Source organism: Pseudoalteromonas sp. MMG024, assembly GCF_021654175.1.
Taxonomy (GTDB): Bacteria; Pseudomonadota; Gammaproteobacteria; order Enterobacterales; family Alteromonadaceae; genus Pseudoalteromonas.
In genome coordinates this window covers 57672-115342 of sequence record NZ_JAKFZO010000001.1, presented here as the reverse complement: position 1 = coordinate 115342, position 57671 = coordinate 57672, and the positions used below count along the sequence as shown (strand labels likewise).

General features: G+C 41.0%; 53 protein-coding genes (2 of these 53 cut by a window edge). 27 read left to right on the top strand and 26 right to left on the bottom strand.

Annotated elements, in window-relative coordinates:
- The 3 genes from L1068_RS00530 to L1068_RS00520 form a co-directional block, all read right to left on the bottom strand.
- Window positions 1–730, bottom strand: the start of a protein-coding gene (locus L1068_RS00530) for a TonB-dependent receptor (RefSeq protein WP_237128598.1). 1502 nt of this gene lie to the left of the window's left edge; the window shows 730 of its 2232 coding nt (coding positions 1–730); the start codon lies at window positions 728–730; its stop codon lies off the left edge, out of view.
- Between the two features lie 72 nt (window positions 731–802).
- The gene (locus L1068_RS00525) at window positions 803–1075 is read right to left on the bottom strand and encodes an acylphosphatase (protein WP_010560305.1); all 273 of its coding nucleotides are present in this window, start codon (window positions 1073–1075) and stop codon (window positions 803–805) included.
- A 36-nt stretch (window positions 1076–1111) separates the two neighbouring features.
- Entirely contained in the window at window positions 1112–1723 is a 612-nt protein-coding gene (locus L1068_RS00520) for a dienelactone hydrolase family protein (protein WP_237128597.1), read from the bottom strand.
- 96 nt (window positions 1724–1819) lie between these two features.
- On the opposite strand from L1068_RS00520, the gene L1068_RS00515 reads away from it, so the two are divergent.
- Entirely contained in the window at window positions 1820–3010 is a 1191-nt protein-coding gene (locus tag L1068_RS00515) for a class I SAM-dependent methyltransferase (protein ID WP_237128596.1), read from the top strand.
- 56 nt (window positions 3011–3066) lie between these two features.
- On the opposite strand, the gene L1068_RS00510 is transcribed toward L1068_RS00515, so the two are convergent.
- The 4 genes from L1068_RS00510 to L1068_RS00495 form a co-directional block, all read right to left on the bottom strand.
- Complete coding sequence (locus L1068_RS00510) at window positions 3067–3336, bottom strand: hypothetical protein (protein ID WP_237128595.1); 270 nt, start codon at window positions 3334–3336, stop codon at window positions 3067–3069.
- A 162-nt stretch (window positions 3337–3498) separates the two neighbouring features.
- Complete coding sequence (locus L1068_RS00505; protein WP_237128594.1) at window positions 3499–3795, bottom strand: PilZ domain-containing protein; 297 nt, start codon at window positions 3793–3795, stop codon at window positions 3499–3501.
- Between the two features lie 92 nt (window positions 3796–3887).
- Window positions 3888–7781, bottom strand: a complete 3894-nt coding sequence (gene hrpA / locus L1068_RS00500; RefSeq protein ID WP_237128802.1) for an ATP-dependent RNA helicase HrpA — start codon at window positions 7779–7781, stop codon at window positions 3888–3890.
- A 112-nt stretch (window positions 7782–7893) separates the two neighbouring features.
- Window positions 7894–8910 carry an isoaspartyl peptidase/L-asparaginase gene (locus tag L1068_RS00495; protein WP_237128593.1) on the bottom strand — a complete coding sequence of 339 codons (1017 nt, stop codon included), beginning with the start codon at window positions 8908–8910 and terminating at the stop codon, window positions 7894–7896.
- 469 nt (window positions 8911–9379) lie between these two features.
- On the opposite strand from L1068_RS00495, the gene L1068_RS00490 reads away from it, so the two are divergent.
- From L1068_RS00490 to L1068_RS00480, 3 genes are all read left to right on the top strand, one after another.
- Window positions 9380–9694 carry a TraR/DksA C4-type zinc finger protein gene (locus L1068_RS00490; protein WP_010560312.1) on the top strand — a complete coding sequence of 105 codons (315 nt, stop codon included), beginning with the start codon at window positions 9380–9382 and terminating at the stop codon, window positions 9692–9694.
- Between the two features lie 12 nt (window positions 9695–9706).
- Window positions 9707–9955, top strand: coding sequence for a DUF465 domain-containing protein (locus tag L1068_RS00485; protein ID WP_010560313.1), 249 nt, complete (start codon window positions 9707–9709; stop codon window positions 9953–9955).
- Window positions 9956–10091: 136 nt separating this feature from the next.
- Window positions 10092–11606 carry a tryptophan halogenase family protein gene (locus L1068_RS00480; RefSeq protein WP_237128592.1) on the top strand — a complete coding sequence of 505 codons (1515 nt, stop codon included), beginning with the start codon at window positions 10092–10094 and terminating at the stop codon, window positions 11604–11606.
- Window positions 11607–11646: 40 nt separating this feature from the next.
- On the opposite strand, the gene L1068_RS00475 is transcribed toward L1068_RS00480, so the two are convergent.
- The 5 genes from L1068_RS00475 to L1068_RS00455 all read right to left on the bottom strand — a co-directional run bounded on the left by L1068_RS00475 (window position 11647) and on the right by L1068_RS00455 (window position 21718).
- Window positions 11647–13083: a sulfotransferase gene (locus tag L1068_RS00475; protein WP_237128591.1), complete on the bottom strand. Its 1437-nt coding sequence runs from the start codon at window positions 13081–13083 to the stop codon at window positions 11647–11649.
- Window positions 13083–14621: a tryptophan 7-halogenase gene (locus tag L1068_RS00470; protein WP_237128590.1), complete on the bottom strand. Its 1539-nt coding sequence runs from the start codon at window positions 14619–14621 to the stop codon at window positions 13083–13085. The genes L1068_RS00475 and L1068_RS00470 overlap by 1 nt, the downstream gene beginning before the upstream one ends.
- A gap of 73 nt (window positions 14622–14694) precedes the next feature.
- Window positions 14695–15405: a SapC family protein gene (locus tag L1068_RS00465; RefSeq protein WP_237128589.1), complete on the bottom strand. Its 711-nt coding sequence runs from the start codon at window positions 15403–15405 to the stop codon at window positions 14695–14697.
- A 166-nt stretch (window positions 15406–15571) separates the two neighbouring features.
- A complete protein-coding gene (locus L1068_RS00460; RefSeq protein ID WP_237128588.1) occupies window positions 15572–18184 on the bottom strand; it encodes a TonB-dependent receptor in 2613 nt (870 codons plus the stop codon).
- 1152 nt (window positions 18185–19336) lie between these two features.
- Window positions 19337–21718, bottom strand: a complete 2382-nt coding sequence (locus L1068_RS00455; RefSeq protein ID WP_237128587.1) for a winged helix-turn-helix domain-containing protein — start codon at window positions 21716–21718, stop codon at window positions 19337–19339.
- Window positions 21719–21925: 207 nt separating this feature from the next.
- Between L1068_RS00455 and L1068_RS00450 the strand changes: the two genes are divergently transcribed.
- From L1068_RS00450 to L1068_RS00440, 3 genes are read left to right on the top strand one after another with little or no spacing between them, the layout of a single operon-like run.
- Entirely contained in the window at window positions 21926–22609 is a 684-nt protein-coding gene (locus L1068_RS00450) for a cytochrome c biogenesis protein CcdA (protein WP_237128586.1), read from the top strand.
- 10 nt (window positions 22610–22619) lie between these two features.
- Window positions 22620–23105 carry a TlpA disulfide reductase family protein gene (locus tag L1068_RS00445; protein ID WP_237128585.1) on the top strand — a complete coding sequence of 162 codons (486 nt, stop codon included), beginning with the start codon at window positions 22620–22622 and terminating at the stop codon, window positions 23103–23105.
- A 5-nt stretch (window positions 23106–23110) separates the two neighbouring features.
- Window positions 23111–24004: a redoxin domain-containing protein gene (locus L1068_RS00440; protein ID WP_237128584.1), complete on the top strand. Its 894-nt coding sequence runs from the start codon at window positions 23111–23113 to the stop codon at window positions 24002–24004.
- A 52-nt stretch (window positions 24005–24056) separates the two neighbouring features.
- On the opposite strand, the gene pgl is transcribed toward L1068_RS00440, so the two are convergent.
- The 3 genes from pgl to pgi all read right to left on the bottom strand — a co-directional run bounded on the left by pgl (window position 24057) and on the right by pgi (window position 28422).
- Window positions 24057–24770 carry a 6-phosphogluconolactonase gene (gene pgl, locus L1068_RS00435; RefSeq protein ID WP_237128583.1) on the bottom strand — a complete coding sequence of 238 codons (714 nt, stop codon included), beginning with the start codon at window positions 24768–24770 and terminating at the stop codon, window positions 24057–24059.
- Window positions 24770–26239 (bottom strand): glucose-6-phosphate dehydrogenase, encoded by a 1470-nt coding sequence (gene zwf, locus L1068_RS00430; RefSeq protein ID WP_237128582.1) that lies wholly within the window; start codon window positions 26237–26239, stop codon window positions 24770–24772. Before zwf ends, pgl begins: the two co-directional genes overlap by 1 nt.
- A gap of 539 nt (window positions 26240–26778) precedes the next feature.
- The gene (gene pgi, locus L1068_RS00425) at window positions 26779–28422 is read right to left on the bottom strand and encodes a glucose-6-phosphate isomerase (protein ID WP_237128581.1); all 1644 of its coding nucleotides are present in this window, start codon (window positions 28420–28422) and stop codon (window positions 26779–26781) included.
- Window positions 28423–28707: 285 nt separating this feature from the next.
- On the opposite strand from pgi, the gene L1068_RS00420 reads away from it, so the two are divergent.
- Window positions 28708–29736, top strand: a complete 1029-nt coding sequence (locus L1068_RS00420) for a LacI family DNA-binding transcriptional regulator (protein WP_237128580.1) — start codon at window positions 28708–28710, stop codon at window positions 29734–29736.
- Window positions 29737–29962: 226 nt separating this feature from the next.
- Here the strand turns inward: L1068_RS00420 and L1068_RS00415 are convergent, their stop codons facing one another.
- Window positions 29963–31810 (bottom strand): aminotransferase class V-fold PLP-dependent enzyme, encoded by a 1848-nt coding sequence (locus tag L1068_RS00415; RefSeq protein WP_237128579.1) that lies wholly within the window; start codon window positions 31808–31810, stop codon window positions 29963–29965.
- 165 nt (window positions 31811–31975) lie between these two features.
- Window positions 31976–33313: an ankyrin repeat domain-containing protein gene (locus L1068_RS00410; RefSeq protein WP_237128578.1), complete on the bottom strand. Its 1338-nt coding sequence runs from the start codon at window positions 33311–33313 to the stop codon at window positions 31976–31978.
- A gap of 134 nt (window positions 33314–33447) precedes the next feature.
- On the opposite strand from L1068_RS00410, the gene L1068_RS00405 reads away from it, so the two are divergent.
- Window positions 33448–33627, top strand: a complete 180-nt coding sequence (locus tag L1068_RS00405; RefSeq protein WP_054979472.1) for a DUF2897 family protein — start codon at window positions 33448–33450, stop codon at window positions 33625–33627.
- Here L1068_RS00405 and L1068_RS00400 read toward each other — a convergent pair.
- Complete coding sequence (locus L1068_RS00400; protein ID WP_010560329.1) at window positions 33624–35024, bottom strand: YjiH family protein; 1401 nt, start codon at window positions 35022–35024, stop codon at window positions 33624–33626. The two genes, L1068_RS00405 and L1068_RS00400, sit on opposite strands and share 4 nt — an antisense overlap.
- A 158-nt stretch (window positions 35025–35182) precedes the next feature.
- A complete protein-coding gene (gene bamC, locus L1068_RS00395) occupies window positions 35183–36313 on the bottom strand; it encodes an outer membrane protein assembly factor BamC (protein WP_138628558.1) in 1131 nt (376 codons plus the stop codon).
- Window positions 36314–36500: 187 nt separating this feature from the next.
- Between bamC and L1068_RS00390 the strand changes: the two genes are divergently transcribed.
- Together L1068_RS00390 and bcp are read left to right on the top strand one after the other, a co-directional pair.
- Window positions 36501–37034 (top strand): ACT domain-containing protein, encoded by a 534-nt coding sequence (locus L1068_RS00390; protein ID WP_010560331.1) that lies wholly within the window; start codon window positions 36501–36503, stop codon window positions 37032–37034.
- A gap of 11 nt (window positions 37035–37045) precedes the next feature.
- Window positions 37046–37519 carry a thioredoxin-dependent thiol peroxidase gene (bcp, locus tag L1068_RS00385; RefSeq protein WP_010560332.1) on the top strand — a complete coding sequence of 158 codons (474 nt, stop codon included), beginning with the start codon at window positions 37046–37048 and terminating at the stop codon, window positions 37517–37519.
- Window positions 37520–37596: 77 nt separating this feature from the next.
- On the opposite strand, the gene rluB is transcribed toward bcp, so the two are convergent.
- Genes rluB through L1068_RS00360 form a run of 5 tightly spaced genes read right to left on the bottom strand, consistent with a single transcriptional unit; the run spans window position 37597 to window position 41425 of the window.
- Entirely contained in the window at window positions 37597–38472 is an 876-nt protein-coding gene (gene rluB / locus L1068_RS00380; protein ID WP_010560333.1) for a 23S rRNA pseudouridine(2605) synthase RluB, read from the bottom strand.
- Window positions 38473–38525: 53 nt separating this feature from the next.
- Window positions 38526–39107, bottom strand: a complete 582-nt coding sequence (gene scpB / locus L1068_RS00375) for an SMC-Scp complex subunit ScpB (RefSeq protein ID WP_100913199.1) — start codon at window positions 39105–39107, stop codon at window positions 38526–38528.
- Between the two features lie 14 nt (window positions 39108–39121).
- Window positions 39122–39916: a segregation/condensation protein A gene (locus tag L1068_RS00370; protein WP_237128577.1), complete on the bottom strand. Its 795-nt coding sequence runs from the start codon at window positions 39914–39916 to the stop codon at window positions 39122–39124.
- A 24-nt stretch (window positions 39917–39940) separates the two neighbouring features.
- Window positions 39941–40561, bottom strand: a complete 621-nt coding sequence (locus tag L1068_RS00365; protein WP_010560336.1) for an L-threonylcarbamoyladenylate synthase — start codon at window positions 40559–40561, stop codon at window positions 39941–39943.
- A gap of 9 nt (window positions 40562–40570) precedes the next feature.
- Window positions 40571–41425 carry a PHP domain-containing protein gene (locus L1068_RS00360; RefSeq protein WP_237128576.1) on the bottom strand — a complete coding sequence of 285 codons (855 nt, stop codon included), beginning with the start codon at window positions 41423–41425 and terminating at the stop codon, window positions 40571–40573.
- Between the two features lie 156 nt (window positions 41426–41581).
- On the opposite strand from L1068_RS00360, the gene L1068_RS00355 reads away from it, so the two are divergent.
- From L1068_RS00355 to L1068_RS00305, 11 genes are all read left to right on the top strand, one after another.
- Window positions 41582–42427 (top strand): DMT family transporter, encoded by an 846-nt coding sequence (locus tag L1068_RS00355; RefSeq protein ID WP_237128575.1) that lies wholly within the window; start codon window positions 41582–41584, stop codon window positions 42425–42427.
- A gap of 393 nt (window positions 42428–42820) precedes the next feature.
- Complete coding sequence (locus L1068_RS00350; protein WP_237128574.1) at window positions 42821–44404, top strand: anthranilate synthase component 1; 1584 nt, start codon at window positions 42821–42823, stop codon at window positions 44402–44404.
- Entirely contained in the window at window positions 44404–45003 is a 600-nt protein-coding gene (locus tag L1068_RS00345; RefSeq protein ID WP_237128573.1) for an aminodeoxychorismate/anthranilate synthase component II, read from the top strand. Before L1068_RS00350 ends, L1068_RS00345 begins: the two co-directional genes overlap by 1 nt.
- On the top strand, window positions 45003–46010 hold the full coding sequence (gene trpD, locus L1068_RS00340) for an anthranilate phosphoribosyltransferase (RefSeq protein ID WP_237128572.1): 1008 nt from the start codon (window positions 45003–45005) through the stop codon (window positions 46008–46010). The genes L1068_RS00345 and trpD overlap by 1 nt, the downstream gene beginning before the upstream one ends.
- Window positions 46003–47364, top strand: coding sequence for a bifunctional indole-3-glycerol-phosphate synthase TrpC/phosphoribosylanthranilate isomerase TrpF (trpCF, locus tag L1068_RS00335; RefSeq protein ID WP_237128571.1), 1362 nt, complete (start codon window positions 46003–46005; stop codon window positions 47362–47364). Before trpD ends, trpCF begins: the two co-directional genes overlap by 8 nt.
- A gap of 1 nt (window position 47365) precedes the next feature.
- Window positions 47366–48556, top strand: a complete 1191-nt coding sequence (trpB, locus tag L1068_RS00330; RefSeq protein WP_343221804.1) for a tryptophan synthase subunit beta — start codon at window positions 47366–47368, stop codon at window positions 48554–48556.
- Window positions 48553–49359, top strand: a complete 807-nt coding sequence (trpA, locus tag L1068_RS00325; protein WP_237128570.1) for a tryptophan synthase subunit alpha — start codon at window positions 48553–48555, stop codon at window positions 49357–49359. The genes trpB and trpA overlap by 4 nt, the downstream gene beginning before the upstream one ends.
- A 115-nt stretch (window positions 49360–49474) precedes the next feature.
- Window positions 49475–50053: an inner membrane-spanning protein YciB gene (locus tag L1068_RS00320; RefSeq protein ID WP_237128569.1), complete on the top strand. Its 579-nt coding sequence runs from the start codon at window positions 49475–49477 to the stop codon at window positions 50051–50053.
- 435 nt (window positions 50054–50488) lie between these two features.
- Window positions 50489–50728 (top strand): hypothetical protein, encoded by a 240-nt coding sequence (locus L1068_RS00315; protein WP_100913188.1) that lies wholly within the window; start codon window positions 50489–50491, stop codon window positions 50726–50728.
- Between the two features lie 220 nt (window positions 50729–50948).
- Window positions 50949–51458 (top strand): HNH endonuclease, encoded by a 510-nt coding sequence (locus tag L1068_RS00310; protein WP_237128568.1) that lies wholly within the window; start codon window positions 50949–50951, stop codon window positions 51456–51458.
- Window positions 51459–51541: 83 nt separating this feature from the next.
- A complete protein-coding gene (locus L1068_RS00305; RefSeq protein WP_237128567.1) occupies window positions 51542–51733 on the top strand; it encodes a hypothetical protein in 192 nt (63 codons plus the stop codon).
- A gap of 626 nt (window positions 51734–52359) precedes the next feature.
- Here L1068_RS00305 and L1068_RS00300 read toward each other — a convergent pair.
- Window positions 52360–52917: a hypothetical protein gene (locus L1068_RS00300; RefSeq protein ID WP_237128566.1), complete on the bottom strand. Its 558-nt coding sequence runs from the start codon at window positions 52915–52917 to the stop codon at window positions 52360–52362.
- A gap of 150 nt (window positions 52918–53067) precedes the next feature.
- Entirely contained in the window at window positions 53068–54504 is a 1437-nt protein-coding gene (locus L1068_RS00295) for a sodium-dependent transporter (protein ID WP_237128565.1), read from the bottom strand.
- Window positions 54505–54653: 149 nt separating this feature from the next.
- On the opposite strand from L1068_RS00295, the gene L1068_RS00290 reads away from it, so the two are divergent.
- The 5 genes from L1068_RS00290 to L1068_RS00270 form a co-directional block, all read left to right on the top strand.
- Complete coding sequence (locus tag L1068_RS00290; RefSeq protein WP_054979493.1) at window positions 54654–54953, top strand: YciI family protein; 300 nt, start codon at window positions 54654–54656, stop codon at window positions 54951–54953.
- A 68-nt stretch (window positions 54954–55021) separates the two neighbouring features.
- Entirely contained in the window at window positions 55022–55330 is a 309-nt protein-coding gene (locus L1068_RS00285; RefSeq protein ID WP_054979494.1) for a hypothetical protein, read from the top strand.
- A 2-nt stretch (window positions 55331–55332) separates the two neighbouring features.
- On the top strand, window positions 55333–56007 hold the full coding sequence (locus L1068_RS00280; protein ID WP_237128564.1) for a response regulator transcription factor: 675 nt from the start codon (window positions 55333–55335) through the stop codon (window positions 56005–56007).
- Window positions 56008–56054: 47 nt separating this feature from the next.
- Complete coding sequence (locus L1068_RS00275) at window positions 56055–57326, top strand: ATP-binding protein (protein WP_237128563.1); 1272 nt, start codon at window positions 56055–56057, stop codon at window positions 57324–57326.
- Window positions 57319–57671: the 5' portion of a hypothetical protein gene (locus L1068_RS00270; protein ID WP_054979496.1), read on the top strand. It continues 37 nt past the right edge of the window; the window shows 353 of its 390 coding nt (coding positions 1–353); the start codon lies at window positions 57319–57321; its stop codon lies off the right edge, out of view. The genes L1068_RS00275 and L1068_RS00270 overlap by 8 nt, the downstream gene beginning before the upstream one ends.

Sequence of the window (57671 nt, the reverse complement as noted above, 5' to 3'; positions counted from 1 at the left end):
AGTCATTGCCATTGATTTTGAACAGCATATCGAAGTTATCCCATTGCCCATAAACAGCAATACGATAATCGGTTTGCACCATATTCGCTTGTTCTGATTCAGGAATTAAGTTATTGGTAGAATAATCATATTCTTTTGAGCTCACCGCTACTCGCGCCGCGATTGAATCGCTTAACGGAAGATTCGCCACACCTTCAAGCAAACCAAAGTTTAGATTACCTCGCCCTACTTTTATGTAGCCATCTAAATTATTTAGCTCGGGCAACTTGTTACGCACTAATATTGCCCCACCGGTACTATTACGACCAAATAAGGTACCTTGCGGTCCGCGCAGCACTTCTACGCTTTCGATATCAAATAAGTTAACCAATTGATTATTGGCAGCACCCACTGATACGTCATCTTGATAAATCGCAATAGGCGATGTATTTGATGTGTTGTAATCAATTAGGCCAACGCCACGGATATTCACCGCGGGCGTTGTACCCTCTGCCGCATTTTGGGAGATTTTAACGTTTGGAATTAAATGACCAATAGCGGTGATGTCTTTTAACTGTTCCGCATTAATTTGCTCACCATCTATTCTCGATAAGGTAACACTTACTTGTTTAATCGGTTGTGCACGTTTTGTAGCATAGACCTCAATCACCTCCATATCAGTTTTAGTAGATTGAGCAAACGAAGGGGCGCAGGCAAGCGCGCAGGCAACATAAAGTAAGCGTAGTTTCATACGTGAGAGCATTCTTTTGTTAGTTATAAATGTAAGTATAATCAGTGAATTGCAAAGGTACTAATTTTTTCGCTATTGTACCTCAAAGCCATTGAACTGTTTTGTTTGAATATAATCCCACGACACCTTTTCCACTTCAGCTTTACTTGGCCCTTGCTCTAAAAACTCAGTAAACTTAATGAGCTTTAAGTCTTGGCCAGTCGCTTCGACTTCTACTTCACCATTAGCAAGATTTTTTGCATAGCCACTAATACCTAATTGCTCTGCAACTTGCTTGACTGACGCGCGATAAAAAACCCCTTGTACGCGCCCAGCGACAATAGCTTTTAAGGTTCGCTCTGACATATCCACACCAATTTAATAGCAACTGTTTAAACAAACTTAGTCGGTCACTCTAGTATTGCCAAATTTTTCATAGTAATTCGCAAAACTGTCACCTTCAACAGCGTCAATACTTTGCAAAAGACAGGCTATTGCCTGCTCTCTTGCCGTGTGGTTAAACTGCAGCGAATCTGGATTTACAAAACCATGGCGATATGGCGCGCGATAAAGAGAAAGCGCAGTTTTTGGCAACAACGCATCAATTATTTGGTTTTGGTCAAAATGCGCTTCGTAATGCGCAAACACAATATGCCAAGGCACCGCAGGCTGCACTTCTAGATAGTGTCGGATCTGCCCCGGGTAATAAGCTATCGCTTTTTTAAGTGACGGCAGCAAGTGTTGTCCCGCCCAGACTGCCGCGCCGCCAGCACTGAAACCAAGGGCGATGTCAATTTCATCCGCATTTTTCAAACTCTTTAAGCGTAACAGATAGTTATCCATACCACCTGATTGTAAAAAATACTGATAGGCGTCTGATTCATTCGCAAATGCTGGGGGGTTATGCTCGTACGGGGAAAGAGACGTAACTGAATGATGTGACGCTAAGCGTTCACAAAGTGCCAAATGTGATGGGGTTTCACCAAAAATATCTGTGGCAATAAGAATCTTCATAGCAATTGTCGATTAGCAAAAGCGTATTCTACTTGTAAGCACCTACGAGGTTAACTAAAATAACGACCTTTTTTACCTGCAACAACCGGAGCCATTATGTCTGGGGTTATTTATCTTCAACCAGGGCGTGAAAAGTCGTTAAAGCGCAAACACCCTTGGATTTTTTCTAAAGCCATTAAAAAAGTTAAGGGCAACCCGGGCTTAGGTGACACCGTTAGCGTTTACGATGCAGATGGTAAATTTTTAGCGATTGCTGCTTACAGTCCGCAATCACAAATTCGCGCACGTGTTTGGTCGTTTGATGAAAATACCATTGTTGATACAGACTTTTTCTATAACCGATTAAAACAAGCCCTTAGTTTACGCGATTATGTTATTGAAGAAGGCGGGCTAACCGGTTTTAGATTGTGTGCCGCAGAATCAGACGGCCTACCAGGCATCACTATTGACAAGTTTGATAACTACTTAGTGTGCCAGTTACTAAGTGCAGGTGCCGAACGCCATAAAGGCGAATTAGTGCAAGCACTAATTAAATTATTCCCAGGTTGCAATGTATATGAACGTTCTGACGTTGATGTACGCAAAAAAGAAGGCTTGGAGCCAATTACTGGCGTATTACACGGCAGTGCACCAACCGAGCCGGTTAAAATAATGGAAAATGGCTTAGCGTTGGAAGTGGATATTTTAGGCGGTCACAAAACTGGTTTTTACTTAGACCAACGCGATAGCCGTAATGCATTAAGCCGTTTCTCTAAAGATAAAACCGTACTTAACTGCTTCAGCTATACAGGTACATTTAGTCTCTACGCATTAAAATCAGGCTGCGAAAAAGTGACTAATGTCGATGTGTCAGAGAGTGCACTTGCCATTGCCAAACGCAATGTCGAACACAACAACCTTGATCTATCAAAAGTAGGCTTTATCAAACAGGACGTTTTCAAATTACTGCGTGAATATCGCGAAAACGGCGTGAAGTTCGACACGATTGTGATGGATCCGCCTAAGTTTGCAGACAGCAAAGCACAATTGACCGGTGCATGCCGTGGTTATAAAGATATCAATATGATTGCCATGCAAATTTTAAAACCAGGTGGCACGTTATTAACCTTCTCATGCTCTGGTTTAATGGAACAGAACTTATTCCAAAAAGTGGTTGCCGATGCGGCATTAGATGCGGGCAGAGAGCTGCGTATTATGGAACGATTAAATCAAGCACCAGATCACCCAATTGCGGGGGAATACCCTGAAGGATTCTACCTTAAAGGCCTTATCTGTAAGGTATTATAAAACTAAAACTGTCAGATTCAGGTATTGCATCTGACAGTTCTTTTTAAGTTTCAAATTTAACAGTCACCGCCCCCGCCAGAACAATCGCCACCACTTGAACCACTGTCACCACCGAGAAATCCACCGCCACTAAAGCTAGTTCCATTGGTTCCGCTTCTAGAGTTACTAAGACCAGATGAAAGAAGTGATGCTTTAATTAAAGTGGTAATAATCAATATCACAAAAATAATCGGGCACACTATCGCTTGCAAGTTCGATTCAGAATACACGTCGGTAAAATACCCAGATGCGACTAGGCCTAGTACTATCATTATCCATGACCACATACACATATCCTTTTTGCTAAAATCGTAACTACGTTGCCGCCCTTAGCGCGTTATGTCAACACTAAATTCTTTATATTCAATAAAGTAAAGCTTAGGTCTAGTATATAGCTAGTTTTATTTCAGGTAGATTTTGCCATTAAAAAAGGAGCATCAAGCTCCTTTTTAATTAATTTCCAGTACTTCCAACCCCAGCAAATATTCTTGATCTTCTATTTCGCTGCAGCGCACCACAGTTGCTAGTGCATCAAGTGCCGGCACACTGTTATTGGTGGCATCGATACGTACTTTTACTTGTGTGCTTACCTCTAATGGCTCATCGATTTCAATTGCCATACCCGTAGCACTTAAATCTCGGCATACACCATCAATTTTACGGCCAGCTTCTGAATCTAAAATTACTAGCTGTGCTTCGACATTTACTAACATGCGAAAAAAATTACGCTTGTCTTCATACAACATTAGATTTCCCCTAAACTTCCTGTCGCAGGTTTATTATTACCACAGCAAATGCCGATTTCCAATAACAAAAAATTTACATTTGCTTGTGATATTTATTCGCCACTACTCTCTTTGATTGCATTTTGTATGCGCTTCAACGAGATAGGATACGCTGTACCTAAATTCTGTGCAAACATTGAAATGCGTAGCTCTTCAATCATCCAGCGTACTTCTTCAAGGCTCTGTTTTTCACTGTTTGAACGCGCTTTACCAAATGCATCGCTAAGTAGCTTTTGCGATTTTTCCACATCTAACATTTTCAGTTTATCTTGATGCGGATCAATTGGCAGTTTTTCTAACCGTCGCTCAATGCCTTTTAAATAGCGGATCACATCTTTAATGCGCTTGGCGCCGTGACGGGTAACAAAGCCTTTAAAAATAAGCTGTGATAACTGTTCCTTTATATCACCTTGCGCCAAGATCATAGTGAGATCGGTTTTACCTTTTAGCTTTTTATTTAAGCCACTAACAAGACTAAGTGCCGCTTCAACATCGAGTGCAATCGCAACAACTGCATCCCCCAACTCACCACGAATGGTTTCTTTAATCTCGGCAAACGATTGCTCATCGCGTACAGCGCTGCTCGCAGCCAAAATGTCATCAACTGCAGCAGCAATACAATCGTCAATCAGCTCGTTAATTTTACCAAACGGATTAAAATAAAGGCCTAACTTCGCCTTGTTTGGCAGTTTTTGCTGTAAATACTTAATCGGCGATGGAATGTTTAATAACACTAAACGACGTAAGCCTTTTAAGTGTGCACTATCTGCTTTGTCTTTAGCATCAAACAATTTAATGCTTGTGGATTTTCCTTCATCTACTAAAGCTGGATACGCCTTAACCTCGTACTGACCTTGTTTTTGTACGTAAGATGCGGGTAATTCACCGAATGACCATTCAATTAAGTTACTTTGTTCTATGCCTTTTTCAGCTACTTTGGCAAGATTGTCACTGACTTTGCCTTTCAGTTTTTCTTTAAGTTCAGTTAAGTCGAAACCACTTGCGAGCAATTTATTTTTATCATCGCTAATGGCAAACTGAAGTTTCAAATGACTCGGCAGCGCAGAGTAATCCCACTCTTGTGCTTTAATCGTGATACCTGACATACGCAATAACTGCTTGCTGATTGCCTCAATAAAACTGCCCTGCATTGGCTCAAGTGACGCCATGACGGCATCGGCGTAATTAGGCGCTGGCACAAAATTACGACGTGTTGTTTTCGGTAACGATTTAATTAAGGCGGTTATTAGCTCATGACGAAACGCCGGAATATGCCAATCAAACCCCGTATCTTCCACTTGGTTTAACAGCGCTAATGGCACTTGCACCACGACACCATCCAATGCTTGCCCCGGCTCAAAGTGATACTCTAACGGGAAGAACAAGTTGCCTTGCTGCCAAACATCAGGGTAATTGTCTTTGCTAATATGAGCCGCATCATGTTGCATTAACGCCGCTTTATCCATATGCAGGTATTTTGGCTCGGTTTTCTTTTTGCTCTTCCACCAAGTATTAAATTCAATGCGACTGGTGATGTTATCTGGCAATCGTTGATGGTAAAAGTCCATCAAGGTTTCTTCATCGACTAAAATATCGCGACGACGTGCTTTGTGCTCAAGATCTTGTACTTCATCAATCAGCTTTTGATTAAAGTTTAAAAAGCTTTCACTTTTACCAAGCTGTTGTTCAACCAACGCACTGCGAATAAAAATTTCACGGCTTAACTTGGCGTCTATTTTATTAAATTGCACGCTTTTACGTGAAACAATGGTTAAGCCATAAAGGGTTTGCTGTTCAAACGCCATTACCGCGCCCGCTTTCTTTTGCCAGTGCGGTTCACTGTAACTGCGATTAACCAAATGCTGTGCAAGTGGCGCAACCCATGCAAGATCTATCTTGGCATTAATACGGGCAAAGAGTTTACTGGTTTCAACAAGCTCTGCCGCCACTAACCATTTCGGTGACTTTTTGAAAAGGCCTGAACCTGGGAATACAAAGAACTTACTTTGACGCGCACCTATGTATTGCTGATTTTCATCTTTCATACCAATATGGCTGAGCATACCTGCCAAAATTGATTTATGAATTGCTTCATAATCGCTTGGGTTTTGATTCATTTTAAAACCCATTTCTTCGCATGTGGATACCAGTTGATAAACAATATCTTGCCATTCACGTACACGCATATAAGCAAAGAATTCGTTTTGGCAAAGCTTTCTAAATTGGCTGCGCGATAATGCTTGTTGTTGCTCTTCTAAATAACGCCATAAGTTTAAAAAGCCGATAAAATCTGAGTCTTTGTCCGCAAAGCGGCTATGGCTTTCTTGTGCTTTGGCCTTTTTATCTTGCGGGAATTCTCGTGGGTCTTGAATCGATAACGCCGCCACAATCACAATCGCTTCGAACATGGTGTCGAAGTCTTTCGCTGCGTGCACAATTTTTGCTAGCCGCGGGTCAACTGGTAAGCGGCTTAATTCGCGTCCTGCTTTAGTAAGCTTATAATCTTTCTTTCGTGTAACAGGAGTAATTGCCTGAATTTCTTCAAGTAAGCGAAGACCATCTGTAATATTACGGTTATCTGGTGCTTGCACAAATGGGAATTTCGCAATATCGCCTAAGCCAAGTGCCAACATTTGCAAAATAACTGACGCTAAATTTGTTCTTAAAATTTCTGGGTCGGTAAATTCAGGGCGGCCCAAAAAGTCTTCTTCTGAATAAAGGCGAATACAAATACCTTCCGCCACACGACCACATCGCCCTTTACGCTGATTAGCACTGGCCTGCGAAATTGCTTCAATTGGTAAACGTTGAACCTTAGTACGGTAGCTGTATCGGCTAATACGTGCTGTACCAGGATCGATAACATAACGAATGCCCGGAACCGTAAGTGACGTTTCTGCAACGTTAGTAGACAATACAATGCGACGGCCAGAGTGCGAGGCAAAAATACGGTTTTGCTCAGCATTTGAAAGGCGCGCATAAAGTGGCAGCACTTCGGTATTTGCAATGCCGCGTTTTGCGAGCGCATCGGCCGTGTCGCGAATTTCACGCTCACCATTCATAAAAATAAGAATATCGCCCGGCCCAGCGTGCATTAGCTCATCAACCGCATCAAAAATACCTTGCAGTTGATCGCCCTCTGCTTCCATCTCAGTTTTGTCGATTTCCGTTAACGGACGATAACGCACCTCAACAGGGTAAGTGCGGCCCGATACTTCAATAATCGGCGCATTGTTAAAATGCTTTGAAAATCGCTCGGGATCGATGGTTGCCGAGGTGATAATCAGTTTTAAATCGGGGCGTTTGGGTAACAGGTTTTTCAAATAACCTAAAATAAAGTCGATATTTAAACTGCGTTCGTGCGCTTCATCGATAATGATGGTATCGTACTGGTTTAAAAATCTATCTTGTTGAATTTCCGCGAGCAACACACCATCAGTCATCAGCTTCAAATAGCTTGAGTTAGAAACTTGATCACTAAAGCGAATTTTAAAACCCACTTTATCACCTATGGTGGTGCCAATTTCCTCAGCAACACGCGCTGCAACACTGCGCGCCGCTAATCGGCGTGGTTGAGTGTGGCCAATTAAACCTGCAACACCTCGGCCAAGCTCTAAACAAATTTTTGGTAACTGAGTGGTTTTACCTGAACCGGTTTCACCCGCGACAATCACCACCTGATTTTCGCTAATGGCTTTTTTAATATCGTCTTTTTTCTGACTAACCGGTAGGTTTTCTGGATAACTCACCTTTGGCAGGTGCTTTAAACGTAACTCCCTCAGCTCGATGCTTTTTTCAATGTCTTTTGTAATTGTGGTAAGCACCTTCACCTGTTTTGCTTCATCATTTATTTTTTTCACACCATCGAGGCGGCGTTTGAAGAAAAACTGATCTTTCTTAAGACAATTTTTTAAGAGTGAATAGAGCTGCTGTTGTGGATTAGCCATAGATAGAATAAAGCGGAATTTCAAAAGGCCAATAATAACAAATTGATTGTCATAAAATAAGGGAAGCATTGCGCTTCCCCTATTTTAATTTTATTAAACGAAAAAATCGCCTTTATTCATCTTTAAAAATTGCCACATAGGTAGGCTGATTTGCCTGTTTTGACGCGCGATACATGCCTTTGGTATTAAATGGCAGACTAATATTACCTTTACTATCAACAATAATTACGCCACCTGTGCCCCCTATTGGTTTAAGTACATCATGAATTACTTCATCACCGGCTTGCTGAATGGTTTTGCCTTGATACTGCACACGAGCACAAATATCAGACGCCACACTGTAACGGATGAAATATTCACCATGGCCTGTAGCTGACACCGCACATGAACGGTTATCGGCAAAGGTACCCGCACCAATCACAGGCGAATCACCAATACGACCAAAGCGTTTTGCCGTCATACCACCGGTTGATGTACCAGCTGCCAAGTTACCGTGTTTATCTAACGCCACAGCACCGACCGTGCCCATTTTATATTGCTCAGGCAATGCAAGATGATTTGCTTGGTAGTTCTCTGTTTTATTGAGTTTCTTTTTGGCTCGCTCTAACGCTTTATAACGGTGCTCGGTGTCGAACACACTGTTATTAACTAAACTCATGCCGTTTTTCTTAGCAAACTGTTCTGCGCCATTGCCGCTTAGCATCACGTGTACAGACTCTTCCATTACTAAACGTGCTAAATCAATTGGGTTTTTAATGTGCTTAACACCTGCTACAGCACCCGCTTGACGGTCGCGCCCATCCATAATTGATGCGTCAAGTTCATGGTGCCCATCATAAGTGTAAACGGCGCCAATCCCAGCATTAAAAAACGGCGAATTTTCTAAGATATTAATGGCTGTAGTGACCGCGGTTAAGCTCTCACCACCGTTTTCAAGCACTTTATAACCTGCTTCTACCGCTTCTTGCAGTTTAGCGCGATACGCCGCTTCCTTTTCAGGGGTAAATTTACTTTTGTCTATCGTGCCTGCTCCACCGTGAATGGCGATTGAGAAAGGCTGTTCACTTGATGCAAACACGCTAGTAGATAAAAACGCTGTTAAAAGCGCAGTTGCGAGTCGTTTGTTCATTATTGTTTTCCTTTTGTTTTTAGAGCGTGTTGATCTTTGTGGTCTAAATTCTGTTCAAATCCAAAGCTTTTTGATCGCGACGTTGCTTTGTAGTCCTAGTGGGCTAAGTCAAGAAGCAACAACAAAGAACAAAACACTTTGGGTTGAACCTGTTAGGCAGCGCTTTTTTGACGTTTATACTGCGTTGCGCTACACAGATGTAGGGTAAGGTGACTTTGCAGGAGCACAAAGTCTTTATCGCTCATTTATGTAAAATAACTACACTGCAATCGCTCTGCCTAGTCTAAATGCCAAACAAGCTGCTGCAGAAATAGACAGCAAAGGTCAACACGCTCTAGTCAATTTGCAAGGCAAACGCGTCAATTTCAAGCATTTTCGATGAACAGCACAAAGGCGTTATTTTTTTGCGCTAGATCAACGCAATCCCATCCGAGCGGCGTAGATTAGTAATTAAAGAATAGGAGGCGTTATGAACAAAAACGCAATTTTAATCGAGCTTAAAGAAAAACAAATCGAACTCAATAAACGCATCAATGCGATTGGTTCAGATTTTAAAAAAGGTCGCTCGCAAGACTTTGCAGAGCAAGCGACAGAGAGTGAAAACGACCAAGTGCTCGATGGCATACGCCATGAGGCAAAATTGGAATTACAACAAGTAAATGCCGCTATTTCGCGCTTAGAAAACAATAATTATGGCATTTGTAGCCAGTGTGAAAGCGAAATATCACGCGAGCGTTTACATGCATTACCCTATGTTCAAACTTGTATCAACTGTGCACAATAAGGAATAACACCCATGTTTATTGAAAAACACGACATGCATCATGAGTTTCCAGAATTTAATGAAGAAATTCGCGAATTAAAAATGACTAATGCGCACTTTTCTAAATTATTTAAGGAATACCACGATCTTGATCACGAAGTGATCCGCATTGAAGAAGGCGTTGAAAATACTTCTGACGCATACCTAGAAAAACAAAAAATGCGTCGTTTACACCTAAAAGACGAGCTGTACGCGATGCTGAAAACACATAAAGAAAATTAACAAACAACAAACACAAAAAAAGCGCCAATTGGCGCTTTTAATCTTACCGCATTGACAGCGGTGTCATTTACTTCTTGATAACGATAATCTAGAAAGCTAACATCAATATCACACAAACCTTTCGAACATCGATGCTATGGAAAATAATAAAACTAAATCAATCACAATTGTTGGTGGTGGCTCATCTGGTTGGATGACAGCAATGTACCTCAACCACCTTTATCGAAAAGAAAAACAAAACATCAAAGTGCGCCTTGTTGAAAGTGCAGATATTGGCATCTTAGGTGTCGGTGAGGCAACGGTACACAGTATTCGCTTTTTCTTCGCGGCTATGGGGTTAGATGAACAAGAGTTGTTGAGTGAAACTCAAGCAACCTATAAAACAGGGATTATGTTTCGTAATTGGATGAAACCTCAACAAGATAAAGTACATGAATACTTCCACCCATTTGAGCAGATAAAGTTTGGCAACGGCTTCGATTTGTCAACATCTTGGTTACTAAGCCAAAAACTCTCTGGGCAACGTTATGACGAAGGCACTTGTATTTCATCTGAATTAATTAAGCATCAACATGGGCCAAAAACAGCCAATAGCAAAGGTTATACTGGAATTGTACCCTATGGCTATCATATTGATGCGAACCAATTAGCACGTTTTTTACGTAAAAAAGCAGTTGCAGCGGGTGTCGAGCACATTGAAGCTACCGTTGAAAAAATAAACACAAATAATCAAAATATTATTAGTATTGAAACCGATAATGGCGTATTCGAAAGCGATTACTTTATTGATTGCACCGGCTTTAAAGGCTTACTTATCAATGCAGTAAGTGAAGATAACTGGGTAAGTTATGAAGATGCGCTTCCATGCAATAAAGCAGTCGCGGTACAGCGCAAATATCCAGCAGAGCAGCAGCCTAAGCCCTACACCGAAGCCACGGCATTAAGTAATGGCTGGGTGTGGCAAATAGATCTGATTAATCGTCAAGGAACCGGCTATGTATACGATGGCAATAGGCTAAGTAAAGAAGAAGCAGAGGCCGAACTAAAATCATTTTTAGGTAGCGAGTCTGAGTTTATTAAAACTTTACACATTGATATGCAAATTGGACGTCGCAAACGTTTTTGGGTTGGTAACTGTATCACTGTAGGACTTTCCGGTGGATTTATTGAACCGTTAGAGTCGACAGGTTTGCATCTAATAAACCTAGGCGCTCGCTTGCTTTCTACCCACTTAACACAAGTTAGTGTGCCTGATGCAATCCAAGAGTCTTATTCAGAGTTAATGATAAATGCTTATGAAGATCTCAAGCAATTTATCGTACTACATTACTGTATTACTGATAGAGATGACACAGAATTTTGGCAAGCGGCACAACGTTCAGTTGAACACTGCCCAGCGTTAAAACGTAAGCTCGCAATCTGGAAATACAAGATTTGTGAATATGCTGATTTACAAACGGCCAGTACTTCGTGTTTTAACGATGAAAATTACCGCTTTATCTTATATGGCATGCAATACTACCCAGAGTTACACCTTGACATCGATAAAGCACAAATGGAAACGTTATTTGATTCTGTAAAGGCGCGCTGTCAACAAGCGGTGCAATACAGCGAAACTCACCAAGATTCGCTAGATAAACTACATAATTAGCTGTTTTTAAAAACCTTACGACATCTGGATAAAGACATACTTATTCGTCTTTATCCAGTAATGCATTGACCTCACCAAAAGCAAATTCGTAGTTTTTCCAGCGGCCAACACCTGACTTAAAGATTGGCTGACGTACTTGCTGACCGCTCAATGTATGCACCACGCGGTTTGACTTGAAAAATGCTAAACAATCCACTTCAAAATCAAGCTCTAAATACTCACACAAGCGTGCTGTTTGAGCCTCAATATCATCAACCAAAGCCTCGTAATCTATGGTTAAGATAGCCTCAGGATACAAACTGTGCCAGTGTGTCATTAACTTATCGTACGCTAAATAATAACGTGTTAGTTCATTAAGGTTGTAGCTAAACCGTATGCCTTCACCAAAGAGCTGACGGAAATTACCCCAAATTGTATCGTGCGCATTGCGTTTACAATGAATAATCTTTGCATTAGGGAAAGCACGCTTAATTATGCCAATCGCTTTAAAGTTAAGCGGCATTTTATCGGTAAAATAGCGCTTAGTTTGAAACGGTTTAGTCAACTCATAATAATTCAAGGCAATCTCTGAATACGCTTTGCTCGAAAGTTGGTCTGCCCAATGAGGGTAAGGACTTGCTGGTTTTTCTTTTCGTAGTAGCTGTTGAGTAGCCATCATCAGATCTGATAACTCATCAGCACCAATCACTTGACTGTGCGAAGCAATGATTTGCTCCACTAGTGTCGTACCACTGCGCGGCATACCGACGATAAAGATCGGCTGACTTTGCGTGTCAAGCGGTTGTGTCGCGGATTTAGCCAAATGAAATGCGTGCGCTAAATTGTCCAGTTCATGTAATTCAGCATCAAATTGGTAATTACCAAATGAACGGCGTTTTAGCTTGGCCCCTTGTGCATAATAGTCAAAGGCGCGAGCGTGATCGCCAGCTTGGTCAAATACTGACGCTAAAGTATAACACGCCAATGCGCGTTCACGCAGTGAGTGCTCATCCTGCTGCACAAAAAGCGTAAGTGTTTGGTGTTGTTGTGTAGTGAGCTCAGGTGTTAGTTGGCAAAGTTGCCAATAGGCTTCTATCGTCTCAGGATACGTATCAATAAGCTGTGACAATAACTCAATTGCCTGCGTTTTAGCCCCCTGCTCTTTGTACAAGGTTGCCAACAATAGTTGACGCTCAGGCGAAGCGTCGGACAATTCTTCCAGCAGCGTAATCGCTACTTCGTGCTGTTTCAGAGCCCTTAAAGCACTAATATGAAAGTTTAAACAATTTTCCGGTACTTTATTAACTTTAAACAATTCAATTAAACTACTAAAGCGCCGCATTTGTGTATAAAACTGACATAGCCAATACAGTATTTGTTGATTATTATTGTGTTGCAGAAGTGCCGTTGTTAGTACGTTCTCAACGTCGCTAAATTCTCCTGCTAAAAAGTGTTGCTTTACGCGATTAATAATCAAATTAACGTTGGTGTCACTCATTACACACTTTGTATTCCATATTTTTTAATCTTATCAATCAACACTCGATGCTCTGGTAAAGTTTTACTCAAATGATCGCGATAGTTGGCTAACTCCTTTAGCCATGCGCGATAACCGTCAACATCTTGATACTGGAACTGCTGATTTTGTGAACTAGTCTCAAATTCCATACCGTACAAAACATAAAGGTAATTATCTAAATTAAAAATAGATAATTTATTATGAAAATCGTATTCAGTAGGAATTTTAAAACGCCAATACTCTAAATTTTCCTGCAGTGAGTCAGGAATCGAACGCGGATCTGTATTATCGCGCCAAAAAGCAGAATCTCGCCTTTTTGAAATACAGTAATGTAGTTTAATAAAATCGATAACACGGTCCCATGTTTGACGGATCCGTTGGTTAAAACGCTTTTCTGCAAGCGGCATTTCCGCATGCTCCATTGGGAATTGTTCGGCAAGCATGCGTGCAGTTGCATCAAACACTAATAATCCAGTCGCTTCTAAAGGCTCTACAAAACCTTGCGAAAGACCAAGTGCCACACAGTTTTTATGCCAAAACTTTGCGCGGTAGCCAATGTGCATTTTGATTCGACGCGTGCTTATATTGTCAAACTCGCTTCCTAAATAGTCTCGCAAATCGCGTTCAGCTTGTTCATGAGAAGTATGATTAGATGAATACACATGGCCTACACCACGTCGCTCAGTTAAACCAATATCCCATATCCAACCTGCTTGCTGAGCAGTTGAGATTGTATGGCTAGCGATAGGTTGAGATACATTTTGATATGGAACTTGAATAGCCAGTGCGTGATCAGCGAACAAAATATCGCTCTTATCAACGAAATCAATACCAAGTTTTTCACCCATCAAGAGTGAATTAAATCCTGAGCAATCTATAAAAACATCGCCGAAAATGTTCCCGTTTTGTTGCGTTACAAGTGCTTTTATTGAACCATCTGTATGCAAAATCACATCGGTCACATCATCTTTAATATGGATAACGCCAAGCTTATCGACCGCATTCTCTGTTAGCATTTGTGAGAACTTCGCAGCATCCAAGTGATAGGCATAAGCTGTTGTCCCTTGATATTGAGGGTCTGTAACCATTTTTGGTGCAAGCCCTAGGTCACATATTTTCCCTTGCACTGCAACAGTTTCTGCATAACTTAATTGGCAATGTTTATTTAACCAATAAGGAGTGCTGTTGAATTGATTTATCAATGGGTAATCGAATAAGTGATGGTAGTAATGGTTGCCATGCGCTGCTGGGTCATGCGTCCAATTAACAAACTTAATACTTTGCTTGAAAGTCGCATCACAGCGCTTAATGAAATCACCTTCATCAATGCCTAGGTATTTTAGACTTTCACGCATAGCCGGCACAGTGCCTTCACCGACTCCAATGGTTGGAATATTTGGCGACTCAACTAAGGTTACGTTGATCCCGTTAGGTAGATTTAACTTTTTGGCCAAGTGATTTGCAGCTAGCCAACCCGCTGTACCACCACCCAAAATAACTATTTGCTTGATTTTCACAGAAGTAACTTGATGGTTGAATTATGCATAAAAAAAAGCGAGTGTAATTACACTCGCTAATCATAAATGAAGATTAACTCTCAGCTTCCGCCTTTAAGCGAGCTAGACGATTAATCTGTGGCATTGATGTTAAGAAAGAGTAAATTGGTGGTAAGTAGCCACGCTTACGAAGTTCCAAGAACTCGTCATCAGCCATTTCGTTTAACTTCTTCTCATCGATAAGGTAAATACCGTTGATATCACGCTTTTCGCCTTTAATTTCAAGGGTAAGTGTTTGCGGGATAAGTAGCTCTTTATCTGCTAGGAATTTAGTGAACGCAGCTGTTACTTGTGAGAATTCAACAAATGCAATTAAGCCTTCTTTACGACGCTTAAGGTAATCTGTTTCTTCGCCTTTCTCATCAAACAGTGCATTACCCTCGTCCTCACCTACTAAGTCGCTTGATTCGTTGATGCCAACAAATAGCTGCTCTTCATTCTCAGGGTTTTTACTAAGAACTAGTGGATAGCGCGTAAGCGCATGCGGTAGGTATGCTGCTTGCCACTTACCATCTTTAACAAATAGGTTTTCACCAGGCTCCAAACCTAGCATTGCAACAGGTTGAAACTCACCTGTTTCGTTATTCTTAACAAACACAATTGGATATTCATTTGCTACACGTGCAAACTCGTGTGCTACTACAGGCACTAAATGCTGATCTTTAACAAGATCTGTATTAAATCCATTTTTAATTTTAAAATTTTTATGCACTTCGTTGTGCAACGGCTTGATAACATCTGCCATGGTACTACTCCAACTTTATATTTTATGGTGCCGCAGCGAATTTTTCATTTTTTTGCTAAAAGCATCTAGACTTACATTGCTATGGCGTTTATTTGTCGCCCTATGCTAGATGGTTTTAGACAAAAAAAAAAGGGAGAAACTCTCCCTTTTTAAATTATTTTATCTGTTAGAAACGTAGCGCCACACCTAGAGATACCATACGAGGCATTTCATATTCAAACAGTGGGAAACCTTTTGTGAAGCCGCTGTAAGAACTGTAGTCTGCATTGTTACCTTTCTGAACAGAACCTTCTTCAGTTAAGTTTACTGCGGTAAGACGTACATCTAAGAAATCAGTTGCATGCCATGTAGCGCTAAAATCAAGCGTACCAAAGTCATCATGTAAACGGTTGCCGTATGCACCAACATCACGAATCATGTATTCTGAACGCCAGTTATATGACATACGTACTTCAAATGATTCATTCTCATAATAACCCGTTAAGTTATAAACATGCTTTGAGCTATCACTCATTTCGGTGTTGCCGTCACTAAAGATTTCAGAACTTGACGTTTCCGCATCTGTATACGTGTAGTTAACGATTGAACCGAAGCCATTGCCAAAGTCTTGTTGATACTGAAGCTCTAAACCTTGAATGTTAGCTGTACCATTGCTTTCCAGCTCTTGTACTGTCCAGCCGTTTGGAACTTCATCTGGTGCTAATTGATAGTCAATATCAGAAGCATCAGCAGCATACTCATTAACAGTTACAAAGTTAGCAACATCTTTAAAGAATAAACCAGCTGAAACAAGTGAACTTTCATTGAAGTACCACTCAATACCTAAATCTAAGTTGTTAGAAATAAATGGCTTCAGACCTACGTTACCAACAATCCAGAATTGGTTATCTGGTAGTGTGTCATTTGCGCCAGTGATATTAGGGTTAACATACATGTTTACGTAAGAAGGTCGTGCCATAGTGCGCGCAGCATTCGCACGCAAAATCACGTCGTCAGTAATATCGAAGGCGATGTTAAAGCTCGGTAACGCTTCAGTGTAACTTTCATCAGTCGATGTTTTAACACCATTAAGGAAATAAGTTGAAGATGCATCTGTATTAACAATGCGTAAACCAAAGTTACCACGTGCCATTTCAGTTGAGAAAGAAGCCATTGCATATACTGCTAAGTTATCTTCATCAATTTCACTATAAGAGGTTAAGTCTTCATTTTCACCGATAATACCCGCTTTAGCGTGATTAATGAAAATATCGGAATCAAATGTAGTCATTTGATAATCACCAGCGCCAATATCCGTTTTTTCACCAGTAAGCGTTGTCGTATCGATGTAAGGTTCGAAGTCATCTGCTGTAATAAATTCAAAGCGTCGACTTGTCGTATTATGCGTCGAATAGCGAAGACCTGTTTTAATAGCAGTAATCGGACCTAGGTCGACGTAGAACTTAACGTCCGTTTGGAAGTACGATTCTTCATCAGTCTTAGGTGTTCTGTTCATACGAGTACAATGAGGTTCAGCTGTTTGACAACTTGCAATCGCTAAATGACTAGGTACGTAATCTTCAAGCGCTACGCCACCAATACCATTTGGTAAATCCCACGTTTGATTACCATTCGTGAAATCGTAGCTGCCGTCTACAATCGGTGTACCTGATTCAGGATTCAAACCTTGCGCGTCAAAAATTTCAATTTCAAAATCTGTACCACCTGTTGACGATGTATCACCAAACTGTACAGAGAAATCGTAACCATCACCCGCATAGTTTAAAGTAAAATCGATAACTTCCGAGTTCATGGTAGCTTGACGAGGGCGACTCTGCCAGAAGCCTACATTTAAAGGTCCTTTAACAGGTGTTCCTTCAAGGAATTCTTCCGTTTCACCACCACCCCAAGTAGTATCAGCTTGCGTTAACCACAGTGCATAGTTGGTATTATCTGCCGCCATTTCCATGTCGATAAGGTTAAGTGACATGTCTAACGCATCAGTTGGTGCATATTGGAAAGTAGCTGCAATAGCTGAACGTTCACGCTCTTGTTTAAATGCAACAGGACCTGCACCCCACTGCCAAAATGCTTCGTTACCTTGGCGTTGTAACTCACGCTCCTGGTAAACACCAGAAACGAGTAGGCCAAACGTCTCACTGCTATTTTTCCAGCTGTAAAGACCTGAAATTAATGGTGTTGTTTCTTCAGAATCAGTCGAATTTAGCGCTTCTAATGATGCGTAAACTGAGTTTGCATCCATATCTAAAGGCTTACGTGTGTTGATTTCTACCGTACCACCAACGCCACCTTCAACAAGGTCTGCTTGCGATGATTTGTATACTTCAACACCACCAACTAACTCAGAAGGCAACAGTGAATAGTTAAAAGAACGTTTTGCAGGTTCAAAAACAAACCAGCCTGTAGACGCTACGTTTTGACCATTTAAAGTTGTTAATGTTAGCTCGTCGCCCGCACCACGGATTGACACCGCCGCACCTTCACCCCATTGACGCTGTACTGTTACACCTGGTACACGCTGAAGAGATTCTGCAACGTTACGGTCTGGCATTTTACCAATGTCTTCTGCTGTGATTGCATCAACAGTACCGTTTGCGAAACGTTTTGTATTAAGAGAAGCTTCTAGAGAGCGACGAATACCACGTACCTCAATTACTTCCACATCTTCTTTTGCTTGTACTTCTGAATCAGCTGCAACAGCCACGCCTGAAAAACCAGCGCCCATTGCTAAACCGATGTTAACTGCTAATAAGCTTTTTTTGAAATTTTTAGCTAACACAGGATTCCCCTTGAATCATTTTGTTTTGGTTTAATTCACTTTCTGCCCAGTGAAGATGACAGCGTTGTCATCTGATAACAAACCTTACACGTAAAATTACAATATCGCTACAATTATTTTTGCATTTTTTAAACAATCGCGTTCATTTATATATAACAAATAAGAACAGTTTATTTACATTTGCAATAATAAATTTTCATAACACCCGCTAAATACGGGGACTAGCGACCTTTTTACTATAACACACGGCAAATATTATCTGTAAAGCTTAATCTGTAAGAAAAGTTTAATCAGGTGGAGGTCGGATCAGGTGCTTGGAGCGATTTTAGAAAAAAGTCAGGCAATTATTACATTGCCTGATAAAGCGCTTTTTAAACGTTACGTTGGTTAACTCTGTGTTAGCTAATTGAGGGCCCCTATCACTGGGCAGAATGATAAAAGTGGAGCCCTCAAATCTTAATTCACATTACTTACAAGGGGAACAAATGACAGCGCTGTCATTTGTTAATTAGGATAATAAAGACACCGGTGTCATTTGTCTAGTCTTATTTCGATCTTTCCGCAAAATTAGCCATGATTGAGCTTTTCAAAACACATCAGGTTACAAAGTAAGCGTTTGAGTCACAGTAAGCGAGCCTGTTGTACCGTTAAAAGTTAACCACGCAATGGTTATCGAATTGTTGTTTACACAGATAAATATGAATTTTGCTCTATTATCGCAAAGAAGTGGTGATTGGTATTTGAAGCAGCGATGTGGGTTAGCTACTTTTTACAGAAAAGCGTATTGAGCTTTCATGCTTATTTTCACGATATTCAAACAATGCCGAGAACGCAATTGGGTCAGTCAGCATAAAATAACATAGTAGAAAACCAAACAGCGCAGGCGAACAGTACTCTTACGTAAACTTTTATCATTGTTGTGAGCAAAATCCAAATAAGGGAAGTGAGCTAAGCCCGCAAGCTTTGTATTCACTTAGATTGCTAGACAACATATCAAGCGCCGCGATAAAGACACGCTAAAAGGAAGTAATAAAGAACAACTGCCTTGCTATTCATCAATCTTGTAAATCCTTTTACATGAAGCAAGCAATGGACACCCAGCTTACATAAACGCACAAAATGACTGGTAAAACGATATTGATTGGAGCACTGTTAGTTAGCATGTTTACTGATATCAATCGACCAATCTGTTTCACAATAAACGGAATGTGCTTTAGGCAGAGTGTGTTCGAGCATGGTGCTGCCTGCCCTATTTTGTCTGCGATAAGCCTCAAGCAAGTCGTTATCTTGTGTTGTGAAATACCCCGGCATTACTTCTTTTAATTCATTAAGCGTGTTGTCCGCCTTATTATATTGCGCTAATGCAGCATACGCTTTAGCGACATAAACTGCTTGCAATCTTGTACGCCAAGGGCGTTTCTCTATTTCCAGTACTTTTTGCGCTTGGTCTTGTAGCAGGTAAATATAAATTAACGAATAACGCGCGTATTCATTTGTTACAGTTAACGCAGGATCGCTGGAATGGGTTAACGCTAATTCAAGTGCGTGCTTGGCCTTATCAAACTGTTGTAAGTCGGTGTATGCCCATGCAAGAAATACATAACTGCTTGCTTTTATCACATTCGATTGCGTCTTCGGTAATAGTGTCTGAAACGTATTAATGGCTCGTTTAAGCATTTCAGGGTTTTGCCCATGGCGGCCCTGTTCACTTTGATCTAGCCCTTGATCAAGATAGGAAAATGCTAAGTAAAAATCAGCCCAAGGCAACGCCGATTTGGCACCCAGCTTTTCAAACCCATGCTTTGCTTGCTTAAAATACTGCTCAGCAAGTTGTCCTTGGTGCAATTGCATATGATAAAACCCCGCATACAGTTCTACCATCGCTAACTCATACGGTAAGTTAAGTTCGGTAAAGCGCGCTAACGCATCTTGCAAAGCGATTTCACGCTTTTCTTGGTCAAAATGATAATTTTGCGCAATAGCCAGTTGCGTTGCCGCGATTTTTTCTAGATTGCCTAAAGTTCGGTAAAAACTCAGTGCCTTGGTCAATCGCTCTTTATTTTTGGCTAAATCGTTATACGGGCTTTTTTCTAGCCCCACATTATTTGGTTGCCCTAAATAAAATAGTGAATCTGCCGTCGCGGCTAACTCCGTATAATCATCAGTTAACTTCGCTGCTTTTTTCAGTAAGTCATCATGTTGCTGCCATTTCATTGCTTGCCAAGCCAATGACGCTTGTAAACGATAACTTTCAGCAATTAATTGTGGGTCTTGACTGTTGATACTGGCGTGAACACTTTTTTCAATCAAAGCGTGTTGGTCGCTACTGCCTTGGCGTGTCGCGATAATTGCTTGCCAATACGCGATAAAAGCATCAAGTAGTGGATCGTAATTTAGGTCGTTTTGCTCAATTTTACTAAATTCGGCGCGAGCCTGTGACCATTTTCCCACAGCAACATAACTTCTTGCCAAATAAGCGCTTGCCCAATTCGTTTGCGATATGGTGTTCGCAGCTTGAAAATACTTAATCGCATCAAAAGCACCTGTGGTTTGCAACGCCTGCATGCCTTGAGCTATCGCCATTGCGGAAATATCAGGATGCACTTTTTTGGTGTTTTGTTTATGAGCATTTATCATTGCCAGAATCTGCTGCGAGATAACTTCAATCTGAGATGCTAACTCGTCATAGCTCAAACTGCCCTGTTTAATACGTCCATCGGAATAAATTGCCTGAAAGTCGATAACTTGTTTTTGCTGATGCATGCGCACACTTGCGAAAATAGCTACATTTGCCTCAAGCTTATCCAGTAAGTTACGTATTTGTACTGGCATTGCGGGCCACGGTAACTCATTTTTCAACAACGATAAATGTGCCTCAGAGGGCGAAATCACATCAACCCGTTGAGAGCGCTTTAAATCAACCGCCAACATATCTGACAAACCATGTTCTAGCCACGCCATGCTTGGCTGTTGTGTGTCGTTAATAAACGGCAGCACCATTACTCGCAAACGCGATGTAGCTTGGTTTTGTTGTTCGCTATGGTTAGCTAGATTACCGCTGTAAGGTTGCCAAATTCCAACAGCCAATATTAACCCGGCTAACATTAGAACGCCCGCGACAAGCCATAAACGTAGGGATTTATTTAACGTGTTTTCTGTCTGTGCTTTTTTTGCTGTGGGCTGTTCAGAATGCTTTGATTTTGCCTGATTTACGTCACGTGTTATTAGGCAAATCCACTGATAACCACGTTGTGGAATTGTTTTAATGTAGCGCGGCGATTTTGCATCATCGTTTAGAGCCAAACGCAACTCACGAATACTTTGCGTTAATGCTGATTCGCGATAGTCACCATGTTGCCATAAATGTGTAAGTAGGGTTTCTTTCGCTATTAGTTCATTTGGGTGCTGCAAAAAATAAGTCAGCAAATTTGCGACCTTGTTTCGCAGTAACACCGGCTGCTGAGTTTGGGCATCGTTCAGCCGCGTTAGGTAACCTGTTTCTGGTTCAAATTCATAATCACTAAAACGAAACAACAGCGCATCCATCCACAAATCAAAATAGGCCTAAATAATAAATCAAAGCATAGCAAAACAAAACCTTTAACAAACACCAAGCTAAAACTTAATGCATTGAAAAATATATAAATATATTTATTTTAGATGGATTTTATATCGATTTAATAGGGTTTTTGAAAAATAACAGCAACACTGACGCAAGCCAATTTTTAAAGTGAGCTCAGTATGGAAATGTTTATTCAAGAAGCCCTCGTCAGTGATAAAGCATCGCTGTATGTGGTGCTGGTAATATTTGTGACAGGCGTACTAACCAGCCTAACGCCCTGTGTTTACCCAATGCTGCCAATTACCGTTGCAGTGGTACGCCAGCACGCAAACAATGGCTACCAGTCAACAGCATACACTTGTTTATATGTGTTAGGCCTTGCACTTAGCTACAGTTTATTAGGTTATTTTGCCGCCAAGCTGGGGTATTTGTTCGGCAGTGTCGCCACCCACCCTGCAATGTTGTTCATTGCGGGTAGCTTTTGCTTAGTCATGGCTGCATGGATGCTTGGCTGGATAAGTATGCCGCAGCTTTCTTTCACCAAAAATTCATTCAGTTCGTATGCGCCACTCAATGTATTTGTCAGTGGTGCGTTATCCGGCTTGGTAATGGCACCCTGCACTTCACCGTTACTTGGTATGTTACTGATGTATGTTTCAACTGAGCAAGTACCACTCGTTGGCCCCATTTATTTGTTCGCATTTGCACTTGGATTAAGTGCCTTACTGTTCATTGCAGGCATTTTCTCCAACGTTTTAAACAAGCTGCCAAAAAGCGGCCCTTGGCTTAACGGCTTCAAATACATATTGGCGGCCTTGCTGGTTTGTGTGGCCCTTTACTTCTATTTTCAAATCACGTTTTAAGGATATTAATATGAAAAATATACTGGCTTTTGTGTTATTTACTCTTGCTATCCCTTTGTTTGCATCACCGCTTAAGGTTGGCGACAAAGCACCTAATTTAGTTAGCCATACCCTAAAAGGTAACGCTATTAATTTAAAAGAGTTACTAAAGCAAAAACCCGTTTACCTTAAGTTTTGGGCAACATGGTGCCAATATTGCAAAGCTGAAATGCCACATTTAGCAGAGTTAAATAAAAACCATAGCGACAAAATCGCCATCATTACGGTGAACGTTGGCATTAATGATTCAGTTGACAATATTAACGCCTACTTTAACCGCAATAATCTGTCGCTAGATACAGTGTTTGATACAAACGGCGAAATCACGCAAAACTTTGGCGTATTAGGCACGCCTTATCATATTTTAATCGAGCAAAGCGGCAAGGTTGCGCTAACGAGCTTTTTACATTCAGACAAAATTGACGCCTATATCGCTGCGTTACCAGATAAGGAATAGTAACTATGTTTAATCAACTTAAAGCATTGCACATCGTCGTTGTAAGTTTAGGCTTGCTATTTTTTGCTAACCCCGCGTATACAAAAACACAAGAGCCAACTAAACATACGGTGTTTATGGATATTTGGGCACATTATGATGGCGCAAATTCCGTGTTTATTGACTGGCTAAATCAACAAAGCTTTGGCGTTAGCTATAAACAGCAAGATCTCAATGTAACACCCAGTCAGTTAACTGAATTCAAAAGATACTACCCGCAATTTGCATCCATTGAGATAGATAAAGGGTTTAAGTTAATGCGGCAATATGGCGTTTGGCAAACACCGTTTCATATTATTGAGCACGATGACAAAGTTATATTTAAAGGTGATGATGCTGCACTATTGGCATATCTAAAATTAAACCAACACATTTCCCAAGCTCAGTTTGCACATTACAAAAGCAAATTAATAAAAGAGGCGTCTTCACCACGCTTTAAAAAACAACCACCGGTAAATCATATTGCCGTTGGTGAACAATTTTCAGATTTTGTTCGTGAAAGTTTATCGGGGCAAACGGTATCGTTAGGCACTACCATTAAAATGCTCAAACCCAGTAATACGCTTGAGTTGGTATTTCTTGATAGTTTGTGCCCAATGCCACACTTTCCAGATTGTGAGGCAAGCCTAAAGCAATTAGCTGAAAACCAACTTAAACAAGGTAAATTGTATCTGGCTGTGATCAGTGGCTACTACGTTAACGAAGCCCATGTACGTAGTTTTATTGAACGGCATCAATTACAAATGCCGGTAATTTGGGACAGTGAAAATGTGATTTTTAAACGTTATGGTGTCTCTCAAACGCCTTATAAAATTGCCATAGATCATCGCGGAGCTATTTTGAAGCGTCACGCTTTCTAAACAAAAAAAAGCCCAACTTAAGTTGGGCTTTTTAATCTATTTTAGTCAAACATTAAGCTGTCCAGTACACTTCTACCGGTACCTTTGTTTGCTGTAAAATAGCGCGAAGTGGCATCTCTGCAACCTCTCCGCCAGCTTTAGCTGCTTTATAAACTGCCAGTTTTTCTTCACCGCTTATTAAAAGCTTAATCACTTTCGATTGTAAAATAGCAGCACGCGTTAATGTCATGCGCTCAGTAATATCACCTGTTACATCACTTTTAATTGCATCAATTGCCGCCACTAAATCAGTCGTTGTTAACGCCTTATCAAGGCCTTCAGCATGCGGGAAAAGTGATGCGGTATGACCATCTGGTCCCATACCTAAAATCGTCACATCAAAATTTTGTTTAAGTGCCGCATATGCGTTTTGACACTCAGCTTGACCAAGTTGCGCACTGTCCGCTGGGTTTTTCATAGTTACAAAGTTAGCAGCTGCAGCGTTGTCTTGTAATAGCGTTGATTTAATAAACGCTTCATTACTTTTATCGTGACTTTGCTCAACCCAACGTTCATCAACCATAGCTACGTCGATTTTATCCCACGCTAACTCAAGACCACTTAAATAGCGATATGCTGGCGCCGGTGACGAACCGCCTGATACCATTAGTACAGCACGCCCATCTTGTTCAATACCTTGTGCTAAACACTGAGCAAGATCTTCACCTAATTCAGCGTTATAGGCATCTTTTGAATCAAAAAACTTTTCAATAATATTGGCTGACATTATTTGTTATTCCCTGCGTTGTACCATGCGTGATTATTTTCAGCGAGTAGCTCGTCTGCATCTTCTGGACCCCACGTACCTGCACGATAAAGTGCTGGCATACCCGCTGTTTGCCACTGTTCAATAATTGGATCAATCCACGCCCATGCTTGACGTACTTCGTCACGGTGAATAAACAGTGATGCATTACCAGCCGCAGCATCAAGCATTAAGCGCTTGTACGCATCTGAATGGAAACCATTTTCATAGTTTTTAGACAAATCGAGATCGAGCGTTACTGGCTCAAGTTGCATTTCTAAATTATCTAAACGCTTAGACATTAGCGTTAGCTGAATGCTTTCCTCCGGCTGTAAGCGGATCACTAATCGGTTTGGCTCAATGCCGCCAACTGTTTCGTCATACACGTTATGAGATACATTTTTGTATTCTACGATAATCTCAGCACAACGCTGCTTCATGCGTTTACCGGTTCTTAGGTAGAACGGTACACCAGCCCAACGCCAGTTTTCAATGTGCGCACGGATCGCTACAAAGGTTTCTGTTTCGCTGTTTTCGCCTAACTCTTCTAAGTAACCTGGTACCAATTTTCCATCAAGTTGGCCCGGTACATATTGACCACGTACGGTGTTCGCTTCAACGTCATCACCTATAAGTGGACGCAAAGCTTCAAGTACTTTTAATTTTTCAGTGCGAATGCTTTTCGCCGTTAGCTTATTTGGAGATTCCATCGCTACAAGGCACAGTAGTTGTAACAAGTGGTTTTGTACCATATCGCGCAGCGCACCGGCTTTGTCGTAAAAGCCCGCTCGGCTTTCTAGGCCAACAGTTTCAGAAATACTGATCTGAATATTATCAATCGATTTTGCATCCCACATATTTTCAAACATCACATTTGAAAAACGCAGTGCCATTAAGTTTTGAACTGTCTCTTTACCCAGGTAATGATCGATGCGATAAATTTGGCTTTCTTTAAAGTATTCTGCGATTTTCGCGTTAATTTCTTCTGCTGACGCGCCGCAGTAGCCAATTGGTTTTTCCACCACAACACGTGTTGATTTAGTAATCAGCTGATTATCAGATAAAAGTTCGCTACAACGGCCGTATACCGCAGGCGGTAATGAGTAATAAAAAACGCGCGCTTTGTCTTCAGCGTCTGACTCTAAAATTTCTTTTAAACGTAACCAGTTATCGTCTTGCTCAGTGACATTAACAACAATTGGTTTTAAAAACGCAGAAAACGCTTTCCAGTCTTTCGCGTTATATTCGCCTTTACCTAAAAACGACTTAAGGCTGCTTTGTACTTTATCAACAAATTCTTGTTCGTTTGCTAATGCCCTAACGGTTGGCAGAATTCGCGTCCCTTCCGGCAGATTTCCTTCTTGATAGGCACGGTACATTGCAGGCAGCAGTTTACGCAGTGATAAATCACCACCACCACCAAAAATAACGATATCGAATGGGTTTAGCATAATTGTTCTCTTCGTTTTAGTAACTTGTTGTTAAGTACAATATAGAATGTGTTTTTAGTTCGTTATGTTAGCACTAAATAGCGCTTGGGTAAGCTATTTATGAATGCTAATTTATATTGAATTCGTATGTAACTGCTCACGCAAATGGGGCTATGAAGAAAAGAGTTTTCAGGAGTAACAATGCTCTCACCCACTGTTACCCCTGAATACTCAGCGCTACTCAGTTCGCTTTATAAACGGATATGAGCTTTGGAGGCGTCAACTCTCTCACCAATTGACGCTCCAAATCACTCAGCGCTACCCGTTCAAAGGTATTTTTTACTGTTTGATTACGTTCAACTTGCATTTGCCAAGTTGCTATTTGAACCGGTAAATAAGAGTGTTTGGAAGCGTCAACTCTCTCACCAATTGACGTTCCAAATAACTCAGTGCTACCCGTTCAAAGGTATTTGTTGCAGTTTAAAAGCAGCCTAAGGCATTTTGAAAACCGCGCAGTCTAAGCTAATGCAAGTAACTTAACCCTGACATTTGACCGCTTTTTAATTTTTTCGCTTATTTTTATACAGTGCAATTAAGCCCGCTGTTGAGCTATCGTGTGTGAGCTGCTCATCTGTCTCTAACTCTTTTTGAATGGCATTTGCTAAGCCTTTGCCCAATTCCACGCCCCATTGGTCGAATGAACAAATTTCTAAAATAATGCCCTGACAGAAAATCTTATGTTCATAAAGTGCAATTAAACGGCCTAAATGCTTCGCATCAATGGTATCAAGTAAAATTGATGTGGTAGGACGATTGCCTTGATGTACTTTATGCTCAACCAGCTCAGCAATACGTGCTTCGCTTAAGCCTTTGCTTGCTAATTCTTTTTCAACTTGCGCTTTGCTAACCCCTGTCATCATGGCTTCAGTTTGTGCAAAAAAGTTTGCCATTAGAATTTCATGATGATTATTCACCTCACGCACAGGCTTAATTGAACCAATAAAATCGGCCGGCACAATCGTCGTACCTTGGTGCAAATATTGGTAAAACGCGTGTTGACCATTGATACCTGTCATACCCCAAATAAGTGGTACGCTCCTATAATCAATCGCTTTGCCATCAAACGTGACTGACTTACCGTTACTTTCCATCTCTGCTTGTTGCAGGTATGCTGGTAACATATGCATGCTTTGATCGTAAGGTAAAATGGCCTGCGCTCGTGCGTCCAAAAAGCTTGTATTCCACACGCTTAAAAGCGCCATAAGCACAGGAATATTATTTTCAAAGTTTGTTTCTACAAAGTGCTTATCAACATCAAATGCACCTTCAAGTAATTCAATAAACGCATCAAAACCAAGATACAAAGCGATAGGTAAACCAATTGCTGACCACATTGAAAAACGTCCGCCAACCCAATCCCACATGGTAAATACGTTGTCTGGATTAATACCGAATTCTGACGTTTTTTCTAAATTGGTGCTCACTGCGGCAAAATGCTTTGCAACCGCATCGTCATTACCGGCAGCCTGTTTCAACCATGCAACAGCTGTTTTCGCATTCGCCATGGTTTCTGATGTGGTAAAGGTTTTACTTGAGATAATGAATAGCGTGGTTTCCGCATTCACTTTGCTCAGTACATTTGCTATCTGCATGCCATCGGCGTTTGATGCATAATGCACTTTAAGTGTTTCATCCGCGTAGGCCGCAAGCGCTTCTGTTGCCATTTGCGGGCCAAGGTTTGAGCCGCCAACACCAATGCTCACTACATCAGTAATGCGCTTACCTGTGTAACCTAACCAAGCGCCACTGCGCACTTTTTCGGTAAATGCACTGATTTTATTCAATTCTGCGTTAACGGCATCAACCACATTTTCGCCGTCAACATACACCGCCTGATTATTGCGTTTACGTAAAGCGGTATGCAGCACTGCGCGGTTTTCGGTAATATTAATTTTTTCACCAGAAAACATTTTGTCGCGCCATGATGCCAAATCAACATCATTGGCGAGTGCTAATAACGCATTTTTAACATCTTGAGTGATCAGGTTTTTTGAGTAATCAAAGAAAACGCCATCAATCTGCGTGGAAAAACGCTCAAATCTTTGTGCATCATTAGCAAATAAATCAACTAAGTGCTGTTGCTTTATATCACTTGCAAGGCCTGCCAGTGTTTGCCAACTTGCTAAAGAAGAACGACTACTCATACTCTACCTAACTCTCTTTACCTTAAGCGTGTGTTTGCAACTTGAAACTCGCTAAACACTTGCTAAAGTTACTACTTATTAAAATGTCTAGGTTAACAATAAGTAAAAATGACAACGCTGTCAATTGGCAATTTAAACTTTTTGACACCGGTATCACATCATATTAATTGTATAAATTATGAAACATAGCTACAGACTTGAAAAAAAAACAGTTAGAATAATACGTTGTGTGTTATTAACCCCATGCTTTACGCAAAGCTCATCAGCAAAAGATATAATAACAATATGAAAGTCACCATAAATGATGTTGCACGCCTAGCCGGCGTATCAATGAAAACAGTGTCTCGAGTTATGAACAACGAGCCTTCTGTTAGAAAAAAAACCTCCGATAAGGTTATGGCTGCTGTTAAAGAATTAAACTACAAACCAAACTTAGCGGCGCGTAGTTTAGCAGGTACCAAGTCATTTGCTATCGGCTTTGTTTATAGCAACCCGAATGCTTATTATGTCATTGATATGCAAAATGGTATCTTATCTCGCTGTAAAGAAGAAGGTTACGAACTACTTATTCACCCGTGCAGCAGCACCGACGAAAATGTGCTAGAAGAAATTCAAACCATGATCGAGCGCTCGCGTTTATCGGGATTAGTATTAACGCCACCGCTGTCTGAGCGTCAAGATGTTACAGATTTACTTGATTCTATCGGCATTAACTATGTGCGTATATTATCGGGCCGCGAACCAAGCGAAAAAGAAAGTAAGCCTAACGCCATTTTCGTAAATGACCACGATGCTGCATATCAAATTACCGAGCATTTAATTTCGCTCGGCCACAAGCACATTGCATTTATTACCGGTGAAGAAGAACACAGATCAACACTTGAGCGCTTAGCGGGTTACAAAGCCGCATTGTCTGCTCATAATATTACGCTAAACGATGCGCTGATATTTCCGGGTAAGTACTCGTTTGAATCTGGTGTTGAAGGCGCTAAAGCACTGATGGCGAATAACGAAAAAGTCACCGCTATTTTTGCCTGTAACGATGAAATCGCGGCGGGTGCATTATTCGCGTCGCGTCTGATGGATATTAAAATTCCTGAGCAACTGTCTATTACTGGATTTGAGGATTCACCCTTCTCAAAACAAACATGGCCAAAATTAACAACGGCTCACCAGTCTAACCAAGATATTGCTACGCAAGCAGCAAAACTGCTATTTGCAAACAGCCGCCCAACTAAAATCAAAGAAGAAAAAATGGCAATTTGTTTTACGCCTGAATTGGTTGTGAGGGATTCAACCGGTAATGCGCTGTAAAAACAATTCATTTAAATTATAAAAAAAGCAGCTTTAGGCTGCTTTTTTTATACCAATTCTGTTATGTATGTGATCAGAGTTTGTGCTGGTAAATAAATAATCACATAGCAAAACATTTCTTATGCCGTTGTTCTACATTGATAAACTCAAACGTTGTTAGCATTAAATTTAACCCGCTAGAATAACCTGCTATGTAAGTTAATTCTATTCGTGCTGTTATCCACTGCTAAATAAAAGCAACGCCACCAGAGAGATTATTTAACTTAGTAAAGTTAAGGCTAGTCAGTAGCTCACAACAGGCTTTAGAACGACGACCACTGCGGCACACCAACACATAATGTTTGTCTTTTACCAGCTGCCCTGAAACAAACTCATTTAGCAAGCGGTGACTTGGAATATTCGTCACCATATCGCGTGGGACCTTTAGATAGTCACTCAGTTCACCTTCTTGATGTTCATAATGCTCGCGAATATCAATGATGCCATCCAATTTATTAGCGGCTAATTGTGCTTTAAGCTCGGTACTGTTTATTTCGGTAACCGCGTTAGGTGCGTTTAATGTTAATGCAAGCTTTAACTGACTAGCTTGATTGGTAAATAACACTGCGCGATCGCTCAGTTCAACGTTAAACTCAGGCATTACTTTATCTGTAGCTAAATCAACGAATTGACTGTCTAAAAATACGTCTGCGTAGTCAGATTTATCGCTAACAATATGGCTGATCTTCAACCCTTGCTTAGTTGCTAAACGCTTAACCTTGTTGATCTCAGAAAAGATAGGGTTAATTAGTAAGGTATCAAGTGATTGATTGACAATAAGGTACATAATATCGCCATCGACCACATATTGGTTAATACCAACTGCACACGGTGTTTCTTTGGTATAACTCGTTAACATACATGCATTTGCGAGCTTATCCTTAAGCGCCATAATACGCTCACACGCACTGTTAATTTCATCTTCACTTGCCATTGGGCCAAACGATAGGCGAATAGCGTTCTCACTTTGCCACGGCGCTAGATTCATCGCATCGAGTACAAAGCTACTCGCAGCACCTGAACTACAAGCAGAACCTGCACTCACTCGAATGCCAGCAGCATCAAATAAATTCATTACTTCGCTGCCTGAAATGTTAGCAACACTAAAGTTAATAGTGGTTGGAACCGATACTGAAAAATCATTATTAAAAACGATTTCATCAAATGTATGCGACAATGCTTTTGCTAACTTATCACGGTAACTCGCCAACACATCTGCCGATTTAAACGGGCTTGCTTCGCCCTTTTGCATTAATTCAAATAACTTTTTTAAACCTGCTATGCCTGGCAAATTCTCGGTACCTGAACGCGCGCCACTTTCTTGCCCACCACCTGCAATAAAAGGTGTCAGTGGTGCATCTTCACTTAAATACAAAAAGCCAATACCCTTAGGTGCATACAGCTTGTGACCAGAAAACGGCGCATAATTGATGCTTGTTTGGTCAAGATTCAATTTTTGTTTACCTAAGCCTTGTACACAATCCACCATCCAAAACACATTTGGATTGTTATCACGGATCACTTTATCTAATGCTGCGATGTCTTGTGTTGCACCTGTTTCATTGTTTACTATCATGGTACAAATTAGCAGAGCATTTTTGCTGTGCTCTGCAATAAACTGATGATCGAGCAAGCCTTTTTTATCAACTGGAATTGCTAATATTTCAGCGTTAATTTCAAGTAACTCATTCCAATGCTTTAGCGTATTTGGCACGGCTTTGTGCTCAGTTGCGCCATAAAGCAATACTGGCTTTTCGATAGTGTGATTTTTTGCAGCAACCAATGCAGATACAACCGACGTTTGGATCCCCTCTGTTGCACCCGAGGTAAATAGCAACCTTCCCTTTTCAGCGCCAATTAATCGTTTGCCTAATTGGCGTGTGTCTTCCATTAAACGCTTTGCTTTTAACCCGGTAATGTGAGATGACGACGGGTTACCAAACTCCACTTCCATACAGTGCATCACTTCCTGAGCGATTTCACTGTAAACCGGTGTTGTTGCATTGGCGTCTAAATAAATTAAAGATTGGCTCATGGTTACTGCTTTATTACTTTATGGAATATCTTATAACATTGTTGCAAATATCCATCAGAAAGGCTAATAACATTTCGTTTTGACCTAACGGCTTTTTATAAAGCTTTTACCACAAACAAAAAAAGGCCACTGTGTAAGTGGCCTTTTATAGTTATTAGAAACAGCTTAGCTGAGTACAGTTGTTAAGATCACCAATAGCAGTAATAACGCTAATATGAGTGATATTGGCGACAATATGCGAATGAGCGTCAGTGCAAACGGATGCTTAATATTTGGGTATAAATTGCTGCGCTTTAATGACAAGGCAAAAGCAAATGCACCGAGTGACACTAGTGTTGTCGCAATGCTGATTTCTGTTTTAATGGTAATTGAGTCTGAAAAAATCAGAAAAATCTGTAACGGCAAAATAAAACACACTAATGCATGTAACAAATGCACATGCTGGATCAGTTTTAATTGCCCTTCTTCACTCAATTCTTTAATACCAAACTTGTGTTCGAAGTGCTTTATCACTTCAGGCAGCTCTAATTCAACCGCTAAGCGATATGGTGTAAGGCCATCACTGTCTTTTTGATGATAATTTACGCCACCGTTAAGCGCTTTACTAATAATATCCAAACTGCGAGCTCGCACCGCAAAATGCAGCAAGTTATTACCTTTTAAATCACATTCAGTTGCACGTTCCTTGCTTAGCAATGCATCAAATACATTTGCAAAGCCTTGCTTAGCTGACCAAATTAAGGCGGTTAAACCATCTTCATCAGTGATCTGCCCTTTTGCACCCTGTTCGATAAAGCGCATACATAAACTTTGTTTAGCATCAGGCTGTGAAATATGAGATAGCAATGCACGCTCTAACAAACGGTTATCAACTTCACCATCAGAGAGCGCAAGTAACAAATCAAAAAAGTCTTCGCCTTGGCGTAACCTATCGGCGATTTCTTCAGCTAATACGTTGGTATCGCCAGTTACATTACTTTTAATAAAGGGTAAGGCAACTTCACGAAAATCATCATCCGCCCAAATCGCTAACACATCGTCGTGTGATAACGGCATGCCGAGGTTTAAAAACTGCTGAAACAACTTAAAGAAACGCAAGTGCATACACAGTGAGGTAAGTGTTAGCTCACTCTGCATTGCAACCTGATTGCCAATCGCCGCGTATTGGTCGATTCGTGATAACAAGAGTTCACTTATTGCTTCTTTGCTATTGAGTTGCTGATGTAAATGCGTAATAGCCGATTCAATATACTGCTGCGCATTATCATCGTATTCGAATATATGCTGATAGAAACATTGCTCAAATGGCTCTGCTGGCTTTAGCCACAATAAATAATACAATGGCGGTAGCACGCTGGTGCTGATCCCTTGCGCGTCTTTGGTCTCTTCGCATTTCGGCCAAGCTTCAAGGGCATCCAAAATAAATGCGCCATTTTGCTCTAACAAACCTTTTAATAAAAGTGGATAAGCCTCAGGCCAAACTAATACTCGCTCAAGTGACAACGCAGTGCTCCAGAATAAAATGTAATTACGCGAAACGCGCTAATAGTAACAACTATTTAATTGATGAAAAAGAACTTATTAAGTTCTATTTACTGGGTTAAAATTAAAGAAATTCACAACTTTTAGGCAAATCTATGAGCATCTGGGCCACAATCTTAATAATCGCAATTGTGCTTGGCGTGATTTGGAGCAATATCGCGTTACTAAAGCATTCCGCAAAAATGGATATGAAAAACTTTAATCAAGATCCGATAGAAAAAGCTCGCCGCTCATTAGAAGAAAAACAGCGAGCCGAAAAAGATCACGAAAATTAGCCTACTAACCAATGTCCCATTAAGGCAATTACCGGTAGCGTTACTAATGTACGCAAAATGAAAATCATAAATAACTCAAAGATATTTACTGGAATTTTGCTACCTAGTAACAGTGCACCCACTTCAGACATGTAAATCAACTGGGTTACACTCATTGCCGCAACCACAAAACGCGTAAGTTCACTGTTTATATTTTGCGCCGCCAAAATTGATGGAATAAACATATCGGCAAAACCTACAACCACAGTCTGCGCAGCCTTCTCAGCTTCCGGAATTTGCATCAGTTCAAACAGAGGAATAAACGGTGTGCCTAACCATTGAAATACTGGCGTATATTCAGCGATTACTAGTGCAATCGTACCGATTGCCATAACTACTGGCAGTACCGCAAACACCATATCAACGGCATTTTTTAAACCATCGATAAGCGTTTCTTTAATTGTTTGCGCATGACGTGCTTTATCAAGTGCTACATCAAGTGAATGTTTAAACAAGGTTTTCCCTTCAGGTAATGCCTCGGGATTACCTTTTACTTCTTCACCATCAATGTAAATGTCTTTTTTGAATCTAAGTGGTGGCAAGCGCGGAACAATCAGTGCAGCGGCAATACCCGCCATACACACAGTAAGGTAAAACGGTGCAAATAAATGCGCCAATTTTACTTGGCCAATAACCACCAAACAAAAGGTTATTGAAACTGCCGAGAATGTTGTGCCAATAATCGCCGCTTCACGCTGTGTATAATGTTTTTCTTCATACTGCTTAGCAGTCATTAAAATACCCACACTGCCGTCACCTAACCAAGAGGCAACACAGTTAACGGCACTGCGACCCGGTACACCAAAAAGTGGACGCATTACTTTAGTCAGTAACGTACCGACTAATTCAAGCAAACCGAAATTAAGCAATAAAGGCAGTAATAAACCAGCTAAAATAAACACCGAAAATAGAATTGGCATCAACTCGTGCAGTACCAAGCCACCAACTGCGTCTGAGTGAATTTCAATTTTGGTATCACCAATCGAAAACGTCCCGACTTTTAAGTACGCCATTAGCACAAAAATAGCGCCTAATGTGCGTGCCACAAGCCAAATCGGGCTAACAATCAGTAAGTGACGGACAAAGCTACCCGCTTTTAAAAACTTTGGTTTAAATAGCGTAGCTAAGCCGGATATTACTGCCATTGACACAATCACCGATGTCACAATAAGCGTAATTGAGTGTGCTAACGCGCCTTTTAATTCCTTAGCCAATATCGCTATAGGGATAGTGAATTCGCCCCCATAATTAATCGGTGTCATAAATAAAAACACGCCTATTAATGACGGAATAAGGAAAATCATTATGGTCGCAAAATTACTGCGTGGTGCAGTCGATTGATTAGCTTCCAAACTCATATTTGTTACCTTTAAAGTGATAGCGGTAAATTGATCTGCATATCTTTGCCAACAAAGTGCATAACCATTTACTTAATTGCTATTTTAATCGCTACTTTTCTATCGTTTAAAAGCAAAAAAGAGCCGAAGGCTCTTTTTTGCTAATCCAATTTTATAAATTATTGAACGGTTACACCACGCTCTTTTAGCATGGCTAAAATAACTTGTAGTGTATCGCTTAACGTGCCCGGCTCTAATGTTTCACCCTCAGCATCAAGCCAAGTAATTGATGTGCCACCGGTGTTCGTTTCAGCAACCAATAATTGATACTGACCTGCTTCAAGTGGCAGTTTACGAACGTCATCACCCCAAATTGAATCCCAAACGCTTTCGTCTGGTGTTTCGTACGTGGCGAAAATTAAGTTACGAGATTGCTCGATTTCATCAATATTGAAACCAACGCGCTCTAAGAAGCTTGGGAAGCGCTCAAAAATATCACGTGCTTTTTGCTCAGTTACAAACGCCGCGTTACCTTTGTCATCAAAGCCCATTTGCAGCGATACAATGCCACGTGCTTTATTTAATTCAACCATTAACTGTCGGTAGTTAAAATCAAACTGACCAATAAACTCATTAAGCGCCGCCACTTCTAAACGCTGCTGTAGTACCGCTGTTAACTCGTCATATTTTGATTCAAAATCAACTAATTCAACCTTTACCGATGCGGTACGCTTGTGCTCTTCAGTTTCAACTATAAACTTAAATTTTTGACGGCTTAGCTCGCGCTCTTCTTCCCACCACCAAACATCAATTGGTTCTTCAATTGTATGCCAGTTAGTCACTACGAAATTGTCAGCTTTATTTTCTGTAGTTACTTGGCGCTCAACAAATAAATCGTCAATCGCTTGCCAAATAAAACTTTCTAAATCTTGAATACCTTCGTTTTTATCGAAGAAAATGCGCGATTCTTTATCGCCTTCGTTAATCCATGAACCTTGTGCAAAAGTAAGTACTTGAGCCGGTGCTTTTACCAGATATAACGCACTTTCTTCAGCTGATGTATATTGTGCCGACTCCAGATCGTAGGCAGGATCTTTGTATGGTTTTGTCAGGTTACCTGGCACTTTAAGTTCATCATTAACACGGTAATTGCGTTTATGATGCGAATCATTGGTGAAAACAGAACAAGCAGTAATCGCCATTGAGATAGCGACAACCAATGAATTTCGGATCCAATACTGCACAAATTTCTCCTTGGTGTGCTCTTTATTATTTGCTTGATTTGACGCAGCACACACTGTTTGGTTCATAATATTATTCTCAAAATTGCCGCCTATGTTACTTTTACTAAGGGCCAAACACAAGAAACCACCACCCTATCTTTAATTTATTCTTAACAATTCGCTATAATTTTCACCACATCATATATTTACATGGTTGAAGCCATTTAAATTTGCTAAAATTCGCGGCCACGTTATTAACCCATTGAGACTAAAAATGACGTTAAACACTGGAAATCAACTTGTTGTTACTGCCATAGGTGAAGATCGCCCCGGCATAGTGAGTGAGCTTACCAAGCTAGTAAGTGAAACCAATTGCAATATTATTGATAGCCGCATTGCCATTTTAGGCAATGAATTCACCTTTATAATGTTGCTTGAAGGCGATATTTCTGCCATTAGTCGTGTTGAATATAATATTCCGACAAAAAGCGTTGAACTTGGTTTATTAACCATGATGAAACGCACCAGCCAACATCAAGAAAAACAGTATAAAGCAGGTTATAAACTAACCTATCACGGCCCTGATACGCCAGGCACACTAAGCAAAGTAACGCAATTAATGGCTGACTACCAAGTTAATATTGCAGCGCTTAAATCCGATAGTGTTGAACAAGATGGTGATGTGGTAATGCGCTCTGAAATTGATATTAATTTCTCGCGTGACGTGGATGAAGCTGAATTTAAACATCAACTAGAGATCATTTTTTCAAAGTCTAACGTAGAACACATTTTAAAACGGATTCGATAGGAAATTACAATATGAATACGCTTCAAGCTGGCGATAAAGCACCGCTATTCTCACTTGCCGATCAAAACGGTGACACAGTAGAACTTGCAGAATTATTAAAAGAAAACAAAGTACTTGTTTATTTTTACCCAAAAGCATCAACACCGGGCTGTACAGTGCAAGCTGAAAATCTGCGCGATCATAAAGCGGAACTTGCAGCACTTAATACCGTTGCGGTTGGCATTAGCCCAGATCCGGTAAAACGCCTTAAGAACTTCGAAACCAAAAAAGAGCTTAACTTCCCACTGTTATCAGACGAAGACCATGCCATTGCCGATGCATTTGGTGTGTGGGGTTTAAAAAAGTTTATGGGTAAAGAGTATGACGGCATTCACCGTTTATCTTTCCTTATTGGCCAAGATGGGACAATTGAACATTTCTTTAATAAGTTTAAAACCAAAGATCACCACCAAGTGGTTATTGATTACTTAAAAGAAAATGCTTAATTAAGAAAAACATTCTTAATTAAAAAAAGCGCCAATTGGCGCTTTTTTTTATATCTACAATTCAGTTACGCACCGAATTACTTTTTTGGTGCACGGCGTTTATTGCCCGGCGTCACACGTTGATTATGCTTTTTAACCGCTTTACGGATTTTGTTAATCTTAGCGCGGCGGTCTTTACGCTTCTCAGGCATTACCGATAGTTTTGTTTCGGTTTCGCGGCGCATTCCAACCGTTTGACGTAAGTAGTTTACATCTTTTAGGTTAAGCTCTTCCCAGCCGCCTTGCGGTAAACGTTTATTTAGTAATAAGTCACCATAGCGCACACGAATTAGGCGTGAAACTTCTACTTCCTGTGATTGCCATAAACGACGTACTTCTCGGTTACGGCCTTCGGTTAAGGTAACGTTAAACCAGTTATTTAAACCACTTCCGCCTTGCGGCACTACCGATAAGAACTTAGCAAAGCCATCGTCTAACTCAACGCCATTTGTTACATTTTTCAGCGTCTGATCCGTTACCTCACCAAATACACGTACTGCGTATTCACGTTCCACTTCATAACTTGGGTGCATTAAACGGTTGGCAAGTTCACCATCATTGGTAAACAGTAGTAAGCCTGAGGTATTGATATCTAAACGACCAATGGCAATCCAGCGGTCATTTTCAAGCGGAGGTAAACGGTCGAATACGGTGCGGCGACCTTCAGGATCTTTACGTGTACACAGCTCACCTTCAGGCTTGTGGTACATTAAAATACGACAAACACGTTCGTTTGACGCTTCAACTTTAACAACATGTCCGTCAAGACGGATACGCTGTGTTGGTTCGACACGGTCACCTAAACGGGCAACTTTGCCATCAATACTAACACGACCCGATTCAATAAATTTTTCACATTCACGACGTGAACCTTTACCAGCACGTGCTAATACTTTTTGTAACTTTTCGCTCATTATTTTCTCATGTAACTTCGCAGCTAGGAATTGTTGGCTATTCTAGCACAGAGCTAATCAAGTTGCGCAGGCTCACTGAGGATTTGTGAGATTTTTTCGTCTTGTGCTACTGGTAATGGCGGTAATTCATTCAATGAAGACAATGAGAAGTGATCTAAGAATTGTTTGGTGGTGCCATAAAGTGCCGGTTTGCCCGGTACTTCTTTATAACCAACCACTTTTACCCAATTGTGCTCAAGCATGGTTTTGATGGTTTGACTGCTTACGGTAACGCCGCGCACTTGCTCGATTTCACCACGGGTAATTGGCTGACGATACGCAATTAAACTCAATGTTTCTAAAAATGCACGAGAATATTTAGGGGCTTTTTCTTGCCATAGTTTATTAAGCCACGGCGATAAACTACTGCATGCTTGAAACCGATAACCTGATCCCACTTTTACTAAACGCACACCGCGCGTCGCGTAGTGCGCCATAATGGCATCAATAGCGCTTTGAATACGCTTTAGGGAAATAGAAAAGTCACTTAATACGGTGTCTCGCAGCTTGTCTTTGGTTAATGGCGTATTCGCAACAAAAATTGCCGCTTCAATCAATTCAATTAACTGTTCATCAGAAAGTCGCTTCGCCATAATACCTATTTCGTTATTTATTTTAGTTTAAGGTAGATGAGCGAGTTTATATCGCTTTGCTGAACCACAATCAAGCTTTCCTTCACCAGCTCTAAAATGGCGATAAAACTCACCACTACAGCCGCTTTGCCTTCAACGTGTTCAAACGCCTGTGAGAATGGCAAAAACCCATCATTTTCTGTTAAAAGCGATAAAATATGTGACATTCGCGCGCGGGTTGAAAGCACTTCGGCACTGACTTGATGATGGGTTAACGTTTGCGCTCGCGCCATTACATCACTAAGCGCCAGCAACAGCTCTTTTACACAAAGATTGGGGAGCTCAAATTCTGACGACTGCGTTTCACCTAACAGCGCATGGGCAATATAAATATCGCGTTCTACCCGTGGTAACGCATCTAGATTTTCGGCCGCTTTTCTAAATTGTTCGTATTCTTGTAAACGCTTAATCAGCAGTGCCCGAGGGTCATCTTCCTCTTCTTCCAGCTCTTTATGTACCGGTAATAATAAGCGAGATTTAATTTGAGCGAGTAACGCCGCCATCACTAAGTATTCAGCAGCAAGCTCTAGCTTAAACTCTTTCATCATCTCAACATATTGCATGTACTGCCCAGTAATCTTGGCAATCGAGACATCAAGAATATCGAGTTTGTGCTTTTTAATCAGATACAGCAATAAATCAAGCGGACCTTCAAATGCTTCTAATGCTACTTCAAGTGCATCGGGGGGTATATAAAGGTCTTCAGGTTTGTCAGTTACCGCTTTGCCATGTAAAAAACCAAGCGGTAATTTTTGCTGCTGCATGTCGCTCATGGGCGCTGTTTAAACTCTGTATACTTATTCAAACGGCGCAGGGTCACCAGCGCCAACACGAATAATCTCAACTGTGTCTTCCGAGAAATCAACGACGGTTGTTGGCTGCTCAGACAAATAGCCACCGTGAATAATTAAATCCACTTGTTTTTCTAATTGAAAACGAATTTCTTCAGGATCCGCCTCGGCAAATTGCTCTCCGGGTAGAATTAACGAGCAAGACATTAATGGTTCACCCAACTCTGCCAAAATCGCTTGAGTAATTATGTGATCAGGCACGCGAATACCAATTGTTTTCTTTTTCTCATTAAGCAACCGACGTGGCACTTCTTTGGTACCTTTAAAAATAAAGGTGTATTGCCCTGGCGTATTATTTTTAATTAATCGAAACAAACTGTTATCTACACGGGCGTAAGTGGCAAGTTCCGATAAATCACGGCAAACAAGGGTAAAGTTATGGTGTTTTTCTAAGCCACGAATACGGGCTATACGCTCCATTGCATTTTTATTACCTATGCTACAGCCGATTGCATAACCTGAATCCGTTGGAAACACAATTACCTTGCCTTGCTGGATCATATCAACCGCTTGACGCACTAAACGCGCCTGTGGGTTTTCTGGATGAATATGAAAAAATTGACTCATTGGATATCCTTAATTTAATTCTTGTTCTTTGTCCATCGCCCAATCCTGCCAAATTGGCACACTGGCTTTAGGTAAGTATAAGTTCTTTCCAAGTTCTAACCAGTTGGTTGCAAAATGAAAATCTGAACCTTGCGACGAAAGTAGCTGATATTCCTCTGCAAGCTGTGCTAAAAACTGACGGTCACTCGGCGCTTGTTGTGGCAGCGCCACTTCAATGCCATCGCCACCAGCATGTTTAAATTCTTCAAGCAAACGTCGCAACCATTTATTAGAAAGCTTATAACGACTTGGATGTGCTAAAACCGCTTGACCGCCCGCCGCTTTAATTGCCTTCACAGCAGTTGCAATATCACACCATTCGCTGGTTACATAACCCGGTTTACCGCGCACTAAAAATTTTTTGAACACCCCTTGTAAGGTGTTTGCAGCCCCTTGCGCTTGAATTACTTGTGCAAAATGGGCGCGGGTAAGCTGGCCTTTGTTGGCTAACGCTTTTGCTTGTGCTAATACGTTTTCAAACCCGCGTTTTTCAAGCTTTTCAGCCATTTTTTCAGCGCGTGTTGCGCGTTTTCCTGTTTGCTCAGCAATCAAACATGCCAAAGTGCTATTTTCAACATCAACGTTTAAGCCAACAATATGAATTTCAAAGCTTTCCCACTTGGTTGAAAACTCGATGCCCTTAACAAGTGTCAGCGGTAACGCATTTTTGTCGATATGTTGCTGTGCAATTGGCAGCGCCTTAACGGTATCGTGATCCGTAATAGCCAAAATATCAACGCCTTTTTCAACGGCGCGTTCAACTAGGTCTTCTGGAGATAACTTGCCATCGGAATAATACGTATGGCTGTGTAGGTCAAATTTCATAAATATGATTTTAGTTTGTACTGCGTGTAATCATACCAAATTCAGTAAATAATTACTCTTGCTGATTTGTTTGCTTTCATTTGGGAAATTAATATTTGCTAACAAAGGTCTTTATCTGTTTAAACTCGACTAATAATAAATAGCGCAGCTTACTTTATGAAAATACTGCTAATTACCCTACTTTCACTTATCGCCTTTGCAGGGAACTCAATTCTTTGCCGAATTGCCCTTGGGCAAGAGCAAATTGATGCTGCCAGCTTCACCTCAATTCGTTTATTATCTGGGGCGATAACGCTTTTTATTCTTTACGCCCTATTTCATAAAAACAAACAAACAGCGGGCAAAGGATCATGGCTTGGCGCCGGTTATTTGTTTATTTACGCCGTGACATTTTCCTATGCCTATATTTCACTTGAAACCGCTATTGGTGCACTTGTGCTATTTTCATCGGTGCAATTTAGCATGCTTGCTTATACGTTCTTTTCAGGTACCAAAATTTATCCTATCGAATGGTGCGGTGCGCTCATTGCGTTTAAGGGTTTTGGTTATTTAGTGCTACCCGATATTTCATCACCTTCACTGATTGGCTTTGTACTTATGGTGATCTCGGGTATGGCGTGGGCGGGCTATACCTTAGTTGGCAAAAAGTCATCTAATCCCCTTGCCGATACAGCCTTTAATTTTATTCGCACCTTACCTTTTATAACATTCCTCAGCATAATGACACTTAACGCAACAAATACCTCAACCACAGGGATTTTACTCGCTGTGATAGCGGGCAGTGTGACATCAGGCATTGGTTATGCCATTTGGTATGTTGCACTAAAACACTTAACTTCAGTGCAAGCAGCTGTATCCCAGCTCTCGGTACCCATTATTGCCGGTATTGGTGGCTTTTTGTTTTTATCCGAACCTATCAGTGAACGCCTAGCGATTTCTGGAGCTATTATTCTAATCGGAATTTTGCTGGTTGTGCTTGGTAAAAAACCACTAAAACCCTGATTTTATGCCTGTTTAACCACTGCTTATAACCAATAAACACTAACAAATCCGATTAGTTATAAAAAATGGCGGTTTTGTGTTGACTCATGTATACAATCTGGGGTTTACTATGGCTGAAACTTTTTAGGAATCGTTTAAATGCAATTAGTAACTTCACAAATCAAAACAGTATGGTGGTGGCACTCGTAATCGCGGGTGGGAATAATTGTATCTAAACTATTCTTAAAACCCGCACAATGTGCGGGTTTTTTTATGTCTAATTTGAGGTGAATAATGAGTAATAACAAACAACTAATCCAATGGTGGTGGTTCCTGTAATTAACGCGGGAGGATTTTGTTTGTCTATTATTCAGCCCGCCTTCTAAGCGGGCTTTTTTGTATAAGGAATGAGGCGTGATATTTAGTCATATATCAACCGAGGTCGGCAAAGTTACCAGCATTTCGCTAGCGCGGGACTACATTGAAAGTCCACTAGCACTTTATAGCGCGGTATGTAACAACCCGACTAACTTTAATAGCTTATTGTTAGAATCAGCGGAAATTGATTCTAAAGATAATGTAAAAAGTTTAATTTTAGCCGATGCAGCTATTCGTATTGAATGTAATGGTGACACGGTAACGTTTGACGCAAAAAGCAATAACGGCAAACAGCTACTGCCCCATTTAGCTGGCTTTTTTAAAGATCACAACGTTGAACTTGCAAATTCAACCCTTCGCATTGTGTTTGAACGCGATACCAACTTGATGGATGAAGCTAGTCGCTTAGTGGCTGACAATGCATTTACCGCATTAAGACAATGTATCAATAATATTGAAAGCACCACTGAGTCACCTTTCGCAGTATTTTTAGGCGGCACCTTTGCCTACGATATGGTTGCCAACTTTGAGTCACTGCCAGACGTACCAAATGGTGATAACACAACCCCTGATTTTGTTTTTTATCTTGCCGAAACACTGATTGTTATTGACCATCAAGCAAATACCACAGAACTAATTGGCAATGTATTTAGCGGCCCCGACGCACACGCCAACTGTTTTGAAGTAGGCCAAAAGCTTGAAGCACTAAATAAACTGTGTGACGATTTACCAACGTACAATGCCCCAACCTTTTCGGGTGCTGTAAATGAGTCTGTAGATATTGACGACGCAACCTTTTGTCAGCAAGTCGAAACCCTTAAAAAGCACATTGTTGATGGCGACATTTTCCAAGTAGTGCCGTCTCGCTGTTTTTCATTACCATGCGCTGACTCGCTTGCAGCATATCACCAGCTTAAAACACAAAACCCAAGCCCTTACATGTTTTACATGAAAGACGAGAACTTTGTGTTATTTGGAGCATCTCCTGAATCCGCGCTTAAATATTGCCAAAGCACCAATCAAGTAGAGGTGTATCCAATTGCTGGTACCCGTGCCCGTGGTAAAAATGCCGATGGCAGCATTAATTTTGATCTTGATAGCAAGATTGAACTCGATTTGCGCGATGACAAAAAAGAGCGCGCAGAGCACATTATGCTGGTTGATTTAGCGCGTAACGACATTGCCCGTATTTCAACGCCGGGTTCGCGTTATGTAAAAGAGTTATTGAAAGTTGACCGCTACTCGCAAGTAATGCATTTAGTATCGCGTGTGGTGGGTCAATTAAAACCTGAGCTGGATGCACTGCATGCCTACCAAGCATGTATGAATATGGGCACCTTGGTTGGTTCACCAAAAGTAAAAGCGGCCGAGCTGGTGCGTATTACCGAAGGTAAACGCCGCGGCAGCTACGGTGGTGCTGTGGGGTATTTAACGGGTGATGGTGCGATGGACAGCTGTATTGTTATTCGTAGCGCCTTTGTTAAAGATAATATGGCTTACGTGCAAGCTGGTGCAGGCGTTGTATATGACTCAGTGCCACAGCTAGAAGCAAACGAAACACGCCAAAAAGCACAAGCGGTTATTCGTGCAATTAAGTCTATCTACCAAGGAGAAGCCTAATGGCGCAGGCAAAAATTTATTTTATCGATAATTTTGATTCGTTTAGCTACAACTTGGTGGATGAATTTGAGCAATTAGGCTTTGAACTGGTGGTTTATCGTAATCATGTTCCGGCCGACACCATTTTAAGCAAAATGGCAGAGGAAACTTGCCCTGTTACGTTAGTGCTTTCACCTGGCCCTGGCACCCCAAAACAAGCGGGCGTTTTAATTGAGCTAATCAACAAAGCAAAAGGCCGCTACCCTATGCTGGGTATTTGTTTAGGCCATCAAGCAATTGTTGAATGTTACGGTGGTTTGGTTGGTCACGCAGGTGAAACAGTGCATGGCAAATCATCGCTTATTGAACTTAAAGAGCACACAGTATTTAGTGGCTTACATTCGCAAATTCCAGTGGCGCGTTACCATTCACTCATGGCAACCGAAGTGCCAGATAGCCTTGATGTCATTGCAAGCTACGACACAATTCCTATGGCAATTATTCAAGAGCAAGATAAAGTAATTGGGTTTCAGTTTCACCCAGAATCAATTTTAACGCCAAATGGCTCACAGCTGTTAAAGCAAAGCCTAGCTTATTTAGCCAATGTGGAGGGCGCATAATGCAACCACTTGTTAATCTCTTAATCGAACAACAAGATTTAACGTTTGAGCAAAGCAGCGAGTTTTTTAATCTTGTCATGACAGGTCAAGTAAGCGAAATCGAGCTTGCAGCAGCGTTGACTGCACTTAAAATTAAAGGCGAAACCGACAATGAAATTGCGGGTGCTGCCAAAGCCATGCGCGATAATGCAGTAACATTTACTAACCCAAGTGCCATTAGTTTTGATTCATGTGGCACCGGTGGTGATGGCGCCAATTCAATTAACGTATCAACTACTGCTGCCATTGTTGCCGCGAGCATGGGCGTTAATATGGTAAAACACGGCAACCGCAGTGTTTCAAGTAAATCGGGCTCGTCTGATTTACTCCACGCCCTTGGCATCAATATTAATATGAGTGTGGTACAAGCAGAAAACTGCCTAGCAAAAACCCATTTTACCTTTTTATTTGCACCGCTTTACCATGCGGGTGTGAAATACGCGATGCCAGTACGTACAGCACTTAAAACACGCACCTTATTTAATATTTTAGGGCCGTTGGCAAACCCTGCAAAACCAAGCCATCAACTCCTTGGTGTTTATACCCCTGAATTACTTCGCCCAATGGCGCAAACGCTTAAACTACTTGGCTGTGAGCGTGTTATGGTAGTCCACGGCGCAGGTACTGATGAAATTGCCCTACACGGTGAAACACAAGTTGCCGAACTAAAAGACGGTGAAATTACTGAGTACACTCTACAGCCGCAAGATTTTGGCCTTGATAACTATGCCCTTTCAGATATTGAAGGTGGCGAGCCTGAATATAACGCGGCGGCAAGCCTTGCGATTTTAAAAGGTGAAGGCAAGCCTGCGCACAATGCAGCGATTGCCGCAAATGTTGCAGCGGTGCTGGTAATGCAAGGCGACTACAGCAATTTTAAAGACGCAACACAAGCGGTACAAAACCACTTAGCAAGTGGCGCGGCGTTTTCTCACTTATCACGCATTATCGAGGTGTCTCATGGCTAATGTATTAGAAAAAATTGTTGCCGATAAACGAATTGAGCTTGAATCGCGTAAAGCCACTAAGCCACTTGAAAGCTTTATTCATAAGGTGGTACCAACCGAGCGTGATTTTTACGGGGAACTGGCAAAACCCGGCACTAACTTTATTTTAGAGTGTAAAAAAGCCTCGCCATCAAAAGGGCTTATTCGCGATGATTTTAACCTTGACGAAATTACCGGTGCTTACAAGCATTACGCTGCGTGCATTAGCGTACTTACCGACGAGAAATACTTTCAAGGCAGTTTTGATTACTTAACTAAAGTACGTTCATTGGTGAATCAACCGCTTATTTGTAAAGATTTCTTCATCGATGAATACCAAGTGTATTTAGCTCGCCTGCACGGTGGTGATGCAATTTTATTGATGCTAAGTGTGCTTAATGATGACCAGTACTGCGCGCTTGCTAAGGTGGCGAAATCGCTCAATATGGCAATTTTGACCGAAGTGAGTAATGAAGAAGAAGTACACCGCGCATTAGCACTCGACGCTGAGATTATTGGTATTAATAACCGTAACCTGCGTGACTTAAGTACTGATCTTGCCACTACAGAAACTCTTCGTGCGTTAATCCCTGCAGGGAAAGTGGTTATTTCAGAGTCAGGCATTTACACTCACGCTGATGTAAAACACTTAAAATCACTGTGTAACGGCTTTTTAGTTGGCAGCTCATTAATGGCTGAAAGCAATCTTGATTTAGCGTGTCGTAAGCTAATTTTAGGTGAAAATAAAGTGTGCGGTTTAACGCGCTCGCAAGATGCGATTGCCGCATATAATGCCGGCGCGGTATTTGGTGGCCTAATTTTTTATGCAAAATCGCCACGTTATGTTGATATTGACTGCGCAAAACCAATTGCCGATAGCTGCGACTTAGGCTTTGTTGGCGTATTTGTAAACGAAACAATTGACACCATCGTACATATTGCCGTTGAGCTAAAACTAGTTGCAGTACAGTTACATGGCGATGAAGACGAAGCGTACATTGCTGCGCTTAAAAAGGCGCTGCCAGCAGGCGTGCAAGTATGGAAAGCCGTTGCGGTAAGCGATGTGATTGAACATAAGAGGCAAGGTGCTGACCGCTATTTATTTGATACCAAAGTGGGCAACCAAAGCGGTGGTACTGGGCAAACCTTTAATTGGGATGTGCTGAATAACGAGCGCAACTACATGCTTGCAGGCGGCTTAAATAACGACAATATTCAAGACGCGCTTACAACCCAAGCCATTGGCCTTGATTTAAATTCGGGCATTGAAACAAGCCCAGGTAAAAAGTGTCATCAACAAATTAATTCTGTGTTTTCTAAGATAAAGGAATCTTGAGGTGGAAAATAAAAACCCAGCCTATTTCGGCGATTTTGGCGGCATGTACGTACCAGAGCTTCTGGTACCCGCCTTAAAACAACTTGAAAGTGAATTTAATAAAGCAAAGAACGACCCAAGCTTTCATGCAGAGTTTGAAAAGCTGCTTAAAGAATATGCCGGTCGCCCTACGCCACTGACGCTTACGCGCAACTTAGTGAAAAACCCTAAGGTAAAACTTTACCTTAAACGTGAAGATTTATTGCACGGCGGCGCACATAAAACCAACCAAGTGTTAGGTCAGGCGCTACTGACAAAACGTATGGGAAAAAAAGAAGTTATTGCTGAAACAGGTGCTGGTCAGCACGGTGTAGCAACCGCCCTAGCCTGCGCTTTACTTGGCTTAAAATGCCGCGTTTATATGGGTGCAAAAGACGTAGAACGCCAGCAACCAAACGTATTTAGAATGAAACTAATGGGCGCAGAAGTCATCCCTGTTACCGCAGGTTCTGGCACATTAAAAGATGCGGTTAACGAAGCAATGCGCGACTGGTCGGCAAACTACGATACGGCTCACTACTTACTTGGTACAGCAGCAGGCCCGCACCCATTCCCAACACTTGTTCGCGACTTCCAAAAAATGATTGGTGAAGAAGCAAAACAACAAGTACTTGATACAGAAGGTCGTCTACCAGATTACGTGATTGCGTGCGTGGGTGGAGGCTCCAACGCTATTGGTATGTTTAATGACTTTATTGGCGATGAAAGTGTAAAGCTGGTTGGTGTTGAGCCAGCAGGTAAAGGCCTTGATACAGAAGAGCATGGCGCAGCAATTTGTAAAGGCACTAAAGGCATTTTACACGGTGCATACACCTTTATTATGCAAGACAGCAACGGCCAAATCGAAGAGTCTTACTCTGTATCTGCTGGCCTTGATTACCCAGCGGTTGGTCCTCAGCACGCACATCTTGCTGAAACAGGCCGTGCCCAATATGTTGGCATTAGTGATGATGAAGCGCTTGAAGCGTTCCAGTTATTAGCTAAAAACGAAGGGATTATTCCAGCGCTTGAATCAAGCCATGCTCTTGCTTACGCATTAAAGCTGGCTGAAGAGCAAAGTGAAGAAACCATTATTGTGGTTAATTTAAGTGGCCGTGGTGACAAAGATTTAGCACACGTGCATACAGTGTTAAATCAAGGAGGCAAACTATGAGCCGCTATCAACAAGCATTTCACGCATTAAATGAAGTTAATCAAGGTGCGTTTGTGCCATTTGTTACCATTGGCGACCCAAACAAAGAATTAAGCTTTGAGATTATTAAACGCTTAATTGACGGTGGTGCTGATGCGCTCGAGCTTGGTATTGCATTCTCTGATCCTATCGCTGATGGCCCTGTGATTCAAGCAGCGAACATTCGCGCACTAGAAAATAAAATCACTACAGCTGAGAGCTTTGAAATTATTCGTCAAGTACGTGAGTACAACGCAGATATTCCAATTGGTTTACTGCTTTATTCAAACCTAGTGTTAGCGCAAGGCATTGATGACTTTTATCGCACAGCAAAAGAAGTGGGCGTTGATTCAATTTTAGTTGCTGATGTGCCGCTGCACATGTCAAAAATGTTCAGACAAGCGGCTATGCAAGCAGAGATAGAGCCTATCTTTATTGCCACGCCAAATGCCGATGACGATACACTTCGTCAATGCTCATCATACGGCCGTGGCTATACTTATTTGCTATCGCGCGCAGGTGTAACGGGTACCGAAACCAAAGCGCAAATGCCTGCAGATTCAATGATCAAAAAGTTATTAAACTTTAACGCAGCACCTGCGCTTCTGGGTTTTGGCATTTCAACACCTGAAGATGTAAAAGCGGCAATTACCTCTGGTGCCGCAGGTGCCATTTCAGGCTCGGCAGTAGTTAAGATTATCGAGAATAATCTTGAAGCGCCAGAAACTATGCTAAGCGAGCTTGAAAACTTTGTACGTAATATGAAAGCCGCAACGCAAAAATAATTGTGTATAAACAATACAAAGGGCGCCAAGCGCCCTTTTTTTTAAACCCAAACTCTGGTGTTTCACATTAACTCTGGTGTAAGGTAAATATTCAGCATAATTTATGAGGTAAACAATGCTCGCATTATTTGAATATGCTCCCCTGATCTTATTTTTCATTCTCTATAAAACCATGGATATTTTTTGGGCGACGTCGGTACTTATTGGTGCGTCAGTTCTGCAAATAGCCTACTACCTCTTTATCGAGAAAAAAGTCGCTACTAAACATTGGGTACTGTTTGGATTAGCAGTTGGCCTTGGCTCTCTCACTATTCTTTTCCAAGATGAGCAGTTTATTAAGTGGAAAGCAACCGTGGTTTATGCGGGCTTTGCGACCATTTTATTAGCATCACGTTATTTCTTTAAAAAGAACCTAATGGCAAAAATGTTAGGCTCAATTTTGGCCTCAACTAATGATACAGGCCAGAAAATTGAAGTACCTGAGCCACTTTGGGATAAAATAAACTTATTCTGGAGCGCATTTTTATACCTAATCGCCGCTGTTAATATTTATGTAGCCTATGCATTTTCACTGGATTTTTGGGTTAACTTCAAAGTGTTCGGCATTACCGCTGCCACTTTCGTTGCGCTAATTGTAACTATCGTTATGCTTTATCAATATTTGCCTGATGATGAAGAACCAAAAAGCGAATAACCTTAACAAGTGTTAGTTTGGTTTAAATATTAAAAGGAGCAAAAATGCTCCTTTTAATATGCAATTTCTTCGCTTACCCAAATACTCAACATTATCGAACTTGCCCTCCTCTCGTTGCCACGCTCACTTAAACGTTGCTTCATCAATGATGTTTTACCCCTCACCATTTAAATATCACCGAGTAAAATAACGGCAGTTTAAGAAATGTAATACTAAAGCGCTTTCTACTTACAATTCACATAAAGCAAAATTAAAAATATAAGCCTTTGAACTCTGATAATTAGGAAAATTTATTAAACCGATCTAGTATTAAGTTGAACGTTTAATGACCTGTTGTGTTTTTCTCAAGGAGCTATAACGAGATAAACAGGCCCAAAGAAAACTAAAATCCGGTCACTCAAAGTGGTTACAACAATAATATTAGTCGAGGCTTAAATGGAAACAGATAACCAACAAGAACCTGAATACGAAATCAAAAACGAGAACCTATTTAAAACACTGCTGTGTTTACCTATTGGTATTGGCTTTGCCGTATTTATGATGAGTGCATTTAATAATTCAGGCTTCAATGTAGGCACTTTTTTACTTTTTGTACTCACCATGTACTTCACCCTAAGCGGCATCGCCTACGCCGCGTTTTACACCAATGAAAAGTTTGATTGCACACCGCATTAAGCTGCATTGTATTTCTTAATAATTGTATTGGGCGTTAAATAAAGCGCCCTTTTCTATAGCAAAGATATATTCCCATTCCACTATCCATATAGAACCAGTTTATTTATCTTACTATTTGATTTACTATGTTTTTTTAATGACCAAACGCGAAGCCTAAGGTTGCTAAACACCTACCTGAAAAAATCTCGCAAATAACTTGTTAAGTGCTAAAAGGAGAACCATGGCACGAAGTAAATCTGACATATCAAATAGCGCTATCAGAATATTCCTACAAGACGTTGGGAAGTTTTACGATGAGGCGAGAGGCTTTGAGCCATTTGGTCCCAAAGTAGCTCAAAAAGATGAGCTGTTAGAGTTTTTTAATTACCAGTGTTGCTTTTGTGGTGCATCAATTGATCGTAAATCCTTGTCCCAAGATCATTTAATCCCAATGAACAAATCCTCGCTTGGCCTACACGCATGGGGAAATGTGGTTCCATGCTGTTCACCTTGCAATAATGAAAAGCAGCAAAAGCCTTGGTTAGAGTTCATTATTACAAAAGCTGGCGAAGAAGCTGCTTACCGTACCCAGCGCATAAATGAATTCGTTGCATCTAAAAATTATGATCCCACGCTAAACTTACACGAATACGCTGATAACTTGTATGAAGATGTCGGACAAGTGGCTATGACGCTTATAAATTTAAGGTACAAGCAGGCACAAAGTGGCATTAAAAAGCTTCTTGGGTAAAGCGCTTAACAAATAAGTCAAACCGAATTCCAATGCGTTGCAGCGACTTAGCCAGGCATTGCTATTCTGGAGAGTTTACTAACTTGAACGAAAATTATAAGTATGCAACCCATATTATTTCTTGGCTCGAAAAGCTAGGTGTACCTGATATTCCTTTGGCAAAGTATGCTTTCTTACAACTTACAGAGTCTTGGGTTGAACATAAAAATCTAAACCTTGAACAGTTAAGAGACGACTTGTGGTCTTGGGTTGCTGTAACGATGGGTACAACATAACTGTACCAGAAGTAGCAAAGATGAGAATTATTTTGTGCTTAGCTTATGAAGATAATCGAGAATTAGAAAATGTTGGTTATTTTGAGGAATTATTAATAAGTCTGGGCATTTCACAGCAAGAGGCGTATAAGCGCGCATAATATCCATTTTAAAAGGCATCATTTAAAGGCTGCATTTAAAGGCTGCATTTAAAATTCACACACATCTTTCCCCTTAATCAAACCTGAAAACATTATTTAAATGAATAATGCGAGACAGGGAGCGAAGCGGTCGAGCAAGCCATGTACAACAAGGACGTTGCTTCATGGCGTTTATGTTCATATTTAAATTATGTTTGAAGAATAAGTTTGATTTTGGGCGTCGGGGGAATCCAAAGGGGGGGCGGCACTTTTAAAATTGGCGTTAAAATTCACCCATGAAGCTTGGTTACATCGGTCATCCATGACCTCATTTCAAAGCACTGCGAAACTTCGTTTCGATTACTTTTCATCTTTTGGCTGCCGTCGCCAGCGCGACAAACCAATCTTAATTAATTTACATTAGCTGAGATTTAACTCATTTCCCTCTAACTTAACCAACTCAAAAGCATCATTAATAATGGCAATACATAAGAAAGAAACACGCCACTACAACATCCTTACTTTCGGGTCTCGCACATTCAATCGATAAGTACGCTTCACTTCCTGCATATTCTCTACATAACTTATTGTTAAATAACAACGAGTACCTGAATGAAGCTTAATTTGTGTGGGTAGCGTAAAGCTAAAATCAAGCAACGTCGTATCGCCGTCAAACTCAAATGTTAATGGCAAAGTATCAGACCAAATCTCATTTAATCCGCTTTCATAACCAGGCGCAAGTATTTGCAGTATCGCTTGATTAAACTTCTCAAAATGCGGCTGATTAATGACTATTCGCCCTTTTGTCTCGATACCTAACATCACAATCTTACTATCGAGCCTTAAGGGCGCTTTGCCCAACACCCAAAAGCGATTGTTTGCTGATTGTGAGGCTATTAAAAAACCAACAATACATAGAGAGCAAATCACAATAAATGGCCAATTTAACGCCACTTGCATGCTTAATGCAATTAAACATCCGCCAATTAAAATTACAGAAATAGCGTATGCTACAAACTTAAACTGCGCACTACGCTTACTTTGTTCACTGTTAATTTTAACCATCTTCTAACCTAGTTTAACTATCTAATTCTATTAACTATTCTACATTTTTAGATTATTAAAATTCGGCCTTCCATCACCTTATTTTGCCATTAAACACAAAAAAGCGGAGCAATTGCTCCGCTTTTAACTTAAGTCTTTATTTAAATCGTACTAGAAGCCTAATAAGTTGTACGCAAAGAACTTATTAGCAACTGTATTAATAAAAATCAGCGCCAAAATAAATGGAATAAAGGTTGATAGAGAGAAGTTTACATACTTCTCGGTAAAGCTACCTGCGTACTCAGGAGCGCCTTGGCTAAGCTCTTCTGTTAGCTTTGCTTTCTTCCAGCGGTACATTACGAATAAACACACCATTAAGCCATTTAGCGGCAAGATGGTGTCGTAAAATACATCGTAAATAAAATCAAATAGGCTCTTCGTAGTTGCTGGATCATGGTCTCCATAGTTAAACATAGTGCTTAACCACTCACTCATACCAAACGACATGGTACATAAAATGGTTAAAATACCCATACTACCTGCAAGTAATAGCAATGCTTTAAAGCGCGAAACGCCCTTTTCTTCAATTAAGGTCGCTGTTGGTACTTCAATAATTGAAACAAGTGAGGTAATTGCTGCAAAAAATACCAGTAAGAAGAAGATTACTGCAATCGCACTCGCGCCTACGTAGCCGATATCTTGCTGCATCGCGAGGAAGATTTTTGGTAAGTAAACAAAAATCATCGAAACTGATGAGTCAGATAACTCCGCAGGGTTAGTATTTGGGTTAAAACTAAAAATCGCAGGTAAAACCATTAAACCCGCAATAAATGCGACCAATGAGTCAGTTACTGCAACCATTTTTGCACTGCCTACAATATTTTCTTTCTTTGAAATATATGAGGCATAAGTCATTAAAATACCCATACCGAGCGACAATGAGAAAAACGCTTGCGACAGTGCACCGTTTAACACGCTAGCATTCACTTTGCTAAAATCAGGCACAACGTAATAACGAAGGCCAGCAATCGCGTTATCTAATGTCAGTACGTAAGCAACAAGGCCAACTAGCAGCACAAATAGCGCTGGCATAAGCAGTTTTGCTGCTTTTTCAATGCCCTGCTTTACACCACCAAGTAGAATGAGATTAACCAGCACACCTACACCTACCATGTAATAAAACACGCTGGTTTGGTTAATAAACTGGCCAAAGTTGCTGGGTTCGGCAAGCGCATCTAAATTACCAATGGCTGCCTGAACAAGGTAACCAAAAATCCACACAGTGATCACCATGTAAAACACGCCAATCATAAATGGCGTAAGTACCGCTAAAAATCCCGGATATCGCCATTTACTGCTGTTACCCGATAATTTATTGTACGCGCCAAGCGGGTCTTTTTGCGCGCTACGACCCATAGCCATTTCGGCCATCATTACTGGTAAACAAACAAAAATTACAAACAAAGCATAAACAACTAAAAATGCACCACCGCCATTTTTGGTTGCCGATACAGGGAAACCAACGAGGTTTCCAATGCCTACTGCACTGCCTGCAGCGGCCAAAATAAATCCGAGTTTGGAGCTAAAATGCTCTCGCGATGCACTCATGCTGAACCTTAGTATTATTGTTTTCAACCTTGGATGCTATCAGTGTTAAACCTACTGTTTCAAGTTTTCGCGAAAAATGATTTTTAGTTTTATCCTTTCTGTTGATAGAATTATTTTTATATTCAATAAAATAACCAAACAGGTGCTGTATGTGGTACATGATTTATTCAATAGATGTTGAAAACAGCTTAGCGATGCGAAAAGAAGCGCGTCCTGCTCACTTAGCACGCTTAGAAGCGTTAAAAGCAGAAGAACGTTTGTTATCTGCCGGGCCACTACCAGCAATCGACAGCGACGATCCGGGCGAAGCAGGTTTCACTGGTTCATTAGTGATTGCTAAATTCGATTCATTAGAAGATGCGCGCAGCTGGGCTGCAAACGATCCCTACATCGAAGCGGGTATTTACAAAGAATCAATTGTTAAACCGTTTAAACTAGTTTTACCGTAACTGATTCAGAGTAAGTTCAGTGAACTTTTTGTACACTTAACTTACTCCATAATGTGGCGAGCTAACGTATGAAATATTTGATTAGTCTGATCAGTTGCTTAGTGCTCTTTAATGCCAATGCAAGTAATGAAAATGGCTCAAACGTCAAAACATCTTCACAAAATGCGGCAGCGAATAAAGCGCTTAAAAATGTTAACACTCTGGGTTTAACCAAGCGCAGAGCGGCCAAAAAAGTGTCGCAATCCTACCCTGGTAAGATTTTAAGCGTGAAAGAGAACACCCATTATTACAAAGTAAGAATGTTACAACCAAAAGGTAAGGTTGTTGATTTTAAAGTAAATAAATCAAATGGCCAGGTTAAAAAAGGAAAGCAATAACAATGCGCATTCTAATAATAGAAGACGATCTGCAACTAGCAGACAATCTAAAACATGCACTTGAAAAAGCCCGTTACAGCGTTGATATGTGTCATGATGGCGAAACTGGTTTATTTCACCTTACTGAATACCCGTTAGATTTAGCTGTTGTTGATCTAGGCCTACCTAAAATGGATGGCATTGACGTGATCAGCAATTCGCGAAAGCAAGGCATTGATATTCCGATTTTAATCTTAACTGCCCGCGACCGCTGGCAAGATAAAGTGGAAGGGTTAGATGCCGGTGCTGATGACTACTTAACTAAGCCATTTCATAACGAAGAATTAATTGCCCGTTGTAATGCGCTTATTAGACGAAGCGCAGGTAAAGCAGACCCAACTATTACTGCGGGTCCAATTCGCATTCATACCCGTTCTCAGCAAGTATGGGTTAACGACAATGAATTAATGCTCACCGCATACGAGTACAAAGTACTTGAGTACTTAATGGTTAACCCAGAAAAAGTCGTGTCTAAATCTGAGCTAACAGAGCACATTTATGACCAAGACTTCGATTTAGACTCAAACGTAATTGAAGTATTTGTATTACGCCTGCGTAAAAAGCTCGACCCAGACGGTTCTATCGCACCCATCGAAACACTGCGTGGCCGCGGTTACCGTTTAAGCGGCAAACTGTGATCCACCGTATATCGTTAAAAATTAGACAAGGATTTATCCTTGTCTTTTTGCTTTTAGTACTTATGCCTGCCATGTTCTTTTCAATTGGTAAGGCACTTTACGCAAGCTTAGTCGACAACACCGAGCGCACGCTCGAAGCACATTTGTATTCACTGATGGCAAAAGTAGAAATTGAGCAAGGTGAACTGGCGCCGATTACCCTAATTGCCCCTGAACTCACTCGTCCCGTTTCCGATACCTTTGCCTATATTTATCTCAACAAAGAAATAGCATGGCAATCTGAATCAACGCTCGGCTATCAATATATTCCAAAACACGCTGCAACCGCGCCCGGTATTATGGACTTTTCGAAAATTGAAGAGCTTGATAAGTACTTTCGACAACTTAGCTTTGTGTTTTACATGGATGCCGATGGCATTGAATATCAAGTCACTGTATTGGTATTAAAAGACGAAGAAGCCATTTTATCGCAAATGCAAGACTTCCAAGAAACCTTAAGGCACTGGCTGATCATTATCGCCATAGTGATGGGCTTACTGATTATGCTGGGCTTTCTATGGAGTAGCCACCCACTTAAACGCCTAGATAAAGAAATTGTCGCAATCGAAAGTGGCAATGCCGACCAAATTACGGGGGAATACCCAGAAGAGCTGGAAAAAATTCAGCAAGATCTTAATTTATTATTGGCTACACAACAAAGGCAAAAAGATAAATACCGTGCATCATTAAGCGACCTTGCCCATGCTTTAAAAACTCCGTTGGCTGTTTTAAAATCAAGTGATCTGGCAAGTAATGGTGACAGTCAAGAACAGCTCGATCGCATCAGCAATATGATTGAACATCAGCTTAAAAAAGCAGCCTCGGGCGGTACTGATACTTGGAAAAAGCAAACTAAAGTTAAGCCAATACTCGACTCAATTATCAATGCCATGGGTAAAGTGTATCGCGACAAAGGCATTCAATTTATTCAAGCAGTTGATGAAAAAAGTATCTTTTTAGGTGATAAAACTGATTTAATGGAATTGCTAGGCAATATTCTCGACAATGCCTGCAAAGCATGTGACGCTTTAATTGAAATAAAAGTGAAGCAGTTAGGACAACAACTCATTATCGAAGTTGGTGATGATGGTCCAGGCGTACCCGCAGATAAAATAGAAGAACTTACAATTCGCGGAAAACGCTTAGATACCTACGAACACGGCCACGGTGTTGGCATGGCGATTGTGGGCGATCTAATGGATGCCTATAACGGCAAAATGACCATTACCACAAGCCAGCTCGGTGGCGCCCTATTTACCTTGGTTTTTAATTATGAATAAATACACTCTTTTTTACACCGTGTTAATGCTGCTGAGCATTAATGCATTGGCTCAAAACGATGAAAAGCCCTGTAGCAAAGGCAAAGTCCTATTGCAGCTACAATGCTTAGATCAAGCCATTATTGACCACAAACGTACACGTCAAACTTGGCTCACTAAATTAGAAAAAGAAGTGGAAATAAAGCAAAATAACACGGGTAACACCCAATTATTTTTAAGTTTTCAACGCAGTAAAAACAGTTTTGATAGTTATATTTCCGATAACTGCCAATGGCGTTATCTCAATGAGTTACCTAATTCTCAGCAAGCAGCATTAAAATATAAGCGATGCGAACTCGCTGTGAT

Excerpts from the sequence above, each read along its gene's own strand:
- L1068_RS00525 (WP_010560305.1), bottom strand. The coding sequence starts at position 1,075 with ATGTCAGAGCGAACCTTAAAAGCTATTGTCGCTGGGCGCGTACAAGGG.
- L1068_RS00520 (WP_237128597.1), bottom strand. The coding sequence starts at position 1,723 with ATGAAGATTCTTATTGCCACAGATATTTTTGGTGAAACCCCATCACAT.
- L1068_RS00515 (WP_237128596.1), top strand. The coding sequence starts at position 1,820 with ATGTCTGGGGTTATTTATCTTCAACCAGGGCGTGAAAAGTCGTTAAAG.
- L1068_RS00510 (WP_237128595.1), bottom strand. The coding sequence starts at position 3,336 with ATGTGGTCATGGATAATGATAGTACTAGGCCTAGTCGCATCTGGGTAT.
- L1068_RS00505 (WP_237128594.1), bottom strand. The coding sequence starts at position 3,795 with ATGTTGTATGAAGACAAGCGTAATTTTTTTCGCATGTTAGTAAATGTC.
- hrpA (WP_237128802.1), bottom strand. The coding sequence starts at position 7,781 with ATGGCTAATCCACAACAGCAGCTCTATTCACTCTTAAAAAATTGTCTT.
- L1068_RS00495 (WP_237128593.1), bottom strand. The coding sequence starts at position 8,910 with ATGAACAAACGACTCGCAACTGCGCTTTTAACAGCGTTTTTATCTACT.
- L1068_RS00490 (WP_010560312.1), top strand. The coding sequence starts at position 9,380 with ATGAACAAAAACGCAATTTTAATCGAGCTTAAAGAAAAACAAATCGAA.
- L1068_RS00485 (WP_010560313.1), top strand. The coding sequence starts at position 9,707 with ATGTTTATTGAAAAACACGACATGCATCATGAGTTTCCAGAATTTAAT.
- L1068_RS00480 (WP_237128592.1), top strand. The coding sequence starts at position 10,092 with ATGGAAAATAATAAAACTAAATCAATCACAATTGTTGGTGGTGGCTCA.
- L1068_RS00475 (WP_237128591.1), bottom strand. The coding sequence starts at position 13,083 with ATGAGTGACACCAACGTTAATTTGATTATTAATCGCGTAAAGCAACAC.
- L1068_RS00465 (WP_237128589.1), bottom strand. The coding sequence starts at position 15,405 with ATGGCAGATGTTATCAAGCCGTTGCACAACGAAGTGCATAAAAATTTT.
- L1068_RS00450 (WP_237128586.1), top strand. The coding sequence starts at position 21,926 with ATGGAAATGTTTATTCAAGAAGCCCTCGTCAGTGATAAAGCATCGCTG.
- L1068_RS00445 (WP_237128585.1), top strand. The coding sequence starts at position 22,620 with ATGAAAAATATACTGGCTTTTGTGTTATTTACTCTTGCTATCCCTTTG.
- L1068_RS00440 (WP_237128584.1), top strand. The coding sequence starts at position 23,111 with ATGTTTAATCAACTTAAAGCATTGCACATCGTCGTTGTAAGTTTAGGC.
- pgl (WP_237128583.1), bottom strand. The coding sequence starts at position 24,770 with ATGTCAGCCAATATTATTGAAAAGTTTTTTGATTCAAAAGATGCCTAT.
- zwf (WP_237128582.1), bottom strand. The coding sequence starts at position 26,239 with ATGCTAAACCCATTCGATATCGTTATTTTTGGTGGTGGTGGTGATTTA.
- pgi (WP_237128581.1), bottom strand. The coding sequence starts at position 28,422 with ATGAGTAGTCGTTCTTCTTTAGCAAGTTGGCAAACACTGGCAGGCCTT.
- L1068_RS00420 (WP_237128580.1), top strand. The coding sequence starts at position 28,708 with ATGAAAGTCACCATAAATGATGTTGCACGCCTAGCCGGCGTATCAATG.
- L1068_RS00415 (WP_237128579.1), bottom strand. The coding sequence starts at position 31,810 with ATGAGCCAATCTTTAATTTATTTAGACGCCAATGCAACAACACCGGTT.
- L1068_RS00405 (WP_054979472.1), top strand. The coding sequence starts at position 33,448 with ATGAGCATCTGGGCCACAATCTTAATAATCGCAATTGTGCTTGGCGTG.
- L1068_RS00400 (WP_010560329.1), bottom strand. The coding sequence starts at position 35,024 with ATGAGTTTGGAAGCTAATCAATCGACTGCACCACGCAGTAATTTTGCG.
- bamC (WP_138628558.1), bottom strand. The coding sequence starts at position 36,313 with ATGAACCAAACAGTGTGTGCTGCGTCAAATCAAGCAAATAATAAAGAG.
- L1068_RS00390 (WP_010560331.1), top strand. The coding sequence starts at position 36,501 with ATGACGTTAAACACTGGAAATCAACTTGTTGTTACTGCCATAGGTGAA.
- bcp (WP_010560332.1), top strand. The coding sequence starts at position 37,046 with ATGAATACGCTTCAAGCTGGCGATAAAGCACCGCTATTCTCACTTGCC.
- rluB (WP_010560333.1), bottom strand. The coding sequence starts at position 38,472 with ATGAGCGAAAAGTTACAAAAAGTATTAGCACGTGCTGGTAAAGGTTCA.
- L1068_RS00370 (WP_237128577.1), bottom strand. The coding sequence starts at position 39,916 with ATGAGCGACATGCAGCAGCAAAAATTACCGCTTGGTTTTTTACATGGC.
- L1068_RS00365 (WP_010560336.1), bottom strand. The coding sequence starts at position 40,561 with ATGAGTCAATTTTTTCATATTCATCCAGAAAACCCACAGGCGCGTTTA.
- L1068_RS00360 (WP_237128576.1), bottom strand. The coding sequence starts at position 41,425 with ATGAAATTTGACCTACACAGCCATACGTATTATTCCGATGGCAAGTTA.
- L1068_RS00355 (WP_237128575.1), top strand. The coding sequence starts at position 41,582 with ATGAAAATACTGCTAATTACCCTACTTTCACTTATCGCCTTTGCAGGG.
- L1068_RS00345 (WP_237128573.1), top strand. The coding sequence starts at position 44,404 with ATGGCGCAGGCAAAAATTTATTTTATCGATAATTTTGATTCGTTTAGC.
- trpD (WP_237128572.1), top strand. The coding sequence starts at position 45,003 with ATGCAACCACTTGTTAATCTCTTAATCGAACAACAAGATTTAACGTTT.
- trpCF (WP_237128571.1), top strand. The coding sequence starts at position 46,003 with ATGGCTAATGTATTAGAAAAAATTGTTGCCGATAAACGAATTGAGCTT.
- trpA (WP_237128570.1), top strand. The coding sequence starts at position 48,553 with ATGAGCCGCTATCAACAAGCATTTCACGCATTAAATGAAGTTAATCAA.
- L1068_RS00320 (WP_237128569.1), top strand. The coding sequence starts at position 49,475 with ATGCTCGCATTATTTGAATATGCTCCCCTGATCTTATTTTTCATTCTC.
- L1068_RS00315 (WP_100913188.1), top strand. The coding sequence starts at position 50,489 with ATGGAAACAGATAACCAACAAGAACCTGAATACGAAATCAAAAACGAG.
- L1068_RS00310 (WP_237128568.1), top strand. The coding sequence starts at position 50,949 with ATGGCACGAAGTAAATCTGACATATCAAATAGCGCTATCAGAATATTC.
- L1068_RS00300 (WP_237128566.1), bottom strand. The coding sequence starts at position 52,917 with ATGGTTAAAATTAACAGTGAACAAAGTAAGCGTAGTGCGCAGTTTAAG.
- L1068_RS00295 (WP_237128565.1), bottom strand. The coding sequence starts at position 54,504 with ATGAGTGCATCGCGAGAGCATTTTAGCTCCAAACTCGGATTTATTTTG.
- L1068_RS00290 (WP_054979493.1), top strand. The coding sequence starts at position 54,654 with ATGTGGTACATGATTTATTCAATAGATGTTGAAAACAGCTTAGCGATG.
- L1068_RS00285 (WP_054979494.1), top strand. The coding sequence starts at position 55,022 with ATGAAATATTTGATTAGTCTGATCAGTTGCTTAGTGCTCTTTAATGCC.
- L1068_RS00280 (WP_237128564.1), top strand. The coding sequence starts at position 55,333 with ATGCGCATTCTAATAATAGAAGACGATCTGCAACTAGCAGACAATCTA.